Origin of the sequence: Marinobacter sp. GH_1 (assembly GCF_048595985.1) — a bacterium.
Taxonomy (GTDB): Bacteria; Pseudomonadota; Gammaproteobacteria; order Pseudomonadales; family Oleiphilaceae; genus Marinobacter; species Marinobacter shengliensis.
On record NZ_CP184460.1, the window covers coordinates 4073164 to 4130564 of the forward strand.

53 protein-coding genes (1 of these 53 running past the window's edge) are annotated in these 57401 nt (G+C 59.4%); 15 read left to right on the forward strand and 38 right to left on the reverse strand.

The genetic code is table 11. The features are described 5' to 3' along the window. Positions 1-83: 83 nt before the first annotated feature. The 17 genes from ACNSOI_RS18565 to tssB form a co-directional block, all read right to left on the reverse strand. Entirely contained in the window at positions 84-2318 is a 2235-nt protein-coding gene (locus ACNSOI_RS18565; RefSeq protein WP_420194763.1) for a hypothetical protein, read from the reverse strand. Continuing rightward, positions 2315-2926: a DUF4123 domain-containing protein gene (locus tag ACNSOI_RS18570; protein ID WP_420194764.1), complete on the reverse strand. Its 612-nt coding sequence runs from the start codon at positions 2924-2926 to the stop codon at positions 2315-2317. The genes ACNSOI_RS18565 and ACNSOI_RS18570 overlap by 4 nt, the downstream gene beginning before the upstream one ends. Before the next feature lie 5 nt (positions 2927-2931). After that, positions 2932-5049, reverse strand: a complete 2118-nt coding sequence (locus ACNSOI_RS18575; protein ID WP_420194765.1) for a type VI secretion system Vgr family protein — start codon at positions 5047-5049, stop codon at positions 2932-2934. 102 nt (positions 5050-5151) lie between these two features. Beyond that, positions 5152-8745 (reverse strand): type VI secretion system membrane subunit TssM, encoded by a 3594-nt coding sequence (tssM, locus tag ACNSOI_RS18580; protein WP_420194766.1) that lies wholly within the window; start codon positions 8743-8745, stop codon positions 5152-5154. Positions 8746-8769: 24 nt separating this feature from the next. Further along, positions 8770-10212, reverse strand: a complete 1443-nt coding sequence (gene tssA, locus ACNSOI_RS18585) for a type VI secretion system protein TssA (RefSeq protein ID WP_286252417.1) — start codon at positions 10210-10212, stop codon at positions 8770-8772. A 10-nt stretch (positions 10213-10222) separates the two neighbouring features. Further along, positions 10223-10864, reverse strand: a complete 642-nt coding sequence (gene vasI / locus ACNSOI_RS18590; RefSeq protein ID WP_420194767.1) for a type VI secretion system-associated protein VasI — start codon at positions 10862-10864, stop codon at positions 10223-10225. Next, positions 10861-12426 carry a sigma-54 interaction domain-containing protein gene (locus ACNSOI_RS18595; protein WP_058090738.1) on the reverse strand — a complete coding sequence of 522 codons (1566 nt, stop codon included), beginning with the start codon at positions 12424-12426 and terminating at the stop codon, positions 10861-10863. The genes vasI and ACNSOI_RS18595 overlap by 4 nt, the downstream gene beginning before the upstream one ends. Positions 12427-12595: 169 nt before the next feature. Continuing rightward, positions 12596-15274, reverse strand: coding sequence for a type VI secretion system ATPase TssH (tssH, locus tag ACNSOI_RS18600; protein WP_420194768.1), 2679 nt, complete (start codon positions 15272-15274; stop codon positions 12596-12598). Beyond that, complete coding sequence (gene icmH / locus ACNSOI_RS18605) at positions 15240-16061, reverse strand: type IVB secretion system protein IcmH/DotU (protein WP_058090740.1); 822 nt, start codon at positions 16059-16061, stop codon at positions 15240-15242. The genes tssH and icmH overlap by 35 nt, the downstream gene beginning before the upstream one ends. 3 nt (positions 16062-16064) lie before the next feature. Beyond that, entirely contained in the window at positions 16065-17399 is a 1335-nt protein-coding gene (gene tssK / locus ACNSOI_RS18610; RefSeq protein ID WP_061331933.1) for a type VI secretion system baseplate subunit TssK, read from the reverse strand. Continuing rightward, positions 17399-17932 (reverse strand): type VI secretion system lipoprotein TssJ, encoded by a 534-nt coding sequence (gene tssJ, locus ACNSOI_RS18615; RefSeq protein ID WP_420194769.1) that lies wholly within the window; start codon positions 17930-17932, stop codon positions 17399-17401. The genes tssK and tssJ overlap by 1 nt, the downstream gene beginning before the upstream one ends. Beyond that, positions 17929-19263 (reverse strand): type VI secretion system-associated FHA domain protein TagH, encoded by a 1335-nt coding sequence (tagH, locus tag ACNSOI_RS18620; protein WP_420194770.1) that lies wholly within the window; start codon positions 19261-19263, stop codon positions 17929-17931. Before tagH ends, tssJ begins: the two co-directional genes overlap by 4 nt. A 17-nt stretch (positions 19264-19280) precedes the next feature. Then, positions 19281-20297, reverse strand: a complete 1017-nt coding sequence (tssG, locus tag ACNSOI_RS18625; protein WP_061331936.1) for a type VI secretion system baseplate subunit TssG — start codon at positions 20295-20297, stop codon at positions 19281-19283. Beyond that, positions 20261-22033 (reverse strand): type VI secretion system baseplate subunit TssF, encoded by a 1773-nt coding sequence (tssF, locus tag ACNSOI_RS18630; protein ID WP_152439378.1) that lies wholly within the window; start codon positions 22031-22033, stop codon positions 20261-20263. Before tssF ends, tssG begins: the two co-directional genes overlap by 37 nt. Positions 22034-22363: 330 nt before the next feature. Then, on the reverse strand, positions 22364-22801 hold the full coding sequence (tssE, locus tag ACNSOI_RS18635) for a type VI secretion system baseplate subunit TssE (RefSeq protein ID WP_061331938.1): 438 nt from the start codon (positions 22799-22801) through the stop codon (positions 22364-22366). Positions 22802-22804: 3 nt separating this feature from the next. Next, positions 22805-24286, reverse strand: a complete 1482-nt coding sequence (gene tssC / locus ACNSOI_RS18640; RefSeq protein WP_420194771.1) for a type VI secretion system contractile sheath large subunit — start codon at positions 24284-24286, stop codon at positions 22805-22807. Positions 24287-24347: 61 nt separating this feature from the next. Continuing rightward, complete coding sequence (gene tssB, locus ACNSOI_RS18645; protein WP_058090748.1) at positions 24348-24845, reverse strand: type VI secretion system contractile sheath small subunit; 498 nt, start codon at positions 24843-24845, stop codon at positions 24348-24350. A gap of 271 nt (positions 24846-25116) precedes the next feature. Between tssB and ACNSOI_RS18650 the strand changes: the two genes are divergently transcribed. Together ACNSOI_RS18650 and ACNSOI_RS18655 are read left to right on the forward strand one after the other, a co-directional pair. Next, on the forward strand, positions 25117-25377 hold the full coding sequence (locus tag ACNSOI_RS18650; protein WP_058090750.1) for an acyl-CoA-binding protein: 261 nt from the start codon (positions 25117-25119) through the stop codon (positions 25375-25377). A gap of 142 nt (positions 25378-25519) precedes the next feature. Then, entirely contained in the window at positions 25520-25831 is a 312-nt protein-coding gene (locus ACNSOI_RS18655; protein ID WP_061331940.1) for a site-specific integrase, read from the forward strand. Positions 25832-25857: 26 nt separating this feature from the next. Here the strand turns inward: ACNSOI_RS18655 and ACNSOI_RS18660 are convergent, their stop codons facing one another. Together ACNSOI_RS18660 and greB are read right to left on the reverse strand one after the other, a co-directional pair. Next, the gene (locus ACNSOI_RS18660; RefSeq protein WP_286255733.1) at positions 25858-26238 is read right to left on the reverse strand and encodes a hypothetical protein; all 381 of its coding nucleotides are present in this window, start codon (positions 26236-26238) and stop codon (positions 25858-25860) included. A gap of 190 nt (positions 26239-26428) precedes the next feature. Continuing rightward, positions 26429-26944: a transcription elongation factor GreB gene (gene greB, locus ACNSOI_RS18665; RefSeq protein WP_286921376.1), complete on the reverse strand. Its 516-nt coding sequence runs from the start codon at positions 26942-26944 to the stop codon at positions 26429-26431. A 288-nt stretch (positions 26945-27232) separates the two neighbouring features. On the opposite strand from greB, the gene ACNSOI_RS18670 reads away from it, so the two are divergent. Then, entirely contained in the window at positions 27233-27505 is a 273-nt protein-coding gene (locus ACNSOI_RS18670) for a hypothetical protein (RefSeq protein WP_058090754.1), read from the forward strand. A gap of 3 nt (positions 27506-27508) precedes the next feature. Here the strand turns inward: ACNSOI_RS18670 and ACNSOI_RS18675 are convergent, their stop codons facing one another. The 8 genes from ACNSOI_RS18675 to ftsY all read right to left on the reverse strand — a co-directional run bounded on the left by ACNSOI_RS18675 (position 27509) and on the right by ftsY (position 35711). Continuing rightward, a complete protein-coding gene (locus ACNSOI_RS18675; RefSeq protein WP_058090755.1) occupies positions 27509-28990 on the reverse strand; it encodes a HAMP domain-containing sensor histidine kinase in 1482 nt (493 codons plus the stop codon). After that, a complete protein-coding gene (locus ACNSOI_RS18680) occupies positions 28977-29657 on the reverse strand; it encodes a response regulator transcription factor (RefSeq protein ID WP_011787144.1) in 681 nt (226 codons plus the stop codon). Before ACNSOI_RS18680 ends, ACNSOI_RS18675 begins: the two co-directional genes overlap by 14 nt. 103 nt (positions 29658-29760) lie before the next feature. Next, entirely contained in the window at positions 29761-30540 is a 780-nt protein-coding gene (gene hyi, locus ACNSOI_RS18685; protein ID WP_420194772.1) for a hydroxypyruvate isomerase, read from the reverse strand. A 10-nt stretch (positions 30541-30550) separates the two neighbouring features. Further along, positions 30551-31483, reverse strand: coding sequence for an NAD(P)-dependent oxidoreductase (locus ACNSOI_RS18690; RefSeq protein WP_420194773.1), 933 nt, complete (start codon positions 31481-31483; stop codon positions 30551-30553). 233 nt (positions 31484-31716) lie between these two features. Beyond that, positions 31717-32577: an RNA polymerase sigma factor RpoH gene (gene rpoH, locus ACNSOI_RS18695; protein ID WP_058090758.1), complete on the reverse strand. Its 861-nt coding sequence runs from the start codon at positions 32575-32577 to the stop codon at positions 31717-31719. A 192-nt stretch (positions 32578-32769) separates the two neighbouring features. After that, the gene (ftsX, locus tag ACNSOI_RS18700) at positions 32770-33777 is read right to left on the reverse strand and encodes a permease-like cell division protein FtsX (protein WP_106696117.1); all 1008 of its coding nucleotides are present in this window, start codon (positions 33775-33777) and stop codon (positions 32770-32772) included. Next, complete coding sequence (ftsE, locus tag ACNSOI_RS18705; RefSeq protein ID WP_058090759.1) at positions 33767-34459, reverse strand: cell division ATP-binding protein FtsE; 693 nt, start codon at positions 34457-34459, stop codon at positions 33767-33769. Before ftsE ends, ftsX begins: the two co-directional genes overlap by 11 nt. A gap of 28 nt (positions 34460-34487) precedes the next feature. Next, on the reverse strand, positions 34488-35711 hold the full coding sequence (ftsY, locus tag ACNSOI_RS18710; RefSeq protein ID WP_061331948.1) for a signal recognition particle-docking protein FtsY: 1224 nt from the start codon (positions 35709-35711) through the stop codon (positions 34488-34490). A gap of 159 nt (positions 35712-35870) precedes the next feature. On the opposite strand from ftsY, the gene rsmD reads away from it, so the two are divergent. Further along, positions 35871-36503 carry a 16S rRNA (guanine(966)-N(2))-methyltransferase RsmD gene (gene rsmD, locus ACNSOI_RS18715; protein ID WP_061331949.1) on the forward strand — a complete coding sequence of 211 codons (633 nt, stop codon included), beginning with the start codon at positions 35871-35873 and terminating at the stop codon, positions 36501-36503. Between the two features lie 75 nt (positions 36504-36578). Here the strand turns inward: rsmD and ACNSOI_RS18720 are convergent, their stop codons facing one another. Further along, positions 36579-37757: a fatty acid desaturase gene (locus tag ACNSOI_RS18720; RefSeq protein WP_106696061.1), complete on the reverse strand. Its 1179-nt coding sequence runs from the start codon at positions 37755-37757 to the stop codon at positions 36579-36581. A 185-nt stretch (positions 37758-37942) separates the two neighbouring features. On the opposite strand from ACNSOI_RS18720, the gene mutM reads away from it, so the two are divergent. The 6 genes from mutM (at position 37943) to ACNSOI_RS18750 (ending at position 43103) form a co-directional block, all read left to right on the forward strand. Beyond that, positions 37943-38755, forward strand: coding sequence for a bifunctional DNA-formamidopyrimidine glycosylase/DNA-(apurinic or apyrimidinic site) lyase (gene mutM, locus ACNSOI_RS18725; RefSeq protein ID WP_106696062.1), 813 nt, complete (start codon positions 37943-37945; stop codon positions 38753-38755). A 105-nt stretch (positions 38756-38860) separates the two neighbouring features. After that, positions 38861-39193, forward strand: a complete 333-nt coding sequence (locus ACNSOI_RS18730; RefSeq protein ID WP_072675996.1) for a hypothetical protein — start codon at positions 38861-38863, stop codon at positions 39191-39193. Positions 39194-39281: 88 nt separating this feature from the next. Beyond that, a complete protein-coding gene (yrfG, locus tag ACNSOI_RS18735) occupies positions 39282-39968 on the forward strand; it encodes a GMP/IMP nucleotidase (protein WP_286252462.1) in 687 nt (228 codons plus the stop codon). Positions 39969-40030: 62 nt separating this feature from the next. Then, positions 40031-40438, forward strand: coding sequence for a ribosome-associated heat shock protein Hsp15 (gene hslR, locus ACNSOI_RS18740; RefSeq protein ID WP_058090766.1), 408 nt, complete (start codon positions 40031-40033; stop codon positions 40436-40438). A 97-nt stretch (positions 40439-40535) separates the two neighbouring features. Beyond that, positions 40536-41390: an Hsp33 family molecular chaperone HslO gene (hslO, locus tag ACNSOI_RS18745; protein WP_072675993.1), complete on the forward strand. Its 855-nt coding sequence runs from the start codon at positions 40536-40538 to the stop codon at positions 41388-41390. Positions 41391-41567: 177 nt separating this feature from the next. Continuing rightward, complete coding sequence (locus tag ACNSOI_RS18750) at positions 41568-43103, forward strand: phosphoenolpyruvate carboxykinase (protein WP_058090768.1); 1536 nt, start codon at positions 41568-41570, stop codon at positions 43101-43103. Between the two features lie 83 nt (positions 43104-43186). Here ACNSOI_RS18750 and ACNSOI_RS18755 read toward each other — a convergent pair whose 3' ends face one another. Together ACNSOI_RS18755 and ACNSOI_RS18760 are read right to left on the reverse strand one after the other, a co-directional pair. Then, positions 43187-45253, reverse strand: coding sequence for a TRAP transporter large permease subunit (locus tag ACNSOI_RS18755; protein ID WP_106696066.1), 2067 nt, complete (start codon positions 45251-45253; stop codon positions 43187-43189). Positions 45254-45279: 26 nt separating this feature from the next. Then, complete coding sequence (locus ACNSOI_RS18760; RefSeq protein WP_286252468.1) at positions 45280-46323, reverse strand: hypothetical protein; 1044 nt, start codon at positions 46321-46323, stop codon at positions 45280-45282. A gap of 273 nt (positions 46324-46596) precedes the next feature. On the opposite strand from ACNSOI_RS18760, the gene ACNSOI_RS18765 reads away from it, so the two are divergent. Next, positions 46597-46869 carry an HU family DNA-binding protein gene (locus ACNSOI_RS18765; protein WP_058090771.1) on the forward strand — a complete coding sequence of 91 codons (273 nt, stop codon included), beginning with the start codon at positions 46597-46599 and terminating at the stop codon, positions 46867-46869. 65 nt (positions 46870-46934) lie between these two features. Here the strand turns inward: ACNSOI_RS18765 and ACNSOI_RS18770 are convergent, their stop codons facing one another. The 8 genes from ACNSOI_RS18770 to gshB form a co-directional block, all read right to left on the reverse strand. After that, positions 46935-47954 (reverse strand): putative solute-binding protein, encoded by a 1020-nt coding sequence (locus ACNSOI_RS18770; RefSeq protein ID WP_106696068.1) that lies wholly within the window; start codon positions 47952-47954, stop codon positions 46935-46937. A 206-nt stretch (positions 47955-48160) separates the two neighbouring features. Further along, entirely contained in the window at positions 48161-49456 is a 1296-nt protein-coding gene (locus tag ACNSOI_RS18775) for a dihydroorotase (protein ID WP_420194774.1), read from the reverse strand. Beyond that, positions 49453-50472, reverse strand: a complete 1020-nt coding sequence (locus ACNSOI_RS18780) for an aspartate carbamoyltransferase catalytic subunit (RefSeq protein WP_061331960.1) — start codon at positions 50470-50472, stop codon at positions 49453-49455. The genes ACNSOI_RS18775 and ACNSOI_RS18780 overlap by 4 nt, the downstream gene beginning before the upstream one ends. 26 nt (positions 50473-50498) lie before the next feature. Then, on the reverse strand, positions 50499-51008 hold the full coding sequence (pyrR, locus tag ACNSOI_RS18785; protein WP_058090775.1) for a bifunctional pyr operon transcriptional regulator/uracil phosphoribosyltransferase PyrR: 510 nt from the start codon (positions 51006-51008) through the stop codon (positions 50499-50501). 19 nt (positions 51009-51027) lie between these two features. Continuing rightward, the gene (ruvX, locus tag ACNSOI_RS18790) at positions 51028-51459 is read right to left on the reverse strand and encodes a Holliday junction resolvase RuvX (protein ID WP_061331962.1); all 432 of its coding nucleotides are present in this window, start codon (positions 51457-51459) and stop codon (positions 51028-51030) included. Then, positions 51452-52018, reverse strand: a complete 567-nt coding sequence (locus ACNSOI_RS18795; RefSeq protein ID WP_061331963.1) for a YqgE/AlgH family protein — start codon at positions 52016-52018, stop codon at positions 51452-51454. The genes ruvX and ACNSOI_RS18795 overlap by 8 nt, the downstream gene beginning before the upstream one ends. Further along, positions 52015-52881, reverse strand: coding sequence for an energy transducer TonB (locus tag ACNSOI_RS18800; RefSeq protein WP_286921386.1), 867 nt, complete (start codon positions 52879-52881; stop codon positions 52015-52017). Before ACNSOI_RS18800 ends, ACNSOI_RS18795 begins: the two co-directional genes overlap by 4 nt. 46 nt (positions 52882-52927) lie before the next feature. Beyond that, on the reverse strand, positions 52928-53881 hold the full coding sequence (gene gshB, locus ACNSOI_RS18805) for a glutathione synthase (RefSeq protein WP_061331965.1): 954 nt from the start codon (positions 53879-53881) through the stop codon (positions 52928-52930). A gap of 291 nt (positions 53882-54172) precedes the next feature. Here gshB and pilG point away from each other — a divergent pair, with 291 nt between their 5' ends. The 4 genes from pilG to ACNSOI_RS18825 all read left to right on the forward strand — a co-directional run. Then, positions 54173-54565 (forward strand): twitching motility response regulator PilG, encoded by a 393-nt coding sequence (gene pilG, locus ACNSOI_RS18810; RefSeq protein ID WP_058090780.1) that lies wholly within the window; start codon positions 54173-54175, stop codon positions 54563-54565. A gap of 32 nt (positions 54566-54597) precedes the next feature. After that, positions 54598-54960 carry a twitching motility response regulator PilH gene (gene pilH, locus ACNSOI_RS18815; RefSeq protein ID WP_011787171.1) on the forward strand — a complete coding sequence of 121 codons (363 nt, stop codon included), beginning with the start codon at positions 54598-54600 and terminating at the stop codon, positions 54958-54960. A gap of 20 nt (positions 54961-54980) precedes the next feature. After that, a complete protein-coding gene (locus ACNSOI_RS18820) occupies positions 54981-55526 on the forward strand; it encodes a chemotaxis protein CheW (RefSeq protein WP_061331966.1) in 546 nt (181 codons plus the stop codon). A gap of 94 nt (positions 55527-55620) precedes the next feature. Then, positions 55621-57401 carry the 5' portion of a methyl-accepting chemotaxis protein gene (locus ACNSOI_RS18825; RefSeq protein ID WP_230715101.1) on the forward strand. It continues 295 nt past the right edge of the window, so the window shows 1781 of its 2076 coding nt (coding positions 1-1781); it begins with the start codon at positions 55621-55623; its stop codon lies off the right edge, out of view.

Below are 57401 nucleotides of genomic sequence, written 5' to 3' on the forward strand. Positions count from 1 at the left end.
AATTGATCGATTATTGATCAGTCACGGCCGCCAATGAGCGGTAATGGCGGTAACCCGCACAGTCTGCGAGACTTGCTGGGGACCTATGAGAAATCCGGGTTAGGTATGAAAGGATTAGCATGGTCTACGACCAATCCACCAAAAAAGGGATTTCCGAGTTTCATGTACCTAATCGGAACTTGAAGTGTATCCGTTGCGTTATAAATTGGGCTGGTGCCAATTGACCTCAAAATAGCCCGCTGGGTGCGCACATAGAGCTCACTAGAGAGGTCCGCCATCAGCTGGCCCATGGTGGTATAGGACGCCGCGCCCCACTCAAGCAAGTCTGGATCTCCCATCTTTCTGATGTTGTCGTATACTTTCTCCCGCTCCCACTCGCTCAGCTCGTATTGTTCCTGTAGCGCTTTCGGCAAATCACCCTTTTCGATTTGTAGGGCTTGAAGCCACTTCAGAAGCCCAGGCCTCGGCTGGCCTGATCCATCACCAATCTCATCTCCTGTTGCAACTTGGTCATTAGAGGTGTCCGAATCTATCTTGAAAAAGACAGATAAACCTTCCTTCCCGAGGGAAATTCTCTTGATAAATTCGGCCCCCGCGTGATCTCTATATGCTTCCTTTTCTCTTGCGACCTTACTCACGAGTGGGTCAAACTGAAACACCGAGGTTTCCAAATGAGTAAACAACGTATTAAATGTTGCGAGAGCAATAGGCTGGCGCAGGCCGTTAAGCTCAAAAAGGTCCTTGAATACAGGAACTGCTCGATCCTCCAGCAACGTAATTCGGCGCTGGATCAATTCGTAGCATTTCTCACGACAGGCTTCCCGGTCCCCCTTTCGCAGCGCAGCATCTAACTTGGCAGTGTCGACGGCGTATTTATAGTCATCGAATGGTCCGCGCTCATAACCTTTATGATCAAAAATAGCTGAATGAACGAGCATAGCGCTTTTGAAATGAGGGTGTCCCTGAGCGGCCTGCGCTATCGTCGAAAGGTAGGTTAAGTGCAAAGTGGTCTGAGCCGTAAGCCACTCGAGCTCAAACAAAACATCAGGTAAAAGAATCGCAGGTATATGCCGCGTCCGAAGATGAGCGACCTGATCTTTATCGCTGGTGCCAGCTTGCAGGCGTTGACGCACCTCTCGCAACAGATCACTGCGAGCAATCTCAGACTTATCTTTGGCCGTATCTTCAGTTGGAGTGTCTCGCTCACTTGCAAACTGGGCTCGCCAATCTTCACCGAGCAGTTCATCGACCCAGCCAGTCAAACCACCGGCGAACTCAAGCGTTTCCTCGGCTTTACACGCAAAGCCCTCCATTCGCTCTAACTCATACCGAATGTCCTGAAGCAAAGTGTTATTGTTATCCAAGCCATTGCCCTCCAGTGCCTGCGCAACAATGGTTGGATTAGAGGCCTCTTTCTCACGGTTCGGATCTCGACGACGACAAGTTCCTACATCTTGAAATGAAAACCAGCCCGTTCCCGAACGCTTATCTGGACCAAAACGGCGACGGTACTCATAATTTCCGAGCATTTCCAAGCTTACACAACGAGCTTTTCGCCGTTCATTAATAACCTGCGGTTGGGGTTTTCCGTAGGACGGAATGCCTGTCATTTCCCGATAGCTTGCCGGAAGCTGGACTATCTCCTGACCCGACTCCAAGGATTCAATGTAACTCCAGCTCCACTGTTCTTCAGACCAGGCTACCTCTATATCGCCGATGGTCCAGCTTGGATCCCCTACCGATTGGAGACGAGCCGGTACCCATAATGTATCCAGCAGCTTACCCACAGGTTGGCGAACATCGGCGGCGAGGGTGCCTTCATTTTTCGCGAGTTCTCGGTAACTGCCTAAGTCAATGTCCCGTAGCTTGCCATTTTCATCATTTTGAAGTTCCCGCCACAAAATTCCTTTCCAAAACACATAAAGGTAACCAGGCCTCAGCAAAGCGTGCCCGGATTCGCCGTTAACATTTGGCATCTCTGCTAAAGGGTATATCGGGAACAAAAGATTGGGCTGCGTACGAGCAGAGAGGCGACTTGGATGAGGCCTATCTAATAAAGGAAGCCGCAGAATGCCTCCCTGCTCTTTCTCAATGGTGAGAGTCAAGGTGTGGTTAAAACGATCAGCAGCGTTGACCGCATAGCCACACTCATAACGCTGGTGCCACTGCCGTTGCTCCATTGATAACGTGCTGATCAATTCTCCGTTCTTTTCGAGTATCAACCCGTACCCGGAGTGAACGCCGGTTCCGGCAACTTCAACGTACAGTTTTTCGGGTGTTTTACATGGAGAACCCGCTGAAATACATGTTCCTGTCACCAGTATGTCTCCTTCCAATTCCGTTTGGACATGAGGCTCTTATTGATTATGTTCTGGCGGTTATCGCAGAGCTCCAACCATCCTTCACTTTGTGCCTGTGCATCCCTGCGCATAACATCAATTCCTTCCGCCGCAGTGAGAAAAGCCTCCTGATCCACAATCCATAGCCACTGCCTGACTGGCCCATTAAACATGGCCCTCTCGGCATCATCGAGTGCTGGGTATAGAGCGCTTGAAATCCACGAATCATGAAAGCGGAAAATGGATTCAACACCCCCCTCAACTCGAACGGAAACCAAAGTGCGTAGGTGCGCTACCACAGTTTCAATGCTGTGCTCCGAGCGAAGTAAGGATCCTGACAGAGCTGGAAACTCAGCTAGCCAAAAGTCTAACCAATCTCGCGGCTGATCCAGCTTAACTAATACAGGGCTCACGCTTGCAATCCCCTCATAGGATTCGCATTGATAGATCGCAACCCATTCCGGATTCACAGCATGACGGTAAATTAGTTCACGAATATTGAAGTGCGGATGGGCACCTTCCATTACCGCATACCAGTTCTGCTCATCTTCCATGAACAGAAGCTCACTGGCATTAAACTTCTCCACAGAGCTCATCCTAATGCCTCCCGACAGGGGCAATCCCGTAGCGGACAACTCCCATCCGATTGCTCCATACATTTATCCACCAGAGCGAACTCTTCCACAGCAGCGAGTTCCAGCAACTCAATCGTTTCCTCGATTTTGCCAATAGACCGCTGCCCAACCTCCGCCAACGCCACCGGCGCCACAACCCCGTCCGCGGCCGTCACCAACCCTGGCCTCTCCGGCACCTGCACCCTCTGTCCACTGCCCTTACCGCCAGAACCACCGGCGTTCACCTTGATACTCGCACCACCCAATGCCACGCCGCTGGGGTCGATCTTTACGAAGCTGCCGCCGGCTTTCAGGGTGATTTCGGCTCCTGCTTCGATCACCGCTTTCTGACCGGCTTTGATATGCAGCTCGGTGCCCGAGTCACTGAGCCAGGCGGTGCCGGCTTTGAGGTGCAGGGTGCCGGTGACGTTGAAGCTGTGGTCTTTGCCGGTTTGTTCGCGCTTCTCGCCGTCCACGGTGTGGTGGCTGTTGCCTTTGGTGTGGCTGAAGCGGTTGTTCTCCACCGTCAGGTGGCTGTCGTTCTTGATGACTTCGGTACGGTTGTTTTCCGTCAGCAGGTCCAGGTCTTTCTGGGCGTGAACGTAGATTTGCTCTTGGTCTGCTTCGTCTTCGAAGCGCAGTTCGTTGCTGCCCTCACCCTTGTGGGTTTTGGTTTTTAATGTGGTCCGGGTTTTGTGTTCCGGCAGCGCGTAGGGCGGTGTGTTGGTGGCGTGGTAAGTCCTTCCGGTGATGATGGGCTGGTCCGGGTCGCCGTCCAGGAAGGAAACAATCACTTCGTTACCGATTCTTGGTAACGCCATAAAGCCGTATTGGCCGCCGGCCCAGCCCTGGGCAACGCGTAACCAGGCGCTGGAGTGTTCATCGTTCTTTGAATAGCGGTCCCAGGGGAATCGGACTTTCACCCGGCCGTACTGGTCGCAGTGGATCTCTTCACCTTCGGGGCCGGTGACGATAGCCATCTGGGGGCCGTCCATCATGGGCTTGTGTTCGCACAGGGGCCGCCAGATTTTGTCGGCCGGGATGGCGGTGAAGTCGTTGTGGTAGCTGGTGGGTTCGCTGCCACCTTCTTCTTCCATGGCCTGGGGCTGTTTGCCGGTGTGGGTGATGGCGGTCAGCAGCCATTCCCGGTTCAGGCTCTGGCTGTCGTGTTCCTGCAGCTCCACTTTGGCGCCTGGGGTGAAGTCCGGGCGGTTGCTTTCGCCCTGGGCCAGGGAGGCGTCGTTTCTCAAGGCGTCCAGTCTGGCCTGGGTGAAGGGCTGGCCACTGGCGTCGGCTTTGTAGCGGCCTGGGTAATCGTAGTGTTGATAATCTTCGCGGTGGTTCGGGCTGCCGGCGCTTTGTTCGTGCATCAGGGCGTAAGCGGGGTTTTTGAAGGTGTAGTCCTTCATGGCCACGGAGGCGGCTTTGATGCGCTCTTCGTAGGCGAAGCTGAACACGCAAGCCTGTTTGCTACTGCCGCCGGCCTGGGTGTTGCAGGGCACCGGGTCCAGCTTGGGGGCGTCGCCATGGTGGTCGGCGATGATCAGGGCCGGTTGTTCTTCGCCATCCACGCTGCCGTGCTGGTAACGGTAGTGCCAGCCTTCTTCGGCGGCCAGTCGCTCAATGAACTGCAGGTCGCTTTCCCGGTGCTGGACGCAGTATTCCCGTTCTTCCGGGGGGCGTTTGAAGTCAAAGACCGTATCAATGATGCCCCGCTCTTCGAGCAGGGTGCGCACTATGGCGTCGGTACTCTGGGTCTGGAAGATGCGGCTGTTGTGCATCAGGCCCAGGCGCCAGGCCGGGGGCTGGATGACCACTTGATAGGCGGTGCGGCGGTGGCCGGTGTTGCCTCGGACGAACTCGTTGACCACGCCGGTGAAGCGCCGTACCGGCTGGCCGTCTTGCCACACCACCAGGTCCACCGGTTGTTCCAGAACGTCAGCAGCGGCCACATCGGGGTCGGTGCTCGCCAGTTCTAACCGGCCATGAAACAAGGAAGACAGCTGTTCGGCCAGCTTAAAGCCAACTACCGAAAAGTGATCTGAGGGGAATTCGCCTACACGGGCGGTGAACTGCAATCCGCTTGCCTGGGGCATGACTTCGGTCCCTGAAGAATGAACATTTCCGTTTCAGCCGGCACCATCCAGGTGCAGGCTCCGGTCAACCCGGGCATTCAAGACCGGGCGACGGGACACAGTTTAATACAAGCTGCGGGGTATGCGGTACCCCGAGAGCAGCTGCTGTGTGAACGGGTTGGTATTACTGGCCGCATGCAGGCGATATCGCATCTCGCCATCGTCCACGGTGAACTTCACATCGACCGCACTGCTGCTGACGCCGGCAATCTCGGCTTTGTCGAGCAAGCGGAACAATGCCCAGGGGCCGCTTTCCGAGATACTCCGGGGCGAACGGTTGACCTGAATCGGCACCAGGGTAATGCGGCTTTCCACGGAATCCCGCAGGGTATTGGGCCAGACCAGCGGTATGCTCTGGCGCGGTCCATGGGAGAACTCCACCAGCTGGCCATCGATGTTCACTACCGCCCGGCGCTTGTTGTTGGTCAGGTTCAGGGGCTCCAGGGCGAATTCTACGTCCAGGGTGCCGCTGCGGGTGAAGAAGGCTTGGCGAATCTGCCTTGCGCGATCCAGAGACGCCACCACGTCGCGGCGCACCAGACTGGCCCGGCGGGCATCGCCCACGTGTTCTGGGTGGTCTTCCAGGAACAGTTTCAGGTTGTCGTTGTAGAAGGTTTCCAGGATGCCATCCGGGGCAAAGAAGCGCTCGAAGTCCTGCAGTGCGGCATCGCGACCGGCACCGGCGGTGAACGGATAATGCCGGGCCAGGTTCTGCTGGAACGGCTGGTAAACTTCCCGGTACCACTCACGCTCCAACTGAGCCACCGCGCGGTCCAGCACCACGCGCCAGCTTTCCGTGGCCAGCCGGTTGAGCACGCGGTTCAGTGGCTCCGGCTGGTGGTTGGCCATGCGCTGCAGCGTGAAGATGGGGTCTGCCCCCTGCAGGCCCATGCGGGCACGGGCGGCACCGAGTGCGGCTTTGCCGGCATCCGGGGATTCCTGGATGTTGCGTAGGTATTCATGCAGTTCACCCACCACCTGCATGATTTCATCCAGGCCAGAAGGCTGGTCACCCTGCTTGCGGGTCAGCCGGTTCAGGTCGGCGAACTGGCGCTCGATATCCTGCAACATACGGAAATGGGGCGACTGTTCCAGCAGTTTTCGGGCTGCCTCGGCTTCACCGTCACCCACCGGGATCAGGCGGGTATTACTCTGGACCTGGCCAAGGAACCGGGCCAGGGGTTCGTGGCCGCTGGTCAGGCTTTCCAGAATGCGCACGCCGTGGTTCAGGTCTTCAAACCGGTGGACATCCAGCCGGCTGACGGCGGTGCGCCAGGCCTCCGCATAATTCTCGGCATACAGCGTTTGCAGGCTGGCCAGCAGCTCTGCCTCGTCCGCCTTGCTGAAATCCACATCGTTACGCCGGCCCAGCACCCAGGCATCCACCAACGCCAGTTCGGTAACCGAACCGGATTTGCGCAGGAACCACTTCTCCAGGCCTTCGCGGGTCAGCAACGCAGGGATGGACAACGGATCCTCTGCGGACGGTAATTCATCACCCAGCGGTTCGCCGTAGGCGTCCATGCGGGTGAACACGGTGGAGAAGGCGGGCCCGGAGCTGCGCGCCAGCTCCAACGGTGCCTGGAATTCCCGGTTGGCTTCCACCTCCAGATCGCGGTAGACGCGGTCTGGCGTGCTGATCCGGCCCAATTCATGCTGCGCCCACTGCACACTGCTGCGGAACGGTGCCAGTGCCATGGTGGCGGTCTGGTCGCCCTCGGCTGCCATGCCGGCCAGGTTGGTGTGGGCCATGGCGTATTGCAGGTGGCCATAGAGGCGGTTCTGCACCTCCCGCTGGCCGGGGAAACGGTTCTGCCAGTAGCTGCGCATGTAAGCGGCGACAAGGTCACTGCGCCGACCGCTGGCGTCGTACAGCATGCGCAACACCCGCAGGTGTTCCAGGCGCTCGGTGCTGTTGTCAGGTGCCCGGCCCATTTCTTCCATCACGCCGAACATCAATGCAGGCAGGTACTGGTAGGCCAACATGTCGAGGTAGGCGGCATCTACTTCCGGCCCCACTTTGTGGCCCTGATACAGGCCCATATCCGCTACCAGGCTCCACTCGTTGCGGTAGTCGCCAAAGGCCATGGTGGCCTCGCGCAATTCATCCAGCGGTTGCAGCAGATTACGGCCGGTGCTGTCGGGCTCGTAGCCCACCGGCTGCCAGTTGTTGATAAAGGCGTTTACCCGGTTTTCCACCTGGGCGGCGGCGTCTGCGTTCTTGATGAAATAGTGCTGCCAGCCGGCGGTCATGCCGGCACCGGCACACACCGCCACGGCGGCGGCCACAGCGACTTTGCGACGGCGTTTGCCGACCACCTTGCGGTTATCGCCCGCCAGGCCCGCCTCTGGATAGATCACCTCCGGGAACAGCCCTTTGGTAAACAGGCTGACCGACTGACCGCCTCGCTGGGCCGGCTGGATGGGGCTGGTCATCTGGTAATTGTGGGCAGCGGCAGAGACAAAGGCATCTTCCGGCACACCTTCCTGCAGCACCGAGGTGAAATAGGTCCCACGGACCAGGGCAGGCGTGGAGAAGGCATCGGCCGACAACAGATCGGTCAGGAACTGCTCCATGGTGGTTTTCAGGCCCGCGAGCTGGCGAGTGAACGAATAGGCCGCGGCCCGCTCTTCGTTATCGCGGGTGTCCGCCAGGACATCCGGCAGGCGCTGGCTAAGCTCATCCACCATCTCGTTGTAGCGGTCTGCGAACTGCTCCAGCCACTGATCGTGATCCTGCTGGCCATCCAGTCGGAAGGTGAAGCCCAGTGCCTTGTCTTTCTCGGCTTTTGACAGGGTACGCACGAACGGCGCAAAGCCGTACATCAGGTCCATTTTGGTGAAGGTGACATACACTGGCAGCCGCGAACCCAGCTGTTCCATCAGTTCCCGCAGGCGGGTGCGCAGCAGGATGGCGTGGGCTTCCCGCTGCTTATCACTGGCGGTGCTCAGGCGGGCCAGATCCACGGCCAGAATCACGCCATTCAGCGGGCGCTGGGGACGGCTGCGCTCAAGCCAGCCGATAAAGTGGTTCCACAGCCGGTTCTGGATTTCGCCGGTGGCGCCTTCGCCCTGGTTCTGGCTCAGCAGTTCGCCGTCCGGGTCGATCAGGACACCGTTATCGCCAATCCACCAGTCAAAACCGAAGGGGTTGCGGTCGCCCCGGTTATTCCGGGTGACGTTGGTGAGGGTGTAGGTTTGCCCTGCCCGCTGAATCAGGCTGGTCTTGCCGGCATCTTCCAGGCCCATCACCAGGTACCAGGGCAGGCGGTACAGGCCTTTGCGGCCGGGCAGATTGCTTTTCAGGGCCTGCAACTGGCGGTCCAGCAAGCGCTGCTGCCGGCGTTCCATAGGCAGGATCGGATCTTCCTGTTCCTGTTGCTCCTCGGCCTTGGCTTTATTCACCTTGCCCAGCCGGCGAGCCAGGGCCATACCCCAGAACACCACCACCAGCAAAATCACACCCAGGGTCACCAGGGCCCGCATCTGCCAGGCCATCAACGGGTACTCTCCGCCAATTTCCAGGCGGGGGCCCAGCCACCAGGTGGCCACCAGCAAGGCGATGACCGCCAGCGCCAGGGTGACCGGTGCGGCGTTACGAAGATGAGGCAGTAGCCAACGACCAATGAGTAAGGCTTTTCTCCACATGGTTTCCATTCCTGCGTTTGATGCGTGCGGGCGTTACGCCAGTCGTTCCAGTTGTTTGATCAGGCCGGGTTCCCAGTCTTCCAGAACCAGGCCTCGGACCTGCCCTTGCAGGTCCTGAATCTGTTGCGCGGCCATGGCTTTCAGGCCGGTTTCTTTCAGCAGCCTGGCACTGGCCAGACGCCAGTACAGCCGTTCCCGGGGTTCCCGGGCATCGGCCAGGCCTTGTTCCAGCAGCTCCAGTGCCGCCGGCAGTTTGCTCTGCCTTGCCAGTTCAACCGCACTGTCCAGCGCCTGCTCCCAGGGGTTGGCGCCACCGCCGTTGCCTTTCACCGTCGCCGGTGCGGTATGCATCCAGTCCGCGGCATCGTCACTGAGAAAGGCGGTGCCGTCATTGAAGGTCAGCTCTGCCAGTTCCGGCAGCCTTTCCACAAAGGCTTTCAGGGCTTCCCGGATGGCTTCGGCGCAATCGCTATGGCCCAACGCCATCGCCGCCCGGGCACTGAGCCAATGGCCATCGAGCCAGAACGGGCTGACCGACAGGCTCTGTTCGATGCGCTGCCAGAGTTCGTTATCCGGGGTTTTATCCAGACTTTCCTTGTACTCCGCCACCCGGTCTGCACTCACAGCAGCCAGGTCTGTTCGCTTGCCATCCCGGGTGGGCGGCAGGCTGGTGATGCTTTGCCAGATGGCATGGCGGCGCATCTGATAACCCAAGGGGTTGTCCGGCTCAGTGCCGGTGAGCAGCTCAGCCACTTTCAGCAGGCTCTGGCGGGTCGCCCGCTCATTACTCGGGTCCAGTGTCAGGTTGCCCAGTGAAGCGCTTGCGGCAGTGGTAGCCGCCGGCTTGTTTACTGCCGCCGCTGCCGGCTGGCTCGGAGCGGTTTGAGGCTCCCCGGCACTGGCCTGGCTGCCAGGCTGGTCTGGTTTGGGCAGTTTCTCTGCCGCCCGCTTCAGATCAAACAAGGCGTCACCCGGCAGGTCTTTGGCTTTGGCCTGGTCATCCAGCTTGTCGATCAGATCCAGGCAGTACTGGCGGCCATCACCCACGCTGGCATCAAAATTCAGGCTCTCCACACCTTTGAGGGCGCGTTGCAGCATCTGGGTAAACAGCATTTTTCGGGCACGCTGGCCCTTGGCGCCGGGATAGGGCCAGGCGTTCTCCCACCAGCCATCCAACACCCGATGCAACAGGTACAGTGACAAGGCAAAGCGTTCGCCATCGCCACTGCGCTGCAGGCTGAGCATCAGAAAACCCAGCACCTTGATGTCTTTGCTGCGGTCTGCCAGCAGCTTGAGGGCCTCGCTCTCAACCTTGTTCCAGTCGATGTCGTTGTGAGCCAGAGAACCCACTTTCATCACTTCGTCTTCCAGAAACTCCAACACCGGGTCCTCGGCCAGGCTGTCGCCGGTGCCGCTTTCCCCCGGAATCGCACCGAGCACCTGTTCAACGTATGGGTGTTGCTCAATAACCTGCATCGTTGCCCCCTTACCAGCCACAGGCCTGACGTAGTGGCCGGATCGCTTCTGCATAACCGGAAAGATCAAACAGCAAACCATCCAGCTCCTGGGCTTCGGCGTGAATGCGAGCGTCCGGCTGCCCGACGATTTGCTGCACTATACGGATTGCCGGCAAGCCGCGGCCGGCACTGACCACCAGGCCGTCATCCCGTACCCGCCAGTAGGCTCGCTCGGGCCCCAATGCCACCTCCACCCGCTCCCGGTTGATAGGTTCCGGCAGCATGACGGTCAATTCGGTGATGTTGTTGTGGCACTGCAGCGCCAGCACCGGTCGTGGCGGTTGAACCCCTAATGCAGAGACAGTGACCAGGTGGCCAGCAGCCGCACCGGTATCCCGATAGGTCACCCCGGACGCATCTTCACCACTGGCCTGGGCAAAGGCCCGCCGCCAGCGTTCGGACTGGTTGACCTCCTGCACCCGCCGACCCTGCTCGTAACGGGCCAGTGGGGTGGCAAACACCTCATCAAAACAGGCCAGCCGGTCGAGCCGGTTGGCTTCGGCCGTGCAGGCCTCGGCTTCCGCCAGGCGGGTGTCGGCCAGCGTGACGGTGCTGGCCAGCACCATGGCCAGGCCATATAGGCCGGGTTGGATTCGGTCTTTCAGGGTCATACGTCAGTTACCTGATACTTCAGACATTTATGGGCCAGGGTACGTTTGGGCAGGCCAAGGCTTTCAGCAGCCTGGGCACGGTTGCCGCCGTACTGGCGCAGTCGTTCACGGATAATGGCGGCCTCGAAGGCCTGGGCGGCGGCTTTCAGGTCGCGGATGTCATCCGCCACCGGAACCCCCACCATGGCTTTCGGTTCAACGCTGGCATCCATGGCCGGGCCTGGATCGGCAAACAGGTCATCCAGGCGTAACACTTCCGGCTGGATGTCATCGCCGGCGGGCGTTTGCAGGCAAGCCAATTCCACGATGTTGCGCAGTTCCCGCACGTTGCCGGGAAAGTTGTAACCGGCCAGCGTGTGCAGCGCGTGGCTGCTGATACCCAACGGGCCACTGCCTTCGCGTTCGGTGTACAGGCGAATGAAATGCCGGCTCAGGGCTTCCAGATCTTCCGTGCGTTCGCGCAGCGGAATAACCCTCAATGGAAACTGGCTGAGGCGATAGAACAGGTCACGGCGAAAGCGGCCGTCTTCGATGCCTTCCTGCAGGGGCTGATGGGTAGCCGCCACCAGCCGGAAGTCGGAGTGCTGTTCATCCCGGGCGCCCAGGGGGCGGAACTGGCGGCTTTCCAGTACCCGCAGCAGTTTGGACTGCAGGGCCATGGGCATGTCACCGATTTCATCCAGGAACAGGGTGCCGCCATTGGCCTGGGCCAGAAGGCCCTCTTTGGACTGGTCGGCGCCGGAGAAGGCGCCTTTGGTATGGCCGAACAGTTCGCTTTCCAGCAGGGTGTCCGGGATGGCAGCGCAGTTGACCACCACCAGCGGACCATTCGCCCGGTCGGACATGTCGTGGATGCCCCGGGCGACCACGTCTTTGCCGCAGCCGGTTTCGCCCTGGATCAGCACGGACAGCTGACTGCCGGCGGCACGCACCACTTGGGCCCGGAGGTTCACCATGGCTTCGGAGTTGCCGACCAGGGTGTGGGCCAGTTTTTCACAGCGCTGGCGCAGGGTTTCGGCGTCGTGCAGGTGGTCCAGGGAGCGTTTAAGCATGCGCCGCTGCCAGACCTGGTCGCGCGTTTGCAGTTGGCTGATCCACTGATGCACCAGCAGTTGTTTGATGCCGGCGTACAGGGGCTGGCCGACGATGCCTTGCCAGTCTGGATGGTCGCTGCAAAGAACGAGGATGCCGAGGGTGCGGCCGTCTTCGCCGGCGAGGGGTTCAAGCCAGAGGCTTCTGGGGCGGTCGCTGGCGTCGAACAGGGTCTGGAAGCCGGGGTGGTCCAGGCGGTAGCTGGCGGCGCGGGTAAGCTCTCTGGGCTGGCCGGTTTGCAGTACATGGGCAAACGGGTGGCTGAAGTCGCTGCAGTCGAATTCACTGGTGTCGCCTAGTTGGCCACAGTGGAGGGTTCGGCCGCTGAGGTCGAGTTCGAGGGCCCAGCATTTGGTGAGGCCGAAGGCTTTTTGGAGCTGGCTGGTGGCGGTGTTCAGCAACGCAGGCAGGGTGTCCTGTTTGATGAGTGCCACCGCCAGATCTATGCCGGTGTGCAGTTCCTTCTGCATCCGTCCCATTGCTATCGTTCCTTCTTTATGGAGATCGCCGCCCGCACACCGTGGGGGATAGCTTTCCAAAACACGCTGTGAATACATCCTTGTACGCTCCGCTCCGCCATCCATGGCTCCGCAGGGTTTTGGAAAGCTATCCCCCACGGTGCGCTCCTTCTAAGTCAGCCTACGCGACTGTTCCTGTGAACCGGCTTTCTTCGACACCCAAGGTGACCTTGGTCACCGGCTCCCTTGCCGCCAGTTTTTCCAGCAGCGCCAGGGACACCGGTGGCAATAGTTCGCCTTCGATGATCGACTCCAGCATCCTTGCACCGTTTTCACTGCGGGTGGCGCGGCTGCGGATGGCTTCTACCAGGCCGTTTTCCAGTTCCACGTCGGTGTGGTAACGGGCTTTGATCTGGTCGGCCAGGCGCTGGAGTTTGTCGCCGACGATGCGGTTGAGGGTGTCTTCACCCAGCGGCAGGTAGGGCACCACTTCCATTCGCGCCAGCAATGCCGGCTTGAAGAAGTTGGCCAGTTCCGGGTACAGGGCTTCTTCGATCTTTTCCGGTGCTTCGGCGTGGTTGGCGATGGTCTGGTAGCCGAGGTTGGAGGTGAGGAAGAAGACGACGTTTTTGCAGTCGATCAACCGGCCTTCGCCGTCCGCCAGCTCGCCTTTGTCAAAGGCCTGGTAGAACAGGTTTAGGACTTCCGGGTGGGCTTTTTCGACTTCGTCGAGCAGGACCACGGAATAGGGCTTCTGGCGGATGGCTTCGGTGAGGATGCCGCCTTCGCCAAAGCCCACATAGCCTGGGGGTGAGCCGATCAGGCGGGAGACGGTGTGCTTCTCCTGGTATTCGGACATGTTGATGGTGGTGAGGAACTGGCGGCCGCCGTAAAGCAGTTCGGCCAGTTGCACCACGGTTTCGGTTTTACCAACACCACTCGGGCCCACCAGCAGGAAGGCGCCCATGGGGCGGCCGGGGCGGCGCAGGTCGGCGCGGGCGGTGAGCAGGTGCTGGTGCAGGCAGTCGATGGCGGTGTCCTGGCCTTTGATGTGGGCCTGCAGGTACGCCGGCAAGTGGGTGATTTTCTCCAGTTCGTCGGTGGTCATGCGATTGACAGGAATGCCGGTCCAGTCGGCGATGACTTCGGCGACCTGGCGAGCGTCGACGCGGGCATGGACCAGGGGTTCATCAGCTTGCAGCTCGGCCAGTTCCTGTTCGATGGCGGCGGCTTCGCTTTTCAGGTCCGGGCGTTCTTCGTGATCGCTCTCGGCCAACTCAACAGCGGCGATTTCGGCTTCGACATCACCCAGCAACAGCTGTTCGCGGATGTCGACCAGCCGGGCCACCAGGTCGCGCTGGTCGTTCCAGCTTTGCTCCAGGGCTTCGGCTTCGGCGGTCAGGTCGGCGATGCGTTGTTCAAGTTCCTGTTCCCGCTCGGCGTCAACGCTCTGGCCCAGGGTATGTTCCCGGCTCAGCAGGTCCTGTTCCATGGCCAGTTGGTGCAACTCGCTGCGCACGTGGCTGAGACGGCGCGGAGGTGTGCTCAGGTTCAGGCTGACCCTGGCGCAGGCGGTGTCCAGTACGTCGATGGCTTTGTCCGGTAATTGGCGGCCGGCGAGGTAACGGGCAGACATTTCCGAGGCGGCTTTCAGGGCGCTGTCGGCGACCAGTACCTGATGGGCTTTTTCGTAGACAGTACGCAGGCCACGGAGTATGTGGACGGCTTCGCCCGGGGTCGGCTCGTCCAGGGCGACCGGCTGGAAGCGGCGGCTCAAGGCCGGGTCTTTCTCGAAATATTTCTTGTATTCGCGCCAGGTGGTGGCAGCGATGGTGCGCAGCTCGCCCCGGGCCAGCGCTGGCTTCAACAGGTTGGCGGCGTCGGAGCCGCCTTCGCTGTTGCCGGCACCGATCAGGGTGTGGGCTTCGTCGATGAACAGGATGATTGGCGTAACAGAACCTTTAACGGCTTCGATCACGCCCTTCAGGCGCTTCTCGAATTCGCCTTTGACCGAGGCACCGGCCTGCAGGGCGCCCATGTCCAGGGTCCAGAGTTCAACGGTTTTCAGGCGGTCCGGTACGTCACCGTTGACGATGCGCAGGGCCAAACCTTCCACCAGAGCGCTTTTGCCCACGCCGGCATCACCCACCACAATCGGGTTGTTCTTGCGGCGGCGGCAGAGGATGTCGATCATCTGGTCGATTTCTGCATCCCGGCACACCACCGGGTCCAGCTTTTCTTCCCGGGCCAGCTTGGTGAAGTCGGTGGCGTAACGCTTGAGCGGGTCCATGTCGGTATCCGCCACAGGCTTGGCAGAGCCGTTTTCCGTCAACTGCGGGCGTTCGACGGAACCTTCCGTGAGGCGGTCGAATTGTTTGCGCAACTGTTCCCGGTTGATGTCTACCAGGGTCTGGGCCACCCGGGGCATCAGGTAGCGGTCGGCGTTCATCAGCAGGGCCAGGAATACGGCGCCGGAACGCAGTTCGGTGTGGCCCAGCTCGGTGGAGGCCAGCAGCCAGGCGTCCTGCATCAGTTCCACCAGCAAAGGCGAGAACGAGGGATAAGGCTCGGCGGTCTGCGGCTCGCCGTTCAGGCTGTCGCCCACCAATGGCTGCAGTTGCTGATGATTGATACCGGTGTGTTCCAGAATCTGGCGTACGTCAGAGAACGGCGTTTCCAGCAGTTTGAACAGCAAATGGGCCGGGGTAATCTCGGCGCCCTGGCGGCTGATGCACAGGGCGGCGGAGGCTTCCAGGGCCTGGCGTGAAATGTCGTTAAGGCGCCCGATCAGCGCCGGCAGTTCTACCCGAATCACAGTGATATCCTTATTTCGGTAGTTGGTCCAGTACGCTGAGCACATCCCTGATGCGTTCGTTCAGCGCGACGTTGTACAAGTGGTAAATGCCCGCCATGGCGGCAATAAACAGGCCGCCAATACCCCACAGGGGCAGGCCGCTGCGCAGCCGGTTGCGGGCCGGAGCTACGTTCTCCGTGGCGTCGGCCAGCGGCTGCGGGTCCCGGTCGGCGCGCAGTTCACGGAGTTGCTCATAGAGGCCGCGAACAATCCGGTCGTACTCATCCCGGCCGTTCTCCATGACCTTGTAACGGCCTTCAAAACCCAGGCACAGGCACAGGTAGATGAAGCCCAGCATATCGCGGTAGCGGGCCGGCTCTTTCTCCATGCGGGCGAGGATGGCGAATACCTTTTCCCCACCCCAGGTTTCATTGTGGAAGCGGGACAGCAGGGAGTGCTGGGACCACACACTATGGGCGCCCCAATCGGTGCCCAGCACCGCTTCATCAATGAAGGCGCAGAGCACGTAGCGATAGGCCACCACCGTCGGGCGCTCATAGCCCTGCTCGATCAGCTCCCGGTCAATGGCCGCCACTTCGTCGACCACTTGCTGGTACAGGTTTTCCACGTCCCGGAAATCCGCCAGCCGGCGTACTCGGATCACCAGGCCCAGCAGTGGCGTGGCGGCGTCGATCAGGCGGTTTTCTTCCAGCCCTCGCAGCTGGAAGCCGGCGTTGTCGAATTCGGTTCGGGAGCCACTGTTGCCGGCGTCCGCAAACAGAAGGTCACTGAATGCACTGTCACCCGAATCCCTGGTGTTGTCTGGTCTGTCCATTACCGGTGCATCTGCCATGGTTTAGCTCCTGATTGCCCAGAATTGCATTTCCAGCCCGGGGAAGCTGCCGGCCACGTGGAAGGCAAAGCCACTGGCGTTGTCGAGCATTTGCCAGGCTTGGCTCTGGTCGTCCAGCCGGAAGTAGACAAAGCCGGCGTGGTACGGCAGTTGGCGCGGCGCCACCGGCAGAGCCGACAACGGAATACCCGGCAGCTGCAGGCTGATGAGGTCGCGAATCTTCTCCACCGACGCCACTTTGCACTGCTGGGTGAACTGCTTGCGCAGGTCGTCCAGCGGCATGTCGGCCTTCACCGCCAGGATGAATTCGGCATCCTTGATGATCTGTCCATCCTGCACCGGTGCCACCGTCAGCCCGTACTGGCGCTGCTGCAGCGTGATCGACAGGGCTCTCGGTTCCAGCACGGTGCTCAGGGCCTGTCGCAGCACTTGCATCAGCGGGCTGAAGCAGGCTTCCGGCAGGTCGTGGTCATAGGGGGTGAATTCCTTGGGCAGCCGGCTTTCGTCGGTAAAGGTCACCAACTCGCCACACAGCTCAAGCAGAGCCTCGTACAGGCGCTCGGGATGCAGCTGGCGCAGCCGGGCCAGGTGCATGAATTTCGGGTGCGCCCGGTTCAGCATCTGCAGCAGCATGAAGTCAGACACATCCGCCACACCGCCCTGCCCTGGCGCACCTACGCGCTCGGCGATGTTGCGGGCCCGCTCCTGCATCAAGCCAGCCATTTCGCCGACGAACCGCTGCAAGCGCGGGGCCGAGCGCACGCTGAGCATGGTGGGCAGGAAGTTGGGGTCCATCACCAGGCTGCCATCCGGGCGTTTTTCCAGGATCCGGCCGATGGCCACCGAGGCATAGGCACTGCGATCGTCCCGCTCCAGCATCAGGCGCGGCGCAACCCGGCCCACATCGATGCTGTGGGCGTCGCCATCAATGGAATGCAGATCCCGGATTTCCACGGTCTGGGCACGAAAACGCCCTGCTACCGGGGCATCCGGCCACTCCACTTCCGCCAGGGTATCGCTGCCCAGGGGCAGCGCCAGATACACCACCTGATTGGCCACCGACGCATCGGTGATTTCCAGGGGCTCCGGCATCACATCGTCCTGGGGCAGATTGAACCGGGTACCATCCGGAAACAGTCCGGAAGCCCGCACCAGGCCAACCCGGCCAAAGCTCAGGTACTCGGCGTTCAGCTCCAGGTCACTGAAGCCATACAGGTAGTCCGAGACCGCCAGCGCCCGCTCGTTGATCTGGTGTTCCAGATATCGTTGCTGCTGCTGGAAGTGCTGGGGCTTGATAAACAGCCCGTCACTCCAGACGACTCGATTGGTAGCTGCCATCAGGTATCTTCCGAACGTCTGAGTTGTACTTCCCGCTCACGCAGGTTGACCAGCAGGTGGTAGGTATCACCTACCGGATCCACCCGGATGACCTTTTTCCACTGGGACAGGTTCGGGTAAGCATAGAAAGCGATAACGCCGATAAACCGGGTGTCCTTGCTGATCTCGAACGGCGCCACGTACTTGAACTGGCCCGGCACCAGGGTGTAATCGCTGTGGTCCACGTAGTTTCGGCCCAGGGACTTTTCCAGATCGTTCAACAGCTGGTCAAAGTCGCCGGCCATCAGCAGGGAGCTGTCCCGCAGCTCGATGATCTGATAGGCAATCGGCGTGGGCGCCAGGGATTCGTTGGGGTTCACATCCGGCTCTGCCAGCATGGTCAGCGCCACCTTGCTGGGCAGCTCTTCCGGATAGCCCACGGGAATATCGGGGTCCCACAACACCTTGGCGGTTTTGGTTACCGCGTTGTACGGGGTGCTGCACCCCACCATCAGCATGACAATAGCCAGCCAGCTCCATTTGCAGTACTTCATGAAAGGCTCTCCCTCTGTAATTGGCGCAAGTGTTGGTCGTAGGCCTGGTCGAACACCTCCTCGAAGAGGCGTTCAAATCCCTGCTGACGACTGGATCTGAGTTCCTGGTAATAGTGTTGGTACATGTTCCAGGCCCAACGGCCTTCGTCTTCGTTGTCTTGCAGGCCACGGCGGTAACCGTGGAACCGGCGCAACAGGGCCTCCGGTGAGAAGGCATAAAGAATGGCTTCCAGGGCTTCCCGAATGGCTTCGCGAGTGGCCTGTTGGTGGTGATTCAGGCTCTCCAGGCTTTCCCGAACCGCAGCTGGGGCAGACAGGTGCACCGGGCTGCGCTCGGCGGCAAACAGGGTCTGCATGGTGCCGGTGTAGTCGTCACCCAGGCGCAACGGGTTGTCTTCAATCGGCTGCAGACGGGTGCGCAGGGCACGGTGCCGCGAATCTTCACCCTGATGCAGGGCCAGCAGGCCTTCGACCGTGGCTTTCAGGGTCTGGCCGGCTTCCTCCAGGAACAACCGCATTTCATCGCTGTCGGCAAAATCGATGTCGGCTTCCATACCTCGCATCAGGGGGGCACCGCTGATGTGTTGCCGGCTGGTGTCTTTGGTTTCCCGGCTGTGTTCCCTGAACTCTGACATTCCCTGTCGCTCCTGTGTGTCGTGCCCGTGCTTGCGGGCGTTACGGTTCATTGGCAGGCCCATGGCCACATCCCGGTTTTCCCGGTATTCATCGCTGACCTCGGCCGAACGGGCAAACCAGGACTGGTCACTGGCCAACAGCTCCGGGGCTTCTTCCGCAGGCTGACCGGCCATTTCCTTCCATGGCGCCAGCGGGTCGTCGCTGACCGGCTCACCGGCCGGCGTGTGCAGTCCCTCGAGGGGTTCCCGGCCATCCGGCATCCTCTGACCGGTTTCTGCCCGCAACAGTGAATCTTCCTCCACATCCACCAGCTGCCGGTCCTGCCCGGAGCCTTCTTCCAGCTCTGAGCGGTCAACCGCATCACCGTTCAGCTCTGCCCGCATCCGGTAACGGCCGATGGTCAGGGTGTCACCATGATTCAGCCGCGCCCTGCGGCCCCGGCCCACAGGCTGGCTGCTGCTGTTGATGTAGGTGCGGCCACTGCGGTCAATCAGGCAGAAGCCACCATCCAGGAAGCGAACCTCGGCATGGCCGGCTACGGCGCCGGTGCGATGGGGCGACAACCGCCAGGTGTCGTTGGCCGCCGTGCCAATCGACCCGCCACCGGTACCAAAACTGTGTTCAATGCTGGCACCACCGCCGGTTTCGGTCGGGTTGATGATCACCAGGGTTAATGCTGCTGTCCGGTTTGACACCTGTCTGGCTCCTTGCCTTATCGTCGTATCTGGATGCGCACCGCCGGGCGTTCACGGGCCCGGTCCGGTGTCACAAAGGAATTCCAGCCCAGGCGCACATCCTCACCCAGCTGCATGGGCCGGATATCCTTGGGCCGCATTTGCAGCTCCAGGTCGTAGGCCAGCTGCTCCCGGGTGGTGAATTCCACCAGCTTCACCAGGCGCTCATGGTCCCGGCCGTTGGGCAGGAAATCCGCAAAGCGCTGCCGGCTAAGGTTGCGCAGGCGCAGGATGAACTTGCCGCTGCGATCCCGGATGCTGGAGCCAACCAGGGTGTCCTGGCCCAGGCTGGCATTGGCCTGGCCCAACCGCGTTTGCTGGTCTTGCCCGATGGCCACCTTGCGCAACACCCACTGCTCGATGCTGACGTCTTCCAGGTCGAAACAGTGTGCGACAATGCCACTGACCACTTCCGGCGACCGGCTGCGGCCCGCCATCTGGCCTGCGTAGGCCAGCATCTTGGACCAGTTGACCGGTGTGGCTTCCCGCAAGCGGCTGTCACCCAGACCGACCAGGGAAAACACCAGCTCGGAAAACCCGTCGCTGGCGCCGGGCTGGAACCGCACGTAGTACCGGTACTTGCGCCAGGCCCGGTGGAACAGGGTGACCAACCGGTGGTTGAAAAAGTCCAGAAAGTGACGGCGCACTCCCAGGTTCTGGCCTGCTTCCCAGGCCAGGTCCTCCAGGTAGTAGCCCGGCAACGGCGACTGGGAGCCGTGCAGGCCGAGAAAGCTCACTTCCATCTGGTAAGGCGCGTGCTCGTGTTCCGGCGACAGGGCCGAGACCACATCGCTACCCGGAAAGCCCAGACCGGCCGAGGCCGAAAACCGGATACGCTCCTGGCGGGGCTCGCCGCTACCGGAGTTTTCCAGATCGTCGCCATGGTGCCGGTGAATCAGATCCACCAACTGGAAAAAACTGTAACGCCGCGCGTTGCCGAGGACAGGTTCCAGCCCGGCTACATCAGCGGCTGCTGACCTTGCTGTAACGTCCATGTGTACCGTTCCTGATTGTCTGTATTCACCACTTCCAGCTGGTGAAAGGCATTGATACTCGCGTAAAGCGCAAAAAACTGGCTCAGTACCGTTCCGAACAGGTACAGATCCCCTTCGCTGCCGAAATTCTGCTGATCCAGCTTCAGCACCGAACGAATGCCACGCACCGGCAAGCCACGAACCATGCGGTCCACCGGCTGAGTGGTGATCTCACTGATGCCCGCCAACCGTTTCTGGGACACCCGCTCGGCCTGTCGGTCGACCAGCGCTCGAAAGTCGTATACCCGCAGCACGGTGCGCAGGGCATCCACATCCAGCATGGACAGGTAGTTCAGGGACAGATTGGAAATCAGCGTCCACAACAGGCTGCCGTCCAGCGTTGGCCGCAGCGTGGCCGTGGGCCGGGTAATGTTGCTGAACGAGGCAAACGCCGGGGTGGTCTCGGTGGCCATGCAGATCTCACCCACGGCCAGCTGCTGGGGCAGTTGCCGGTTGGTGCAGGTCAGCGTCAGCGACACCGCTTCCTGGCGGTTCATGCACTCGGACTCGTCGCCCCGGACAAACGAGATGTAGTGATCAAAGCCATCACCGCGCACGCTTTCACGGGTCCGCACCCGGTAATACAGCGCCGTGCGGCCACGGTCCCGCTCCACCTCGTGCTGGAAACTCTCGAACGCGGTGTACAGCCGAGGTTCCCCCCGGCCGGAACGCCCTTCAAGCCAGCCTTCCACCTGTTCGATGCTGAACACTTCAAAGTGCTCTGGGCAGCGGCTGGACGGGGAAATACGGTACTCGGTCTGCCGGCCGTTCAGATCTACCGGCTCGCCTTCGTGGCTGAACAGGTTGACCGCCGGGGTGCAGTACAGCTGCAGGGAGTCCCGAGTGACCCGAACATCGGGCGGCAGAATACGGCTGAAATGAAAACGCAAGCTGATCTCATCGGCCTGCACCGCCGGCAACCGGGACTTGAGGCCGGCGATGTCGATAAACCGGAAGGCCTCGGGAAAGCTCAGGTATTCCTGGATAATGCGGTACCCGGCGTAGGCGTTCTTCGGATACGGCAAAATCGCCTCATCGGCGGCAAAACCCACCGGCTGCAACAGCGACGACGGCAGGTTGTATACATTGTCGCCCACCACCAGCTCCATGCGGGTGAGGTAGTGGTTCAGCCACAGGTACAGGGTTTCGGCGGTGTGGTTATCGCCGCCCAGATAGAACCGCAGGCTGTCCAGACCCAGGGCATTCAACGGCTGGTCTGTGTGCAGTCCCAGGTCGACGGTGACCGAAGACACTTCCCGGGAATGCTCGGCGTGGGCATCGGCCACGCTGACCGGGAAGATATCGACCGCCCGGCAGGTACGGAACCGGCACTGGGTCTGGCGGCTGGCTTCGCCCAGGGGTCGGCTCTTGATTTCGGTATGGCGCTCAACGGTTTGCCGCTCGCTGATGGCGTGCAATTGCGGGTCAAAGCGCATGATGGTGCAACTGGGCACCGGCCGCAGGTAGTTGGGCCATAGCATGTTCAGCAGGGAATGGGTCAGCTCTGGAAACTCGTCCTCAACCTTTTCCCGCAATTTGCCGGTCAGGAAGGCAAAGCCTTCGAGCAGCCGTTCCACATCCGGGTCGGTGCTTTGTTCGGACAAAAAGCGGGTAAGCTGCGGATGTGCCTCGGCAAATTCCCTGCCTTGCAACCGCAGAAAGCTCAACTCATCCCTGTAGAACCTGTTCAACTTCATCTTTACTGCACCTTGACTGCTTTTTGTCGGGCTCCGAGCCAGGATGAGGGTGGTCCTTCCAAAAGACGCTTCAAGCCCGTCCATGGGACGCTTGGGCTCCGCCATCCCTGGCTCCGCACACTTTTGGAAGGACCACCCTCACCCTGACTCTCATACCTGCCTTCGAAAATTCCGGACCGCAAACACTCAGGTTTGACGGAGGGGGTGGGGATGCTTTTCTGCCGGGAAAAAAGATGTCTGAGCGAAGCGAGTTGTTTTTTCCCAGAAGAAAAGCATCCCCGCCCCCTCCCAACTCCAGTGTCCGCCCAAAGTCCAAGTCCCCACCAAGTCTTACAGCACCCGGTAATAGCGCTTATCATCGAGGACCAGATCAATGGTCGTCCGGTCATCAGCACCGGCTACCTGCAGGTAAACGGTCACCTGAAACTTCAACTGCAGCGGGTCCGGGCCCGGCGGCAACGCCACCACATCCACCCGCTTGACCCGCGGCTCAAACTTCTCGATGCACTGACGAATCGCCCCGCGAATCTGGATACTCAAATCCTGAGTACCCAGGGTGGCATCGTTGAAATCCAGCAATCCCAGGTCTGGTACGCTGGCGCTGTTGCCCGGGTGGGCATTCAGCAGGCGCACCAGGTGGCGCTTGATGGATTCCACCACATGGGTCACTTCACCCATGCCCTGCCCCGCAGGGGCGGCGGCCTGTTCGAGCCGTTCAAACAGGCTGCCAGTATTGCGAACGCCGTCAGTGCCAGTGGCGCCGAACATGGATTAATCCTTGTCCAGGCGGCCGACCAGCGAGAGTTCGAAGTTGGCACCCATGTACTTGAAGTGCGGGCGCACGGCCAGGGAGACCTGGTACCAGCCCGGATCGCCCTCCACTTCCGACACTTCCACCTTGGCGGCACGCAACGGGCGGCGGCTGCGGACTTCGGCGGGCGGGTTTTCCTGGTCGGCCACGTACTGGCGAATCCAGGTGTTCAGTTCCCGCTCCAGATCCTGGCGTTCTTTCCAGGAGCCGATCTGTTCGCGCTGCAGCACTTTGATGTAGTGGGCCAGGCGGTTCACGATCATCATGTACGGCAGTTGGGCACCCAACTTGTAGTTGGTTTCCGCTTCCTTGCCTTCTTTGGTGTTCGGGAACTGCTTGGGCTTCTGCACCGAGTTGGCGGAGAAGAACGCGGCGTTGTCGCTGCCCTTGCGCATGGTCAGGGCGATGAAGCCTTCTTCCGCCAGTTCGTATTCCCGGCGGTCGGTGATCAGCACTTCGGTGGGAATCTTGGCTTCCAGCTGGCCGAAGGACTCAAAGGTGTGCACCGGCAGGTCTTCCACGGCACCACCGCTTTGCGGGCCGATGATGTTCGGGCACCAGCGGTACTTGGCGAAGCTCTCGGTCAGGCGGGTAGCCAAAAGATAGGCGGTGTTGCCCCATAGGTAGTGCTCGTGGTCGCCGGAGACTTCTTCTTTGTAGTTGAAGCTGCGCACCGGGTTCTCGGTTGGGTCATAGGGCACACGCAGCAGGAAGCGCGGCGCGGTCAGGCCCAGGTAACGGGCGTCTTCGGATTCCCGCAGGGAGCGCCACTTGGCGTATTTCGGGCCTTCGAAGACGGCACTGAGCTCCTTGATGGCCGGCAGTTCCTGGTAGCTGTCGACACCAAAGAACGACGGCGCCACCGAAGACAGGAACGGCGCGTGGGACATGGCGCCTACAGAGGACACGTACTGCAGCAGCTTCATGTCTGGCGTTGATGGACTGAAGGCGTAGTTGCCGACAATGGCACCCACCGGCTCACCACCGAACTGGCCGTATTCTGCGGCATAGATGTGCTTGTAGAAGCCGGTCTGGGTAACATCCGGTGCAAACTCGAAGTCTTCCAGCAACTCCTGCTTGGTGGCGTGCAGGATGTCGACTTTGATGTTCTCTCGGAATTCAGTGCGGTCGACCATCAGTTTCAGGCCGCGCCAGGACGATTCCAGTTCCTGCAACTTGGGGGCGTGCAGGATTTCATCCATCTGGGCACTGATCTTGCGGTCCAGCTCGACCACCATCTGGTCCACAAGGGCCTTGTTGACCGGCTGGCCTTTTTCGTCGCTTTTCAGCAGGTTGGCGATAAACGTCGCTACCCCTTTACGGGCAACATCGTAACCTTCGTCGGCCGGCGCCATACGGCTATTGGCCATGACCTGGTCCAGCAAGGACCCTTCTGCTACGGATTCGGAGGCAGCAGATTGCTGCACAGCAGTATCAGACATACCACATCCCTTCAGTACGTGATTGATAATCGGTGTTGGTTACCGGGTTCCGGTGGTGCGCTTACTCGCCGCCTTCGGTGGCCAGTTCGAGCTCGGCCAGCAGTTTTTCCCGGGCGCTGTCGTTGTCCAGCAGCTCCTGCAGCTTGGAACGGAACGAAGGCACGTTGCCCAGCGGGCCCTTGAGGGCAACCAGGGCTTCACGCAGCTCGATCAGTTTTTTCAGCTCGGGTACCTGGCGGGCAATGCTGTCCGGAGAAAAGTCGTCCAAACCCTGGAATTCCAGATTGACCGGCAGGTCATCGGCATTCTCTTCGAGCTTGTTGGAGACCGACGTAGACAAAGTCAGACCGGCTTCCTTCATGACAGAACGGAAGTTGTTCTTGTCAACGGAAATGGCTTTGCGGTCTTCGATGGGGGTTTCTTCAGCATGGCCCTTGAAATCGCCAACCACAAACATCTTCAGCGGCAGCTCGGTTTCAGCCTGCTGGTCGCCGGTGGCGGGGACATACTTGATATTGATGCGCTCTTTCGGCGCGACGGAACCGTCTTTGGCAGACATGGCGTGCTCCCTGTGCAATTCATTTGCAGTGTTGTTCAGTCCTTGATGCCTGCCGTCCTGGCAGACAACGCGTCAAACTGTACACAGGTGATCTGGCATTCTCAAGCAAAAACTGGCCAGCAATGGCCCAAACTGTGCTGTCGGGCAAACTTTTGCCAGATAGCCCTGTTGCCGGACCGAATGCAGTTTCAGTCAATGACGGCACTGCCGGCCAAGGCTATACTCGCGATATCCTTCGAGGAGACAACCATTTACACCAAGGAGACACACCATGAGTGACCTGAAGGCGAAGTTTGATGAAGCGGTAAACTATATCCAGACCGCCGAGGGCGATTTCAAACCGTCCAACGAGATGAAGCTTGAGTTTTATGCCCTGTACAAGCAAGCCACCGCAGGCGACGTGTCCGGCAAGCGCCCGGGCATGATGGATTTCGTGGGCCGCGCCAAATACGACGCCTGGGAGAAGCTGAAAGGCACCTCCAGCGATCAGGCTATGCAGCAGTACATCGATAAGCTCGACTCACTGAAGTAATACCCCCTGGGCTGTGCCCGCCCCTTTGGCGCGTGCAGCCCTCAACCGCAGGAAAATACCGCCTTCGGTTTTGCGCCGTTCAAACGTTTGTCATATGATGCGCGCAACATAACAACAACAAGCTTTCCGAAGAGTACACACCATGGATATTACCCAGGCGCTCGAGCAGTCACGGCCCGGTATGGTCGGCGATGTACAGGCCGCCATCCGCAAACGCCAGCTGAATCAGCGGGCCGAACAAACCTACCTGCACTGGATCAGCCGTTTTGTGCTGTTTCACGATCTAAAAGACCCGGCTCATCTGGCGGCAGAAGATCAACTGCTGTTTCTGGATTATCTGAGCAACAAAATCCGCGTATCTCGGGCGAGGCTTAACCAGGCCACCCAGGCGCTGACCTTCTTTTACGAGGACGTACTTGGTAAGACGGCCACCCCGAACGCAGCAGTGGCCTGAACAGGTTCGAAGTGGCGCCGGGGGAATCAGCGCCCGGTCATATTGACGTTCAGAGTATCGTAGGTGCGATTCTCCGGTGGCCGGATCGAGTAGGTGTTGCTGTGGGTCTGGCCCGGGATGAGCTTGGGATTGCTGAACCGGATATCCACCGGAATTTCGGAGCGCCCGAGATCGGTACGGCTGTCTCTGGGCTGCAATGCCAGAGGATCAAGATAGAAGTCGTCGTCACTGGCGGTTTGCACCGGAACTCCGGCCGCCGGCGCTTCGAGCCCGCCCTCGATGACCGTATTGGCCAGGGTTTCCTCTTCGATGGAGCGGAAAGGAATGGTATCAATGGTGGAACGCTGTTCCAGTTCAAACACCGGTGCTGTGTTGTTAGCGCTTTGACCCTGAGCGCTGACAGACATCAGCCCCAGCGATAGCACAACGGTAGCCATGGCGACCGGGCCTGCCCATTTTGAACCGGTGTGAGACTCTGACGAATTCATCGCATCAACCCTGATTGATCTTCCATTGCCCTTTCGGGTGACAATTTTTGATCAGTCTATCGCCATTGGTGACGCTTTGCTCAACCAAAAGACGATTCTGTGACGATTTTCACTTGCCAGTACCTGCCGGCTGATACCGAATCCCGGTGATGACCACCGTCTTCCAGCCCTCCGGCGTTTTCACGGAGACCTCATCGTCCAGATGCTTGCCGATCAATGCCCTGGCAAGCGGGGCATTGATGCTCAGATAGCCCTTGGCGAGGTCAAATTCATCCGCACCCACCAACCTGTAGGTCTGTTCTTCACCGTCATCGTCCTCGATGGTGACCCAGGCCCCGAAAAATACCCGGCTTTGATCGTCCGGCAGCCGGTCGACCACGGTAAGTTCATCCAGGCGCTTGCTCAGGAACCTTACCCGCCGATCGATTTCCCGTAGCTGCTTTTTGCCATAGATGTATTCGGCATTCTCAGAGCGATCCCCCAAGGCGGCAGCCTCGCGCACGGCTTGGGTGACTTCGGGGCGCTTCACTTTCCACAGGTACTGCAACTCCTCCCGTAACGCCTGCTCGCCGTCCGGTGTGATATAGCGCGGTCTTGGAGCCGTCGAACCTTCGGTCTTGCTCATCAGATCAGGGATTCCGGGTTAAACAGAAAATTCAGGGCATAAAAAAACCCCGTGGGTCACGGGGTATAAGGCTAGCGCTGTGCTGGAGGGAGAAGCAAGCAACTTTCTACCTGCTTCTGCATCTACAATTTCCATTCTACAGAGCGGGCATTACCCGGCGGTGGCCACGGAATTACCTTTTTGCAAGGCTGAAACCTGGCTGATCGGCTGAAATTAGGTTGTACACTCTAGGCGCCGGAGATAGCGTGCGAGGTAATCAACACTGACTTTTCGTTTGGAGACAAATCCATGAACACCAAAAAACTGATGAACCTGGCTCTGGAAGGTGTCGATAGCCTGGGCTTTCGCCTGGACAGTCTGGGCATCACCAGCAAACTGAATCGCCACAACATCGCGGCCTTTCTGATGGCTGAGCAGAAGCATCTGGAAGGGGAATGGGACAGCATTCAGGCCAAAGTGGACCGTCGCCGCTCTCAGTTCGAGCACATCAGCGGCCTGGTCGAAGCCCGCGCTGGTGCACTGATCAGCCCGGTGGTTAACCGTTTTCGCGCCAGTCAGTAAGACTCAGGCGCTACTGGTTTCGGTAGAGGACGACCTATCGTTCTGGGTCTCCTCTGCCTGTTCGGCCGGTGTTGCCTTGATCCGCTTGCGGACCCCGGTATAGGCGGGCATCTGCACGGTGACCGTCAAGCCAGGTGGCTCCTCTCCCTCATGGGTATCACTAAGCAAAATCTGGCCCTGGTGAATTTCTGCTACCGCACTGACCAGGCTCAATCCCAGGCCGTTGCCTGGCAGTGACCGACTCTTGCCCACCCTATAGAAGCGCTGGAACACCTGGCTTTTCTCGTCGTCCGGTATACCGATACCGGAGTCCTGCACCTCAAACACCGCGCCCGCGCCATCGCGGCGAACCACCACCTGGATGGAACCGTGCTCCGGTGTGTATTTGATCGCATTGTCGATCAGGTTGCTGATCATCTGGAACAGCAGGTCTCGATCACCCTCGATCATCACGCCTTGCTCCAGCGACTGGGCGAAGGCTTGCTCCTTGTCCTCCGCCAGGGCTTCGTACAATTCACAGGCATCACTGACCAGCTCGTCCAGGGACACCACTTTCATGTCCGCCGAATTCCCTCGGGTTTCCAGCCGGGCAATCCGCAACAGAGCGTTGAAGGTTGCCAGCAACTGGTCCGCCTCGGCCACTGCCCTGCCCACCTGTTCCCGGGCCTCATCGTTGTCCACGGCAATCAGGGTGTTCTCAAGCTGGTTGCGCAGGCGCGTCAGCGGGGTGCGAAGGTCGTGGGCAATGCTGTCTGACACATGGCGAATACCTTCCATCAGGTAAACAATGCGGTCGAGCATCTGGTTCAGGTTTTCGGCGAGCTGATCAAAATCGTCCTCGGTGCCGCGGGTGGGTATGCGTAGTGACAGATGGCCATTCATGATTCGCCGGGAAGTGTTATTGATGACTTCGATTCGGCGCGTAGTGCCACGGCTCATCAAAAAGCCACCCAGTAACGCCAGTGCCAGGGTGATGCCCATGCCCCAGTTGATGGCGGTTTCGATCACCCGCTTGAGATTGGTGAGTTCTTCAACATCCCGCCCCACCAATAATTTCAACCCGCCCTGGACCTCGAAAATCCGGGCACGGGCCAGCCGCTCCGGGCCTTGCCAGCCCACTGAGGAATCCAGGGTAAAGTTGATCCAGCCGGTGTCCGACGAGCGACTGCCCCCTGGCCACGTTTCAATGTTACCGGCCAGCTTGAGGAAGTCGTCTGTGGTGAGCAGGTAGATGGATTTGGCGTTGGGGTCCCGGGCGACGCGCTCACGGATGATGGTGATCAGTCCGTTCACGCCACGCCCACGGTACTGCTCCGCCAGACCGGCGATTTCCGCTTCGATGGTTTCATCGGTCTGGGCGGTCATGAAGCCGGCCGTGCGCCAGTAGATGAATGCCAGCAACAGGAATACCGATGTGGCAAACACCACCATGTACAGTAGGGCCAGCTGAAAAGAGGATGTCCTGAGCTGACTAAGCAGTTTCACGCAGCATGTATCCCGCACCCCGAACCGTCTGCAGCAGGGGCGTGTCGAATTCCTTATCGATCTTGGCCCGCAGGCGGCTGATGTGCACGTCAATCACGTTGGTCTGGGGGTCAAAGTGATAGTCCCAGACTTTTTCCAGCAGCATGGTCCGGGTGACCACCTGGCCGGCGTTACGCATGAGATATTCCAGCAGACGGAATTCCCGCGGCTGAACATCAATGTTCTGACCGGCACGCTTGACAGTCCTGGCCAGCAGGTCCATCTCCAGATCGGCGACCTTCAGCACGGTTTCCGTTTCCGCCGCCTGGCGATTGCGTCGAATCAGAGATTCGATACGGGCCAGCAGTTCGGTAAACGAAAAGGGTTTGGTGAGGTAGTCATCACCGCCGCCACGCAGCCCTTCTACCCGGTCATCCACATCGCCCAGGGCGCTGAGGATAAGTACCGGAGTTTGATTTCCCGTTGCCCGCACCGTCTTGATGATGGACAGGCCATCCATGCCAGGCAGCATGCGGTCCACAATCATGATGTCATACTCTTCACTGGCCGCCATCATCATGCCTTCCTTGCCGTCGGCCGCATGATCCACCACGAAGTCGGATTCTCTCAGTCCCTTCAGCAGATAATTTGCTACATCCCGATCGTCTTCGATTACCAGCGCTTTCACCGGTGCTCCTCCTGATAGCGGATTACATTAACTCTTAGGGTACGAAGAACTCCGGAAACCAGCCAGTTACCATCTTGTAAGAGGGTGTCGCCTATGACGACGGTCAATTTGCCGACCGGAACCAGCTCAGAGTGTCCTCCGTTACCGACGATGGCCGGTATTCCGCACTCACCCAGCCCTGATAGCCCATTCGATCCAGCGCTGCGAAAACATTCGAAAAGTTAATCTCGCCGCTACCGGGCTCATGCCGGCCCGGATTATCGGCAAACTGGATGTGGCCAATCCACGGTAGCAGACACTCCATGGTACGAATCACATCGCCTTCCATAATCTGCATATGATAGACGTCATACTGCAACCGCACATTGTCGGCATCGAGTTCTTCAAGCAATGCCATCACCTTGCCCGTGGTGTCCAGCATGAACCCCGGCATATCCACCCGGCTGTTAATCGCCTCAAGGCACAGGGTCAGACCCGCGTCGGCAAAGCGATCAGCGGCATACTGCACGTTCGCCACCAGCGTCTCCCAGGCGATCTGCCCATCCAGATCTGCCGGCTTCAACCCTGCCAGGCAGTTCAGCTGCCGGTTGCCCAGCACCCGCGCATAGGTAATACCCTGATCCACCCCGGCACGAAACTCCTCAACCCGGTCCGGCAAACAGGCAATGCCCCGCTCCCCGGCCTGCCAGTCTCCCGGCGGCAGGTTGAACAACACCTGGGTCAGGCCCTGCTCCCGTAGCTGCTCCGCCAGCTGCTCTGCCGGCCAGTCATAGGGAAACAGGTACTCCACCGCGGTGAACCCTGCGGCCCGCGCCCGGGAAAAGCGCTCCAGAAACGGAACCTCGGTAAACAACATCGACAGATTGGCAACAAACCGTGGCATTGTCCGCTCCTTAGTTCTTTGAGTTTGAAGTGTCTTCCTTCGGGCCACGGCCCATCGACCCCAACAGAGTGCCGTTCAGGTGCTCCAGCTCCAGTAACAGACCACTGTGGTCCACATCACTGTGGCCATTCGCCACCAGTGACAAATACTCGTTATGGGTCTGCTGCGCCAACGGCAATGTCAGCCCCTCGGCCCGGGCCTCGTCCAGAATCATCCGCATATCCTTCAACTGAATCCGCGCCGGCGCACCGGGTGCAAAATCCCGGTCAATCATCCGCTGCCCGTGCAGCTCCAGAATCCGACTACCGGCAAACCCACCCATCAGCGCCTCCCGCACCGCCGCCGGGTCTGCCCCACCCTTGGCCGCCAGCAACAACGCCTCGGAAACCGCACCAATGGTAATCCCAACAATCGCCTGATTCGCCAACTTCGCCAACTGCCCGGCCCCCACCGGCCCGATGCGGGTACACTTACCCAACACCTCAAACACCGGCCGGGCCCGCGCCACATCCGCCTCAGGCCCACCGGCCATAATACTCAAACGGGCTTCAACCGCTCCCAGAGTACCGCCCGACACCGGCGCATCCACAAACCCGGCACCCCGCTCCGCCGCCAATCCAGCCAACCGCCGCGCCAGCGACGGCTGCACCGAACTCATATCAATCACCAGCGCCCCGGAATTCAACGCCGACAGAGCGCCCTGAGCCACCAGCACGTCCTCAACCACCGCGCCATTCTCCAGCATGGTGATCACAATATCGGCGCCGGTGACCGCCTCAGCCGGGCTCCCGGCAATCGTTGCCTCGCCGGCAAAAGGCTCACACTTGCTCGCAGTGCGGTTCCATAGGGTCATGGGGTAACCGGCCGTTAGCAGGTTACGGGTCATCGGTGCGCCCATCAGGCCGATGCCGAGGAAGGCGATGTGAGGAAGTCTGCTCGTCATTTTTCTGGTCCCGCTCCAAAAGTAGGAGAAGCGGCTGGGTGGGTCTTTCCAAAACTGTGCGGAGCCATGGATGGCGGAGCCCAAGCGTCACATGGATGTGCCGAAGGAGCGTGTTTTGGAAAGACCCACCCAGCCGCTTCTGCCCGGATGTCTGGATTCTATAAGGTATACAAACAAAAACGCCACCAACCGCGAACGGTGGTGGCGTTTCAAGCCAAGCAGGGTGGCGCCAATCAAGCCGCTTCGATCATCTGCGCCTTGATCTTCTTCATGGCATTCTTCTCCAACTGCCGAATCCGCTCCGCCGACACACCATACTTGTCCGCCAGCTCATGCAGCGTCGACTTGCCATCCGTCAGCCAGCGCTCACGCAGAATATCCTGACTGCGCTCATCCAGCGCCGACAACGCCTGCATCAACCGGCCATTGGAATCTTCAGACCAATCGGCGTTCTCCAGCTGCACCGCAGGATCACTGCGACGATCTTCCAGGTAGTAAGCAGGCGCCTGGTAGCTGCTGTCATCGTCGTCATCCATCGGCCCTTCGAACGAAGTGTCGTGGGACGCCAGCCGGCCTTCCATCTCGCGCACCACCCGAGGCTCTACCCCCAGATCCTTCGCGACCGCATTCAACTCATCGTGGTTCAGCCAAGCCAGCTTCTTCTTCTGACTGCGAAGGTTGAAGAACAGCTTACGCTGAGCCTTGGTAGTAGCGACCTTCACAATACGCCAGTTGCGCAGAATGAACTCATGGATCTCGGCCTTTATCCAGTGCACCGCAAACGACACCAGACGCACGCCATACTCAGGATTGAAGCGCTTGACGGCCTTCATCAGGCCCACGTTACCTTCCTGGATCAAATCCGCCTGAGCCAGGCCGTAGCCGGAATAGCTCCGGGCAATATGAATCACAAATCGCAGGTGCGACAGCACCAGCTGGCGGGCGGCTTCCACATCGCCATCATAGTGCAGGCGCTCAGCAAGCTCCCGCTCCTCATCCACGGAAAGCACCGGAATGCGACTTGCCGCCTGAATATAAGACTCAAGGTTGGCACCCGGAACCAGTCTGTCAGCCAGCTGTAAACTCGTACCCATGTATTAACCTCCGAACCTGACAGCCATTAAATATAACAACTAAAGCTTAGACCGCCAAGAACTTGATTAGTTCCCGAACTTTCCAGTAAAACGTTACAAAACAACAACCTGAAAAGTCCACCGTGGCTTTTCTGACCCTTAAGCTACGCCAGAACAAACTCTCTCTTCAATACGGTTTTCCCGATACCGGGATCACCCTCCGGCAATATCACCCGGCTCAATGTCATCCAGATGGCGCTTTACCGCGAGCCAAGCGCCTAGCCAGCCTAGCAGCATTGCGATGATAATCAATGCCAATGCACCGTCAAAGCCCGGCCCCTGCAGCGAGAATTCGCTGCGGTAAAGGCCTGCCAGCCGCTCAATGGGCCCGTTCAGCCACCACAAAGAGAGCTGGATCAACAACCAGGCAACCACCCCACCTCCAAGGCCAAACCAGGCCCCGGTGTACAGAAACGGCCGGCGGACAAAGGCATCGGTGCCGCCCACCAGCTTGGCTACCAGAATTTCATCCCGCCGGTTTTCAATCGCCAGGCGCACGGTATTGCCAATCACCAGAATGACCGCCGAGCCAAGCAACAGCGCCAGGGCCCATACCGCCCGGGCCAGAATGTCGGTCATGGCATTGAGCCGCTGCAACCAGCCAAGATCCACCTGCACCTGCTCAATGCCATCCATTCCATCAACAAACCGCACCAGGGCCTGCACGCCATCAGCGGAGCGGGCGCTGTCCTGGGGGGTGATCAACAAGGTATGGGGCAGCGGATTGTCATCCAGAAAATCCAGGGCATCGTCCAGGCCGGATGATGCGCGAAACTCCTCCAGGGCCTGATCCCGATCCACCAGCTGAACCGACAGGACCCGGCCATCGCCCCGGACCTCCTCCGCCAGTTCCCCGGCTTGCTCCAAAGAGACATCCATGGCCAGGTAGGCAGTGATCCTGGCACTGCTCTCCCAGCCGGCACTCACGCCCTGCAAACTGCCCAACAGCAGCAACAGTGCGACGGGCAAGGCGAGCGCCACGCCCATCACGGTCCAGGTCATCATACTGGCCACCGGTGTTTGCCAAAGACGCCGGGCGGAATCCCGGGCCACCTTCCGGTGATGCTCCAGATAGCTACGGGCCTGGGCGTTCACCGGAGACTTCCCCCGATTGGCAGCCCCGCGCCGGTTATCCTGCTTGTGCCGGGGTTCAGTAGCCACTGGCACCTCCCGCTGCCGGGGCATGCCCACCGGCGATCAGCTGGCCATGATCCAGGGTCAGCTTTCGCCGTCCCATCTCATTGATCAGGGCAATGTCGTGGGTGGCAATCAGTACGGTCACGCCCACCTGGCTGAACTCGGTAAACAAATGCATGATATCTGCAGACAGCTCCGGATCCAGGTTACCGGTGGGCTCATCCGCCAACAACACAGGCGGTTTGTTAACCACGGCCCTGGCAATGCCAACACGTTGTTGCTCACCGCCGGATAACTGCAGCGGGTTCATTTTCTCCTTGTTCAGCAGCCCCACCTTATCCAACGCCGCCCGCACCCGACGGCCGATGTCATTGGGCGAGGCGCCCATCACCTCCAATGGCATCGCGACGTTATCGAATACAGTGCGATCAAACAGTAGCTGGTGATTCTGGAACACCACGCCGATATGTCGGCGGATGTAGGGGATCTGGCGCCGTGGCAAACTATTCAGGCGTTGGCCACCGACGATCAGCTCACCGGCCGTCGGCCGCTCCATGACCATGATCAGCTTTAGCAGGGTACTTTTGCCCGCGCCGGAGTGCCCGGTCAGAAACGCCAGTTCCCCCCGGTCCAGGTGAAAATTCACCTGGCGCAAAGCGGTGTGATCGCTGTCATAGCGTTTGGTAACTTGGCGAAACTCGATCATTTCGGGCGCGGGCTCCGTAGCCGGTGCTTCAGTCGTCGAACAGGGCGTCGACAAAGGTTTCCGCATCAAAACTGCGCAGGTCTTCGGCCTGCTCGCCCACACCGATAAAGCGGATAGGCAGCTGCAGCTGGCGGGCAATGGCAAATACAATACCGCCTTTTGCGGTGCCGTCCAGTTTCGTCAGGGTAATACCGCTGACGCCCACCGCCTGCTGGAAGACCTGGGCCTGGCTCAGGGCATTCTGGCCGGTACCGGCGTCCAGCACCAGCATCACTTCGTGGGGCGCCGATTCATCCAGCTTTTTCATGACCCGGACAACCTTGGTCAATTCGTTCATCAGGTTGTCTTTGTTCTGCAGGCGGCCTGCGGTGTCTGCTATCACCACATCGGTACCCCGGGCCTGAGCGGACTGGATAGCGTCAAAAATCACCGAAGCACTGTCGGCGCCAGTGTGCTGGGCCACCACCGGAACGTTATTGCGCTCTCCCCAAACCTGCAACTGCTCCACCGCGGCCGCACGGAAGGTATCACCGGCCGCGAGCATGACGGATTTGCCCTCCGCCTGGAACTTCCGGGCGAGCTTGCCAATGGTGGTGGTCTTGCCGACGCCGTTCACGCCCACCATCAGTATGACGTAAGGCTTGTTGTCGGTGTGGATATCCAGCGGCTTGGTGACGTCCTTCAGCAGGCCATGCAGCTCTTCACGCAAGGCCTTACGCAGGGCCGCACCGTCCTTGAGTTGGTTGCGCTCAAGTTTGTCGGTGAGCGACTCAATGATCTCGGAAGTGGCGGTAACGCCCACATCGGCCATCAACAGGGTGGTTTCGATTTCCTCCAGCAAGTCTTCATCGATCTTCTTGCCCACCGAGAACAGGTCTGCCAGGCCGCCGGTCAGGCTGGCGCGGGTTTTACCGAGGCCCTTCCTGATTCGCTCAAAAACACTGACCTGGGCTTCCGGCTCTGGAGCCGGTTCGGGCTCTGGGGTCAACTCGGCCGCCGGCACTTCCTTGGCCGGCTCTGCCTCCGCAGCGGCTGCCTCGGGTTGCGCCTCGGCCACCGGCGCTTCTTGCGCGGCTTCCGGTTCTTCCCGGGCTGGTTCTGGTTCCGCTGGAGCCGGGCCCCGAGCTACCTCAGGTTTACTCTGAACCACCGCTTTCGGCCGGGGGGCACGCTTACGGTTACCGGCGATATCCAGTACAAAGAACAGAACTAGAAGGGCCAACAGGCCGATTGAAATCCACTCTGCCGTCATAGTCTTACCATCAGTCTGAAAGGGGCGGGCGAAAATAAAGCGCACATTCTAACAGACCTGCAGGCCTAAGTGAGGGGCTGACCCATTATCCCCTGCCGGCTGCTTTCCGGTAACATAATCGCCCACAATTCAACCTGTTCAGAACTCCGGAGCACAACCATGGCCAGACGCAAACCGGCAAACCGCAAAACCGGCCCGACGCCTGCGGCGCGCGCGCTCTCCAGCGGTACCGGGGAGCTGCGTATTATCGGCGGCGACTGGCGCAGCCGAAAGCTGAGATTTCCGGATGCCGGCGGTGTTCGCCCCAGCCCTGCACGTACCCGCGAAACCCTGTTTAACTGGCTCAACTTCCAGATTGCCGGCAGCGATTGTCTGGACCTGTTTGCCGGCTCCGGAGCCCTGGGCCTGGAGGCGCTTTCCCGAGGTGCCGCCAGCACCACGCTGGTCGACCATACCCCGGCACTGGCCAGCGCCCTGCGAGACAATCTCCGGTTATTGAAGTCTGACAAGGGTGTGGTGGTGTGTCAGGGCGCAGAAAGTTTTCTGGCCAACCGGCAGCGTCCACCCTTCGACATCGTGTTCATGGACCCACCGTTCCGACAGGACTGGCTGGAACGATTATTTCCGCTACTGGAATCCGGCCAATGGATCAAACCGGGTGGCTGGGTGTACGTGGAGCATGAGAGCGAACGGGCAACACCGCCGGTGCCTGCGGGCTGGATGCTGCACAGGCAGAAGACCGCGGGCCAGGTAACCTACAGCCTGTACCGGGTTAACCCGGAAACGGATTAGTGCTGTCGCGATAAAACAAAAAAGCCAGATGAGCGAACCCATCTGGCTTTTTTGGTGCCTCAACGGCGGGGCGCGTCAGGCAACCGGACGCAGGGAGTAGGCTCGCAGGTGCGCCGCGAACTCTTCCAGGTAGCGAATGCCGCTGGCTTCCGCCTCTTTGCACCATTCCATCAGCGCCTGCAGTTTTTCCTGGGGTTTCAGCCCGCGCTGACGCCACAACCGTTGCAGTTCGTGGCTCTTCTCGTAGATTTGGCGCAGGATTTCGTGGCGCTCCAGTACCGTTTCCAGCTGTTCTTTGTCCTTGGGCTTGATCAGCGTAGCTTCTCGGGATAACAGCTGCTTCAGCTTCCGGTAGCGGGGACGAATTTCGTCGTCCATCAGTGAACGCTGCTGGCGCAAGACCGGCTCCATGACCCGCTTGCGGTACTGACGCATGATGTCGAAACGGCTGTTGGTGATGGCCTGAACGGTTTCCACATCCATCTCCTGCTTGCCCGGAACGTAATGAGCAATCGGCCGGTAGCCCTTGGGCTTGGCAAGACCAAACAACTGGAACAGGCGAATATAGCCCCAGCCGATATCCACTTCGTACCAACGGCGGGACAGCTTGGCGGAATTCGGATAGGTGTGATGGTTGTTGTGGAGTTCTTCGCCGCCGATCAGGATGCCCCAAGGCGAGATATTGCGGGCATTATCGGCACATTCGAAATTGCGGTAACCCAGATAATGGCCAACGCCATTGACCACGCCTGCGGCCCATACCGGGATCCACATCATCTGTACCGCCCAGATCCAGATCCCGTGGACGCCAAACAGTGCCAGATTGAGTACCGCCATCAGCATGATGCCCAGCATCTTGTATCGGCTATAGACGTTGCGCTCGATCCAGTCCTCCGGGGTGCGCTGCCCATAGCGCTCGAGGGTTTCCGGGGTGGCCGCCTCGGCGTAAAGCTCTGCGCCTTCCAGCAGGACCTTGCGGATACCCAGGACCACCGGGCTATGGGGGTCTTCCTCGGTTTCACACTTGGCGTGGTGTTTGCGGTGGATCGCGGTCCACTCTTTGGTGTTCTGCGCAGTGGTCATCCACAGCCAGAAGCGAAAAAAGTGCTTGAGCACCGGATGCAGATCCAGGGCGTTATGGGCCGAGTGACGGTGCAGATAGAGCGTAACACTGACAATGGTGATATGGGTGAGCACCAGGGTGACCGCTATCAACTGCCATACCGAGAGGTCAAGGAGACCGTTAAACCACATAAATTATCCTCAAGAATTCATCAACTTCGAAAGGCGATACTGCGGAGGGAGATTCGCAAACACTCGAAGGGAATATGCTTGACCAACTTTAGCGTACAGCTGTACGCGTCAACAACACCGTTTGGTGGCTTTTTTGTTACTGTTTACACTTATGGCCCCAGAATACGTTTGCCAGCGGAGGCTTCGTGCCCGAATTACCCGAAGTAGAAACCACTCGTCAGGGCATTGCGCCCCACTGTGAAGGCCAGAAGATAAACGGGGTAGTGATTCGTAATGCCCGGCTGCGCTGGCCGATTCCCGAGGATTTACCGGAGCGCCTGCAGGGTCAGGTTATCCGGTCCGTAGACCGCCGGGCGAAATATCTGTTCCTGCACCTGGATGGCGGCACTGTTATTGTACACTTGGGCATGTCCGGCAGCCTGCGGGTGATCACCGACGGCAGCCCGGCCGCCGCCCATGACCACGTTGATGTCTGTCTCGCCAACGGCCGCACCCTGCGCTTCAATGATCCCCGGCGCTTTGGCTGCTGGCTGTGGTCCGACGACTGCACCCTGCACCCACTGATACGGGATCTTGGCCCGGAACCGCTGTCGCCGGAATTTGGTGGTGCCTGGCTGTTCCGGCTGTCCCGGGGCAAACAGAGCCCGATCAAATCCTTCATCATGGACAATCATGTGGTGGTCGGGGTTGGCAACATCTACGCCAACGAAGCACTGTTCAAAGCCGGCATACACCCGAAACGGAAGGCGGGCCGGATCAGCCTGGACCGCTATCACCGGCTGGCTGAAGCCATAAAGGAAACCCTGAGCGCAGCCATCCTGATGGGCGGCACCACCTTGCGGGATTTCGTTAACAGCGACGGCAAGCCGGGTTATTTTGCCCAGTCATTGCTGGTATATGGGCATGGTGGCGCCCCCTGCCCGGAATGTAACACCGTACTGAAGGAAATCCGGATGAACAATCGCTCCACCGTGTACTGCCCTCGTTGCCAACGCTGAAACTGCAAACCAACATCACACAACTCACACAATACAAACAAAAACCGTTTGAAATTCAGGCAATATGATTCATAGTTAACAGAGAATTAACAGGAGAGAATCGTCATGACCCGCAAGATTTCCCGCACTCTGGTTGCAACGGTGGCAGCCTGTCTGCTGGCTTTTTCATCTTTGGGCCACGCCAGAGCGGTCGATGAGAGCCCCTCGGCGCTGGCCATGACGGCCGATGCGGTTCTGCTGCGACCTGCCCTACTGGCCACCACCATTGTTGGCAGTGCCGTCTATCTGGTATCTCTGCCATTCTCCGCCCTCGGCGGCAACGCCGGTGAGGCTGGCGAAGTGCTGGTTGTTGGCCCTGCCAAGGCTACCTTCGTTCGCTGCCTGGGCTGCTCGCGCACCGGCCGCAAGCCAGAAACGGTTGAACAAGCTGCTGACTGAGCCTACTCCGGCGATCAGTAGAATCCCGGCTTGCCAGCCGCCGGAATCTGAGGCAGCCTGAAGGAAACCCTTCAGGCTGTTTTTGTTTATGGTGGATTGGTCAACCCTCGATACCGTGTTCCTGGATATGGATGGAACACTGCTGGATCTTCACTTCGACTCGCACTTCTGGCTCGAGCACTTGCCCAGACGTTACGCCGAACAGTACGACCTGCATCCCCAACAGGCGAAAGAGACCCTGGTGGCCATGATCATGGCGGAACGGGGGTCACTGAACTGGTACTGCACCGACTACTGGAGCGAACGGCTCTCGGTGAATATCAACCAGCTGAAGGCGGAAGTCAGTGATCGCATCGGCTACCGCCCCCACGTGCCCGACTTTCTGTCTTCGTTGCGCCAAGCCGGCCTGCGCTCGGTCATTGTGACCAACTGCCACCCGGACCCCCTGGCACTGAAACTGGAGCGCACCGGCCTGGACCAACATGTGGATGCCATCGTTTCCAGCCATGAATTCGGCAAACCCAAGGAAGATCGGGATTTCTGGCGAGACCTCGGCAGAAAAGTCCCGTACCGGCAAGACAAAACCCTGATGGTGGACGACAGTTTTCCCGTGCTGGAGAGTGCCCGCCAGGCAGGCATCGGCCAATGCCTGGCCATTCTTGAGCCCGACAGCACCCAGGCACCCAATGCACAGCACCCTGAGATCCCCGGCATTCGCCATTTTGATGAAGTGCTGCCATCACTGCGTTCGCAACAGCCCCTGCCATCCCGATGACGAGCCGGTTATAATCTGGTTAACACAAAGCCCGACGGCAGGTGCCAACCCGGTGAGGAGATATGACGGCAACCAGCGCTGACGAACAAAAGGTACGGCTCGACAAATGGCTCTGGGCCGCGCGCTTCTACAAGACCCGTTCCCTGGCGAAAGAAGCCATCGAAGGCGGCAAGGTGCACTACAATAGCCAGCGAACAAAGCCCGGCAAGATTGTCGAAGCTGGCGCCAGGGTTACCTTGCGCCTGGGCTGGCAGGAAAAAATCGTGATCGTGGATGAAATAAGCGACCGGCGCAGGGGTGCTCCAGAGGCCCAGAAGCTTTACCACGAAACCAGTGACAGCGTGAAAAAACGCGAAGAACTGGCCTGGCAGCGCAAGACCATGCAGGCAGCCCAATTACCACCCGCCCGCCGGCCGAGCAAGAAAGACCGCCGGGATATTCAGCGGTTCCGGGACCAGAACGGCCTGTAAAACCGGATCACACCACAGCTCGTAAAGAGTACGCCCGCCTCAATTACCCTCCGCGCGGGCAGTACCATCAACCCCACAGACAGCGTCAGGAGACACCATGGCATCCCGAGATCAATTCCAGCGTTTTATTTTCGAACACAGCCAGGTTCGGGGTGCCTGGGTTCAACTGGGTAACAGTTTCAGTGACATCAGCACCCAGGCCCCTTACCCCGAATCCGTTCGCCGTTTACTGGGCGAATCGCTGGTGGCCAGCGTGTTGATGAGCAGCAGCCTGAAGTTCAAGGGTACCCTGTCCTTGCAGGCGGCCGGCGAAGGCTCGTTGCGCACACTGATGGCCGAATGCAGCCACGACCGCCATATCCGAGGCCTTGCCCGCCATGACGATCAGGCGGTTACCGGCGATACCCTGAACGAACTTCTGGGAACCGGCCGCATGGCCATCACCATCACCCCGGACCAGGGCCAACGTTATCAGGGCGTGGTGCCCAGGGAAGCCGATACGCTGGCCGGCTGTCTGGAAGAGTATTTCGAGCGGTCCGAGCAGATTGCCACCAGCCTGTTCCTGTTCGCCAACGAAGACACCGCCGCCGGCCTGATGCTGCAGCGGTTGCCGGGCCATACCGAAGAAGACGATGATTTGTGGAACCGGGTCAATCACCTGGCGCGCACTGTCGAGGCCGAAGAGTTGCTGACGCTCGACAGCGAAACCCTGCTGCACCGGCTGTTCCACGAGGAAACCGTGCGGCTGTTCGATCCCGAACCGGTGGCCTTTCGCTGCAGCTGCTCCAGGGAGCGCACCCTCGCCGCCCTCGAGGCCATCGGCAAAGACGAGTGTTACAGCATCCTCGACGAGCAGGGCAGCATCAACATGGACTGCCAGTTCTGTCACGCAAACTATCGCTTCAATAGAAATGACATTGATCACCTTTTCACCGGTCATACGTTACACTAAGCAGTCACTCAACTTGCCCGGAAGCCGCATCTGGCGCGGCTTTCAGGGCAGTCGTTTTTTACCGGCGTCTCTGGCATAATAGCGCGCCTGAATTGACCCGATTGTTCAGATTTCCGTCAATTTTTTTCGGGGGGACGGCCTGAGCAATCACGAAGACATCCCGAGGGCGAGGTCGAAGTGAGCAACACTTATAATGATCTGAGTACAGCAAGACTGGTTGAAGTGGCACTGGCCAGAAATGAAGGACAACTGGCAGCCAACGGTTCCCTGGTGGTCACCACCGGCGAACGTACCGGCCGGTCTCCCATGGACCGTTTTATCGTCGAGGAGCCCAGCACCGCTGACGACATCCATTGGGGCCCGATCAACCGCCCGTTCGACGCCGACAAGTTCGACGCCCTCTGGGATCGTGTTGAAGCCTACATTGCTGAAAAAGACAGTTTTGTCTCCCACGTTCACGTCGGCTCTGACCCCGAACACTACCTGCCGGTCAAAATGACCACGGAAACCGCCTGGCAGAACCTGTTTGGCCGCAACCTGTTTATCCGCCCGGATGACTACAACCCGGCCGACAAGCAGGAATGGCAGATCCTCAACGCCGCCAACTTCGAGTGTGTGCCCGAGCGTGACGGCACCAACTCCAATGGCTGCGTGATCATCAACTTTGCCAAGCGCAAAGTATTGCTGGCAGGCATGCACTACGCCGGCGAAATGAAAAAAGCCATGTTCTCTGTACAGAACTTCCTGCTGCCAGAGAAAGACGTACTGCCGATGCACTGCTCCGCCAACGTCAGCGAGAACGGCGAAACCTGCCTGTTCTTCGGCCTGTCCGGTACCGGCAAGACCACCCTGTCTGCCGATCCGCACCGTTTCCTGATCGGTGACGACGAGCACGGCTGGGGCCCCGGCACGGTATTCAACATTGAGGGTGGCTGCTACGCCAAATGCATCGACCTGAGCCAGAAGAACGAGCCGATCATCTGGGATGCCATCCGTTTTGGCGCCATCGTTGAAAACGTGATGATCGATCCGGAAACCCGTGAGCCGGATTACACCGATGTTTCCCTCACCGAAAACTCCCGCTGCGCCTACCCGCTGGAGCACGTGGAGAAGCGGGTTCTGGAGAACCGCGCCGGCGAGCCGTCGCACATTATCTTCCTGACCTGTGATATGACTGGCGTTCTGCCCCCGGTCTCCATCCTGAGCCGTGAAGCGGCCGCTTACCACTTCCTGAGTGGTTACACCGCACTGGTTGGTTCAACCGAGATGGGCTCTTCGTCCAAGCTGAAATCCACCTTCTCAACCTGCTTTGGCGCCCCCTTCTTCCCGCGTCCGGCCGGCGTATACGCCGAGCTGCTGATGAAGCGGATCGACGAGTTCGGCAGCAAGGTATTCCTGGTCAATACTGGCTGGACCGGCGGCCCCTATGGCGAAGGCAAGCGTTTCAGCATTCCGACCACGCGCGCCATCATTGCCGCCATCCAGAATGGCGATCTGGATGACGTGGAAACCGAGCATCTGGACGCCCTGAACCTGGACGTGCCCAAGCACATCCCTGGTGTCGACACCGAACTGCTGAACCCACGCAACACCTGGACCAGCCCGGAATACTATGACGGCAAGGCCCAGGAGCTGATTGCCCAGTTCGTGGAAAACTTCAAGAAGTTCGATGTGGCAGACGCCATCGTCGAGGCCGGCCCGAAACTGAGCTGAGCCTGCCCCAACAAAAAAGCGCCCTGCGAGAGCACGGCGCTTTTTTTGTTGTCTGATACTGGCAGGGGCCGAAGCCCCTCGGGTCAGGTGGCGTAGAACAACAGCGGCACGAAGGCCACCAGCAGCAGGGAAATACCCATGGCAATCAGCGGCATGATGATACGCTCATGGCGCTGGTAGAAGGTGCCACCCTCACGCTGGGCAGCCAGCACCTCGGCCTCACCCACCACCTGACGGGTCAGCAGGTGATTGAGTGCCACCGGTGGGCTCAGGTAACCCAGTTCGAAGGCCACCAGCGTCACCATCCAGAAGTGGATCGGGTGAATACCACTGGAATAGGCAATGGTGGCTACGGTAGCAGTGACCAGAATCACGGCACCGAAAGCATCCATGATCATACCCAGGATTACCAGGATGACCACCATCAGCAACATGGCAGACCAGGCGCTATCGAAGGCCTGCGGGAAGGCTTCCATGATGTGGGAACGCTCGATGACACCACCAATGCTGACTGACAGGCCAAGGAGCAACAGCAGTGCTCCGATTTCAGCGGTGGTATCGTTGGTTGCGCCACGAATACTGCGCTCGAGGCCCGGATGGCGAGCCTGCCCTGGTTCCGGGCTAGTCCGCTTCTTCAGACTGACATGTTCATAGACCAGAATCGCCAGCATGATCACCGGCAGCAACCGTGGCGCGGAGAACTCATCCATCTTCACGTCCAGGGCGAACCGATACACCAGAACAACACCGGCGATCACCAGGGCGTAGGGCAGCAGTGGCCGGAGTGCCCGGAACGAGGCCGGGAAAGCCTGAGCGGTCGGCGCCAGGTCGAATTTGCTCTGCCGGTTGACCGACATCGCCACCAGACCGAACATGGTCGCGGTCAGGACAAATACCCAGATACCCCAACCGAACAGTTCGTCGGTCGTCACTTCCCGGTTCAGGTAGGCGATCACCACCACCAGCAGGCATGGCCGCAGAACCACGCCCAACGAACCGGACATGGCCGTGGCGGCCAAGGCGAGGTGCCGTCTCGCGCCCGCGGCCCGCAGTTCGCTGTAAATCACGGCGCCGGCTGCGATGACAAAGATCCCGGAAGCACCGGTATAAGCCGTCGGCACAGCGGCCACCAATACGGCAACAACCGCCAGCATTTCCGGGGGCATGCGCCAGGGCCGGAATACGTTGAACACGAGGGTCGCCAGACGGGTCTGCTTGAGCATCATGCCTACCCAAACGTACAGCCCAACGTTCAGGAACATGTCCGCCAGCTCCATCATCTTACCCAGGTAGATACCAATACCCGAGGAGTGGCCGATCATCGCAAAATAAGTGCCGGAGATCAGGCACATGACGGTATACAATGGCACCGCAAGGAAGGCCTGCCCGAGCCGACCACCCTCCTGTAGATTGGAGGGCACCCGGAACAGCCGATACAGGCTGGCCAGGGTGAGACAGGCAAAACCGACAATCCACAGATTGTGGAGCATCAGCTCCTCACCGGAAACCGCAGTACTGCTACCCAGGCTGGATTGCCGGAAGATGGCACTGGAGCCCAACAGCATGGCGTTGGCAATGGTCTGCAGGGTATGGGAAACGATGTAATCGAGCCTGGTTTCCATCGCCCGCATGGCGATGTGGTGTCGGGTCAGGGTTGCGGTAACCGCACACAGCATCACCAGAATCACCAGGATATAACGCTGGCCCGCCAGGCCGAAGGCGATCAGATCAGCCACGAACAATTCCACCGCACGATAGGCTTTCACCCCGGGCGTCAATTGATCCTGCAGCTCAAGATAGCTGGCATGGGCCGCCTGACACTCACCGACTGATCGCTCGATGGCCAGCCGGACATCCGCCGGATTCTTTTCATGTGCACCAAGCAAAGCCGCCATGGGGTCATCGTCTGGAGCCCCTGCCGCCATTTCCTCCGCAACCGCAGCTTCAATATCCCGGTCCGGGTTGCACTCCGGTTGCACCGGATCCATGCGGAGTTTGTAGTATCCGCTCCAGAGCTGCTCACCACCGCGCAGCATCTGGTTATGGATATCACTGCTGGTCGAGAACAACACCACAGCCAGCAGCAACAGACACGCCGGCAAGGAAGAGAACCATTCCAGCCCGGAACGTTGCAGACCACCCTTAGTCATAAAACCTACCCTGGAATTTGAAGGAGTTACAGCAGATCATCCAGATCCATGGTTTCGACCGGCGCCCGCTGATCATCCCAGAAGCTGCCGAATTGACCGATGGGGGTCCGGTGGCCGGTGTTCTCGACCCACAAACGATCAGAAATGGCCACCAGCATGTTGCTGGCCATGGCATCAACAAACCGCCACTGGTCGCTGGACGAGTCATTCTTCAACGATTCGGCGTGGTCCCGGATCACCGATTTGATCAAGGCTTCGTCGTTCTTGTTTACTGCGGCGATCGCGTGGAAAACGTGGCCGAGCCTGACGCCCGCCTCTTCGCCCTGCTTGCTGGCGATAGCCAGTCGTTCAAAGGCGTCTTCACCTTCCGGCTGGGTGCCCGGAATCATGGCCCAGACCGTTGCCCGCAGCCCCATCGGCGCGCCCCACCATTTCTTGTTGTCCAGGCACTGGGTCGCCCGGCCAACCACTGAACCGGTATTGAATGGCACACCAATTGAGGACGATGCCTGTATCTGGGCATTCAATGCCTGCAACCCGGACAACAAGCCGGCCAGGTAAATGAACTCATCCAGATCGTCTTTGAATTTGGGGCATTCCCCGCCGTCCGGATCACCGTAATGGGCGTGGTGATGCTGCCAGCCCTTCAGGTATCGTTTTGCCGCCTGGGTATGGGACCGTTTCTGCCGGATCATCGCATCCTGGGCCTCACCGGCGTTCATGGAATACATTGCCCGCGCCGCAGCCAGCTCATGCTCCCTGGCCTGCTCCTCCGCACAACCGCCCGCCGAGAGGTACAGCATAACCGCAAGCTGGTCCGGTTCGCGGGTCACGCGGCCAAACGACATCAGCAGGGGGGCTGTCGCCTCACTCATGGAGCAACCCATGGCCAGGTCATCGGATTCCAGCAGGTAAGGCACCGTGTGATTGCGTGAGAACCCTTGCATCACATCACCGGTGGTTTTGTAGATCATGTGATTGACGGCACCACAACCGGTGAGCACCAGGCTGGCACCAACAGCGGCCACCAGCCCACGAATTCCGGAACCGGCTTTGCGGAAATCATTCATAGCATCAACACCCTTTTATTCTTGTGTTATTCAGAAAACGTCAGCGCCTGGCGCCGCCAGAATCGTTTTGTTACATCCTGTAACCGGCCATGCATTATGACCAAACCGGGCTCCGGTTTATGAGACCAACCCCGCAAATGACGCCTGCGGCCACAGTTCGTAACCGAACAGGGTTTGCACATTTCGGCCAAAGCCACTATAGATTGCTTCAACCGCAGGGTCTGCCTTGCGGTCAAACACAATAATCAGAACGAAATCAAACAGGAGTATCCGATGCGCAAACCAGAGCTTGCCGCCGCCATTGCCGATAAAACCGGCCTGACCCGGGAAAAAGCCAGCGAAGTTATCAACGCCTTTACCGATCAGCTGTCTGCGGCAGCGGCCCGGGGTGAAGACACCACGCTCATTGGCTTCGGCACCTTCAGCATTCGCTCCCGCGAGGCTCGCACAGGCCGCAACCCTCAAACCGGCGCCACCATCCAGATCCCCGCCAGCAAGACCGTCGGATTCAAGGCCGGCAAGGCCCTGAAAGACGCGATCCGTTAACCGGATCCGGCCCGCCAACCGGCGGGCCAGCTTCTACCTGACAGGCCCAGCAACGCCCTTCAGACTTAAGACGCACACTCCGAACGCGAACCGTCCACCCGGCAACGAATGGCACGCATCAGTTTGATCGCACGCTCGTCATACACGCCATCCTCCAGCAGAGACAGCCTCACCTGACGCAGCATCCGGTCGTACTCGGCCACATCTTCCTGAGGCGGGTGCATCCATACCTCTTCCGGAATGCCAGCTTCTGCCTCGGCGATAATCTCGTAGGCCTGATCAATCCGCTTGATCGATTCATCACGCACCATCTGGCCCGCATCATCCGGGAACCGGTCACGATGGATGATGACCTGGAAGTTCATGTACCCCAGGGCGTATTTGAACACGCCACCCTTGGTGTTAACGCCCTTGTACAATTCCAGTGGCTGATAGGCCACCGCCGGGGCGTAGGCCAGGTCCACGCTGCCATTGTTGAACTTGCCGGCAAAGTTGGCGGAATTGGAGCCCACCACTGACGCGCCTACATGACGAACCATGCGCACCGACGCACTGTCATAATCCAGGGTGGCGATGCGCTTGCCCTGGAGCTTTTCAACCGAGTCGACGTTGCGATCACGGGTGTGCAGGTAGATAGCACCACCGGGGAATACACCGGCCACCTCGTAGGGCCCTTCAACCAGGAACTGGCGTGCCTGGGGTTGGCTCAGGGTGTTGTACAACAGGCGCATTTCCTGCTCGCCAGGGACGGCACCCATGGCCTCCAGGCTGCCGGTAAATTTGTTGAACTCACGGGCGCGGGTGCCCGTGAGCAGCACTGCGTCGCACTGGCCCGCCTTGAAGTCCTCGGCGGCAACCTTTTCATCGGTGTAAGCCCGCAGGTTCAGCCTGATGCCTCGCTGCATGGCGACCGGCTGGAACTCTTTGGTAATGGCAAACAGCGGGCCGTTGGCGCCCACGGGATCAAACACGCAAAAGCTGCGCTCGAGAATCTCGGTTTCGGCTTTCGCCAGAGCAGGGGTAACCAGGGTGGCGCACAAAGCAGCCGCCATGGCAATACGGCGGGATAAACTGACTGATTTCACGGGATGACTCCTGAATTATTATTGTCGGACACCGGCACAGCGGGCCGCCGGCATTTTCCGTCGTCCTTTTGATGACCATAAGTGGCCGAGCCATAGAATACGTTGGCTCAGGTGCCTCTCTTCAAGAGTTTTTCAGCAAAAACAGGGTAATCTGTGATGGCGTCGACAGAGGTTGGCCAACCTCTGCCGCATTTTCAGCAGTGTCACTATTGCCAGGCGGTCCGTCCGCCAACCAGCGTTAGCTTCATTAACCCCGGCAGCTCACATCCGAAACGGGGGGCATGGTGTCCGGCTGACACTAGGGTAGATGGGGACGGTACCCAATGGCCTTTGGGGTCGAAAATGCACAGGTCTGCCGCCACACCCTCAGCCAGCGCCCATTCCCGGCCCAAAACCCGGGATGGACCAATGGTCAGCGCAGACAGCAGGTCAGGCATCTCAAGTTCACCAGACGCCACCAGCCCCAACCCCAGGGACAACACGCTCTCGATGCTGGACAGGCCAGGTTCGGTGGCCGGCAGTGGCGCCTGCTTGGCGGCGCTGTCGTGGGGCTGATGCTGGCTGACGATGGCATCAATCACACCCTCGCGAACGCCTGCCAGCAGCGCCTGGCGATCACTCTCGGAGCGCAGCGGCGGGCGTACGTGAAAACGGCTATCAAAGCCCGCCAGTGCATCTTCGGTATACACCAGCTGATGCATGGCGACATCGGCAGTCACCTGGATTCCCCGTTTCCGGGCCTCCGCCAGCATCTCGACGCTGCGGCCACAGGACAACTGGCTCAGGTGCAGTCGTACCCCGGTCTCCTCCGCCAGCAACAGCATTTCCATGACCGCAGCCGTCTCCGCTACTTCCGGGATGCCCAGCAGGCCCAGGCGGGTCGCCACCTGACCATCGTGAGCGTAGCCGTCCGCGGCCAGGGCCTGGTTCTCCGGACTGAACATCACTGTCAGGTCGAATGTCTGGGCATAGGCCATACACCGGCGCAGGATACGGGCATTGCGCACCCCACGGGAACCGTTACCCACTGCCACGCAACCGGCGTTCTTCAGGCCCGCCATATCACTGAGCAAGTCACCTTCCAGGCCACGGGTAATCGCTCCAACGGGCAACACATTCACCACACCACGGGTAGCCGCACCTTCACGAATCAGATGGGTCACGGCGCTGGAATCATTGACCGGAGAGGTTTCCGGGCTGGCGCAAACCGTGGTGAAACCACCGTGGGCGGCTGCCCGGGTTTCCGAGGCAATATTGCCCTTCTGACCATTACCGGGTTCCCGGAGGTTGCAACACAAATCCACAAACCCCGGGGAAATCACACAGCCACTGGCGTCAACACTCCGGGCTACACCGGCCTGCTGCGCCTCAGAACCGACAGCGGCAATCTTTCCGTCGCGAACCAACAGCCCGGGATTGTCGGTCAATTGCCCATGAGCATCGAACAGTGTGCCACCGGTAATCACCAGGCTGGTGCTGTTATCTTGCTGGCTGACACTCATGCCCGATGTCCCTCGCTGTCTGTCTGTTTTTGCTGTCGCTCTGCCATTTGCCCACCCATCGCCATGGACATGACCGCCATCCGGATGGCAATACCATTGGTTACCTGGTTCAAGATCACCGATTGAGGACCATCCGCCACCGCCGATTCAATCTCGACACCCCGGTTGATCGGGCCCGGGTGCATCACAATGCAGTCCGGCCTGGCCAGCGCCAGCTTCTCCTGATTCAAGCCATACAGGCGGTAGAATTCCCGCTCGCTGGGCAGCAGTGCCCCTTCCATACGCTCCTTTTGCAGCCTCAGCATGATCACCACGTCCAAGTCTTTCATGCCGCGGGCCATGTCATATTCCACGGTGCAGCCAAGATCTTCCACATCCCTGGGCAACAGGGTACCGGGGGCAATCACCCGCACCTCTTCTGCGCCCAGTTCGTTCAGGGCCCGGATCTGGGAACGGGCAACCCGGGAGTGTAATACGTCGCCGACAATGGCCACTTTCAGGCCTTCAAAACGCCCCTTGTGCTGGCGAATGGTGAGCATGTCGAGCATCGCCTGGGTGGGGTGGGCATGCCTGCCATCGCCCGCATTGATGATGGCCACGCCCGGGGTCACGCTTTCGGCGATAAAGTGCGGCGCCCCGCTCTGGGAATGCCGCACCACGAACATGTCGCTGGCCATGGCCTCCAGGTTAAGCAGGGTGTCTGACAGGGATTCCCCTTTGGAGGTGGCCGACGTGTTGATGTCCAGGTTCAGCACATCGGCAGACAGCCGCTTGGCGGCCAGCTCAAAGGTACTGCGGGTACGGGTACTGGATTCGAAGAACAGGTTAACGACGGTGCGGCCCCGCAACAGCGGCACCTTCTTGATGCTGCGCTCACCCACTTCGATAAAGGAATCGGCGGTATCCAGAATGTCGGTCAGCAGCTCCCGGCCCAGGCCGTCCAAAGTGAGAAAATGCCGCAACTGACCATCCCGGGTCAGCTGCAAGTGGTTCGGGGAGGGATCGTTTGCGGTCATGGCTCGCCTGTCGTCAATTGGGGGTGTTACTGCCCGGAGTCCTGAAGTTCGATGCGCAACGGCTCGGGGCCGCGCAACTTGACGCGCTGATGCGCTTCCAGCGCCAGGGAGTGGCCGACCACATCGGGCTGAATCGGCAGCTCCCGGGCACCCAGATCAATCAAGGTGGCCAGTATGATACTGGCAGGACGACCGTAATCGAAGATCTCATTCATCGCGGCTCGAATGGTTCGCCCACTCATGATCACATCATCAATCAGGATGATGTCACGGCCTTCGGTGTCAAAAGGCAGGCTGGAGGGCTTCACTTTCGGGTTCAGGCCAATGCGACTGAAGTCGTCCCGATAGAAGGAGATATCCAGTTCACCAAACGGCTGTTCTATACCCAGGCGCTTGCCAATGACATCGGCCAGCCAGACGCCACCGGTGCGAATGCCAATCAACACAGGGTTGTCGATACCACGTTGCTCAAGAATCCGGCGTAACCCGGTTTCCAGTTCATCCAGCAACTGGTTGATATCCATCAATGCGGTCATCAGAGCCTCATCAGTCAGATCAGCCGGCCTGTTCCCGGCACCAGGTTTCCAATATCAGTACTGCGGCACGGTCATCCACCCCATGGCGACCAAAATCACGGCTGCCACCGGCAGCCATCACATCGCCCTTGGCTTCAAAGCTGGTCAGTCGCTCATCCACCATCTCTACCGGCACATGAAAACGACCGTGCAGGCGCTTGCCAAATTTGCGGGCCCGGGCACACATGTCGTTCTCGGTATCATCCATATTCAGCGGTAACCCGACCAGTACGACATCCGGCTGCCATTCCGCCAGAAGTTTCTCGACCTGCTGCCAGTCCGGGATACCGTCCCTCGCCGGGATCATGGCCAGGGGCTGGCCGGTGCCGAGCAGTTCCTGACCGGAAGCGACACCGATGCGACGGGTTCCGAAATCAAAGGCCAGCAGCCGACGGTTACCTTGTTCAGGCATGGCCCACCGAATCACTGAGCTGGTTCAGATCGACACCAATCAACCTGAGTACCGCTTCATAACGCTGGCTGACCGGTGTCCGGAACAGGATATCGGTGCTCGCCGGGCAGGTCAGCCAGGCGTTGCTGCCGAGTTCTTCTTCCAACTGCCCTTCACCCCAGCCTGAGTAACCCAGAGCCACCAGAAACTCATCCGGTCCCTCATCGCGACCAATACTTTCCAGAATATCCCGGGAGGTGGTGAGCAGAACGTCATCGGTCACCAGTGCCGTACTTTGCCATTGCTGGCCAGGCGAGTGGAGCACAAAACCCCGTTCCGGCTGCACCGGGCCACCGGTGAAAACCGGCAGGTCCAACTCACCGCCATGCATGTCCAGCTGCTCGAGGATTTCTCCCAGGTGGATATCCAGAGGCTGATTGATCATCAGCCCAAGGGCCCCTTCTTCGGAATGCTCACAGAGGTAAATAACACCGCCATGGAAACGGGGGTCGGCGAGCCACGGTGACGCCACCAGAAAGTGATGCCTGAGATTACCGTCGGTTTGCTTGGACGCTGTCATCCGGATGTAAGCCCCCGCTGCTGGAACGACCAGGTACGTATGATCTCCAGTTCGTCCACTTCCTGCTGCATCTCTTCCGGGAAGGGTGCAAAGGGCGCGGCCATGCGCACAATGCGAATGGCGGCATCATCAAGTACCGTGCTGCCGGACGACTGGAGTATCGCCACTTCCTTGATTGTGCCATCTTTGCGCAGAGAAACCAGCATACGCAGATTTCCGTAGATTCCGGCCTGCCTCGCTTCAGTCGGATAATTGATGTTGCCCACCCGGGTAACCTTGTTTACCCAGTTCTGAACGTACCAGGCATTGCTTGACCTGAGGGTGGAGGCCGCCGTCACCCGCATGACCCTTGGCTTGCGAGCATAGGCTTGCTGCTGGGCATCAAACCGGGCTTCCAGGCTGGCAATTTCCAGGCTCCGCTCCATCAGGCTTTTGCGCTCACTGCGTGGCAACGGTTCCGGCTCAGGCTCTGACCGGTCTTCGGGCTGCTCTACCTGCCGGCTCGCCGTCGTTTCGGTCTGGACCACCGCACGCTCTTCCCGGGGTTGCGGTTGTGTGGTGGTCTGGGGCTCAGGCTGCACCTGGGCCATTTCGGGCTGGCTGATTTCGGCTGGTTCCGGCGTGGTCATCTCCATGGCCTCTTCTTCCGTGCCACTGCCCCGCTGGCTGGTCTGGGCCAGAAAATCCGCCTCATCCGGAGCCTGCTCATCATCAAACTGCGAGAGCGTAATCTCCATGGTCTGGGCAGACGAACGGGGAGACTCCGGAGCAAAGGTAATGCCCAGAACCACAATGGCATGCACCGCCAGCGCCATGAACAGCGTGAAGGACAACCGGTCGAAATCGCTTACCTGAACTGCCATTACCTTTCCTGATAGTTTATCTGCACGTGCCTGGAGGAAGCCTGACTCAGCTCCGGCCCAGGCGCCGATCAATGGCATCCATCAGCATGCCGGCAATGTCGATGCCAAAGGCCGCATCCAGCTCGCGGATACAGGTTGGGCTGGTGACATTGATTTCGGTGAGGTAATCGCCAATCACATCCAGCCCGACAAACATCAGCCCTTTTTCCTTGATCACCGGCGCTACGCGGGCACAGATTTCACGATCCCGCGCGGTCAGTTCGCGCCCCTCTCCACGCCCCCCGGCCGCCAGGTTGCCGCGATTTTCACCCTGGGATGGAATTCGCGCAAGGGCGTAAGGCACCGGCTCGCCCTCGATCAGCAGAATCCGCTTGTCGCCGTCGGTGATTTCCGGAATGAATTTCTGCGCCATCGCCTGGTGGGCGCCATGGTTGGTCAGGGTTTCAATGATCACCCCAAGGTTCGCATCGTTTTCCCTGACCCGGAAAATCGACCGGCCGCCCATGCCATCCACGGGTTTCATGATGATGTCGCCATGCTCGGCATAGAACTCCCGGAAACGCTGGGAGGAACGGGTGACGATCAACGGTGGCGTGAGGTCCTCGAACTGGGTGGCAAACAGCTTCTCGTTGCAATCCCGCAGCGTGGCCGCCGGATTGACCACCAGCGCACCCTGTTGCTCAGCAGCCCCTAATATATAAGTGGCCATCAGGAACTCGCGATCCACCGGAGGATCCTTGCGCATCAGAATCACATCCAGATCACCCAGGGCCCGATCCTGGCTGGCGCCATAGCTGAACCAGTTTTCCGGGTCCATATGCACGGTGAGATCGCGGGTGTGGGCACGGGCCTGGCCACCCGCCAGATACAGATCGTGCTGTTCCATATACTCGATCTGCCAACCGCGTTTCTGCGCCGCCAGTAACATGGCCAGCGAACTGTCTTTCTTGAAGCTGATGTCTTCGATAGGATCCATCACGATCCCGAGCCGGACTGTCATCAGAGTCTCCTGGAATTTCGATGTGAAAACACGAACCGGTCAGCAGAGCGAACCAGCGATAAAGTGCTATGCTGGAAATGGTATTGTACCCGAGCCTTGATTGCACCCGGTGAAATCCACAGTTAAATCCGTGACGGCACAGGCAGAAGTACATTTGGTCACAAACTAATACTTTTTATCCGGCCATCGATACTCTATAAATGAGCGGGGTTTATAGAACAACCTTAAGGTTTGTGTTAAAACCCCCGTTTGAAAATAACGACAGTCGCTAGAGCGCAAGGCAGTTGGACAATGGATGACAACTTCGAGAATCTGAAGATTATGGTGATTGACGACAGCAAAACCATTCGTCGCACCGCAGAAACCCTTCTCAAAAAGGTCGGTTGTGAGGTCATCACCGCCACTGACGGCTTTGACGCTCTGGCCAAGATTGCCGATTCCCAGCCGGACATCATTTTTGTTGATATCATGATGCCCCGACTGGATGGCTACCAGACCTGCGCACTTATCAAGAACAATTCCTCTTTCAAAAAGACGCCGGTTATCATGCTCTCGAGCAAGGACGGCCTTTTCGACAAGGCAAAAGGTCGCATCGTTGGCTCGGACCAGTATCTGACCAAACCGTTCAGCAAGGATGAGCTGCTCAATACTATTCGTCAGTACATTCCACAGGCGCAACAGTAAACCTGCTGACACCAGTAATTATCGAGGAAAACATGGCCCGCATTCTGATTGTTGACGACTCGCCAACAGAAGTTAAAAAGATTTCCACTATCCTGGAAAAACACAAGCACGAAGTGCTGACCGCCGACAACGGTGCAGACGGCGTGGCCAAAGCCCGCGCAGAAACCCCGGACCTGGTTCTGATGGACGTGGTCATGCCTGGCCTCAATGGCTTTCAGGCCACCCGCCAGCTGACCCGCGCGCCAGAAACTGCGTCCATTCCGGTTGTGATTGTCACCACCAAGGATCAGGAAACCGACCGCGTGTGGGGAACCCGCCAGGGCGCCAAGGGTTACCTGGTCAAGCCGGTTAACGAAGATGACCTGATCAAAACAATCAACAGCCTGATTGCCTGATCCCTAACCGTGGAGTAAGCATGTCCGCCCAGGCCGCCCCTTTCGCCGTTCTGACGGATATCGCCCAGCGCAGCCGGTCATTAGCCGCCGGCCTTCCGGAACAACAGGAAGCCGTTGAACTCTGGAACGGCATCGGTTTTGTTCTGGCGGGTGAGCGCTATGTCGCACCCATGGGTGAAGTCACCGAAATCCTGCACGTCCCCCGGTTTACTCATATCCCGGGGGTTCGCTCGTTTTTGATGGGTGCTGCCAATGTTCGCGGCCGCCTTCTGCCCCTGGTTGATCTCGCTGGCTTCTTCGATGTTCCCCGATCCTCCCGCAGTATGCGCGAGCGTCGGGTTCTGGTCATTGAGGAAGGCGACGTATTCAGCGGCCTGGTGGTCGATTCCGTGCTGGGCATGCAGTACTTTGCAAAAGACAGTTTCAGGGCGACTCCCGAGGGAGTACCCGACAGCATTCGTCCGTTCGTAACCGGTGGTTATGAGCGCAACGAGGAGGTCTGGAAAGTGTTCTCTGCCGCCGATCTGGTGGAAGATGAGCGTTTTCTCGATGTCGCACAGTGGTAAGGGTGTGAGCACTGGCAGGAACATCACCCTGACCGTCTGAAACCCGTTACAAAAACTTGCCATTTCCAGAAAGAAAGAGGCCGGGAGCCAGAAAATGAAAAACAGAGCCGGAAGACTCAGCATGGGACAGGGGGGCAACAGACTGGTTGCCGGCCTGATCGCTGCGCTGATTGCACTCACCGTCCTGCTCGTTGTGGTCCTGTTCATTATTAACAGGGATAGCCAGAACGACCAGGAATACATCGCCAACACCGCCGAAATGCGGGTGCTCTCCCAGGAGATCGCGAAGAACGCCACCGAGGCCGCCGGCGGTACCGCCGAAGCCTTTGACCAGCTTCGTCGCTCCCGGGATGACTTCCAGCAGCTCTGGTCATTCGTCTCAGAAGGTAATCCGGCCACCGGCCTGCCTGCCAGTGAAATGGCCCAGCAGAGTGGCGTTCAGCAGAACTGGAACACGGTTCGGGACAACGCCGACAGCATCCTGTCTACCCGGGATGCGGTACTTGGCCTGCACGAAGTAGCCCGGACCCTGAACGAAACCATTCCCCAGTTGCAGGTGGAGTACGATGACATCGTACAGATCCTGCTGGACAACAACGCTCCGGCGGAGCAGATTGCCCTGGCCCAGCGCCAGTCGCTGCTGGCAGAGCGTATCGTGCGTTCTGTCAACAACGTACTGTCCGGTGACGAAGACGCGGTTATCGCCGCTGACCGTTTCGGCCGTGACGCCAGCCTGTTTGGCCGGGTACTGGACGGTCAGCTTAACGGCAACCCCGCCATGGGCATCTCCAGGGTAGCCGATGAAGACGCTATCTACGGCCTGGAGGCGGTAGACGAGCTGTTCGAATTCGTTTCCCAGAACGTTGATGCGATCCTTGAAGCCTCTCCCGACCTCTTCAAGGTTCGTACCGCTGCCAGTGACATCTTCCAGAACTCCGAGATCCTGCTGTCTGAGCTCTCCGTTCTGGCCGACGGTTTTGCCCGTCAGTCCAGCTCCCGCTTCATCAGCCCGACCCTGGCCTTCTTCCTGCTGGCAGCCATGGTGGCGATCGTGGTCATCATCGGTGTGGCTCTGTATCGCGATGCCCAGGCTCGACTGTCTGCGACTCAGGAGCAGAATGAACAGAACCAGAACGCGATCCTGCGACTGCTGGACGAACTCGCCGACCTGGCGGATGGTGACCTGACCACCGAGGCCACGGTAACCGAGGACTTCACCGGCGCCATCGCCGACTCCATCAACTACGCGATCGACCAGATGCGCGGGCTGGTACAGGCGATTCGGGGTACCGCTGTACGGGTTGCGTCAGCGGCCCAGGAAACCCAGGCCACGGCCATGCACCTTGCCGATGCTTCCGAGCACCAGGCCCAGGAAATTGCCGGCGCCTCTGCTGCGGTTAACGAGATGGCGGTGTCCATCGACCAGGTATCTTCCAACGCCGCCGAATCCTCAGCGGTTGCGGAGCGGTCGGTTGCGATCGCCAAGAAAGGCGCGGAAGTGGTACAGAACACCATCCGCGGCATGGACAACATCCGTGAGCAGATCCAGGAAACCTCCAAGCGGATCAAGCGACTGGGTGAATCTTCCCAGGAAATCGGCGACATCGTATCGCTGATCAACGACATCGCCGACCAGACCAACATCCTGTCTCTGAACGCCGCAATCCAGGCCTCCATGGCCGGTGACGCCGGCCGGGGCTTCGCGGTGGTTGCGGACGAAGTTCAGCGACTGGCGGAGCGTTCTTCTGCAGCAACCAAGCAGATCGAAGCGCTGGTTAAGACGATCCAGTCTGACACCAACGAAGCCGTTATCTCCATGGAACACACCACCGCCGAGGTGGTCCGTGGTGCCCGTCTGGCCCAGGACGCGGGTAT

Bases quoted from the DNA above. Each gene is read 5' to 3' on its own strand.
- ACNSOI_RS18575 (WP_420194765.1), bottom strand. From the start codon at position 5,049: ATGCCCCAGGCAAGCGGATTGCAGTTCACCGCCCGTGTAGGCGAATTC.
- tssM (WP_420194766.1), bottom strand. From the start codon at position 8,745: ATGGAAACCATGTGGAGAAAAGCCTTACTCATTGGTCGTTGGCTACTG.
- tssA (WP_286252417.1), bottom strand. From the start codon at position 10,212: ATGCAGGTTATTGAGCAACACCCATACGTTGAACAGGTGCTCGGTGCG.
- vasI (WP_420194767.1), bottom strand. From the start codon at position 10,864: ATGACCCTGAAAGACCGAATCCAACCCGGCCTATATGGCCTGGCCATG.
- ACNSOI_RS18595 (WP_058090738.1), bottom strand. From the start codon at position 12,426: ATGCAGAAGGAACTGCACACCGGCATAGATCTGGCGGTGGCACTCATC.
- tssH (WP_420194768.1), bottom strand. From the start codon at position 15,274: ATGTGCTCAGCGTACTGGACCAACTACCGAAATAAGGATATCACTGTG.
- icmH (WP_058090740.1), bottom strand. From the start codon at position 16,061: ATGGCAGATGCACCGGTAATGGACAGACCAGACAACACCAGGGATTCG.
- tssK (WP_061331933.1), bottom strand. From the start codon at position 17,399: ATGGCAGCTACCAATCGAGTCGTCTGGAGTGACGGGCTGTTTATCAAG.
- tssJ (WP_420194769.1), bottom strand. From the start codon at position 17,932: ATGAAGTACTGCAAATGGAGCTGGCTGGCTATTGTCATGCTGATGGTG.
- tssG (WP_061331936.1), bottom strand. From the start codon at position 20,297: ATGGACGTTACAGCAAGGTCAGCAGCCGCTGATGTAGCCGGGCTGGAA.
- tssF (WP_152439378.1), bottom strand. From the start codon at position 22,033: ATGAAGTTGAACAGGTTCTACAGGGATGAGTTGAGCTTTCTGCGGTTG.
- tssE (WP_061331938.1), bottom strand. From the start codon at position 22,801: ATGTTCGGCGCCACTGGCACTGACGGCGTTCGCAATACTGGCAGCCTG.
- tssC (WP_420194771.1), bottom strand. From the start codon at position 24,286: ATGTCTGATACTGCTGTGCAGCAATCTGCTGCCTCCGAATCCGTAGCA.
- tssB (WP_058090748.1), bottom strand. From the start codon at position 24,845: ATGTCTGCCAAAGACGGTTCCGTCGCGCCGAAAGAGCGCATCAATATC.
- ACNSOI_RS18650 (WP_058090750.1), top strand. From the start codon at position 25,117: ATGAGTGACCTGAAGGCGAAGTTTGATGAAGCGGTAAACTATATCCAG.
- ACNSOI_RS18655 (WP_061331940.1), top strand. From the start codon at position 25,520: ATGGATATTACCCAGGCGCTCGAGCAGTCACGGCCCGGTATGGTCGGC.
- ACNSOI_RS18660 (WP_286255733.1), bottom strand. From the start codon at position 26,238: ATGTCTGTCAGCGCTCAGGGTCAAAGCGCTAACAACACAGCACCGGTG.
- greB (WP_286921376.1), bottom strand. From the start codon at position 26,944: ATGAGCAAGACCGAAGGTTCGACGGCTCCAAGACCGCGCTATATCACA.
- ACNSOI_RS18670 (WP_058090754.1), top strand. From the start codon at position 27,233: ATGAACACCAAAAAACTGATGAACCTGGCTCTGGAAGGTGTCGATAGC.
- hyi (WP_420194772.1), bottom strand. From the start codon at position 30,540: ATGCCACGGTTTGTTGCCAATCTGTCGATGTTGTTTACCGAGGTTCCG.
- ACNSOI_RS18690 (WP_420194773.1), bottom strand. From the start codon at position 31,483: ATGACGAGCAGACTTCCTCACATCGCCTTCCTCGGCATCGGCCTGATG.
- rpoH (WP_058090758.1), bottom strand. From the start codon at position 32,577: ATGGGTACGAGTTTACAGCTGGCTGACAGACTGGTTCCGGGTGCCAAC.
- ftsE (WP_058090759.1), bottom strand. From the start codon at position 34,459: ATGATCGAGTTTCGCCAAGTTACCAAACGCTATGACAGCGATCACACC.
- ftsY (WP_061331948.1), bottom strand. From the start codon at position 35,711: ATGACGGCAGAGTGGATTTCAATCGGCCTGTTGGCCCTTCTAGTTCTG.
- rsmD (WP_061331949.1), top strand. From the start codon at position 35,871: ATGGCCAGACGCAAACCGGCAAACCGCAAAACCGGCCCGACGCCTGCG.
- ACNSOI_RS18720 (WP_106696061.1), bottom strand. From the start codon at position 37,757: ATGTGGTTTAACGGTCTCCTTGACCTCTCGGTATGGCAGTTGATAGCG.
- ACNSOI_RS18730 (WP_072675996.1), top strand. From the start codon at position 38,861: ATGACCCGCAAGATTTCCCGCACTCTGGTTGCAACGGTGGCAGCCTGT.
- yrfG (WP_286252462.1), top strand. From the start codon at position 39,282: ATGGTGGATTGGTCAACCCTCGATACCGTGTTCCTGGATATGGATGGA.
- hslR (WP_058090766.1), top strand. From the start codon at position 40,031: ATGACGGCAACCAGCGCTGACGAACAAAAGGTACGGCTCGACAAATGG.
- hslO (WP_072675993.1), top strand. From the start codon at position 40,536: ATGGCATCCCGAGATCAATTCCAGCGTTTTATTTTCGAACACAGCCAG.
- ACNSOI_RS18755 (WP_106696066.1), bottom strand. From the start codon at position 45,253: ATGACTAAGGGTGGTCTGCAACGTTCCGGGCTGGAATGGTTCTCTTCC.
- ACNSOI_RS18760 (WP_286252468.1), bottom strand. From the start codon at position 46,323: ATGAATGATTTCCGCAAAGCCGGTTCCGGAATTCGTGGGCTGGTGGCC.
- ACNSOI_RS18765 (WP_058090771.1), top strand. From the start codon at position 46,597: ATGCGCAAACCAGAGCTTGCCGCCGCCATTGCCGATAAAACCGGCCTG.
- ACNSOI_RS18775 (WP_420194774.1), bottom strand. From the start codon at position 49,456: ATGAGTGTCAGCCAGCAAGATAACAGCACCAGCCTGGTGATTACCGGT.
- ACNSOI_RS18780 (WP_061331960.1), bottom strand. From the start codon at position 50,472: ATGACCGCAAACGATCCCTCCCCGAACCACTTGCAGCTGACCCGGGAT.
- pyrR (WP_058090775.1), bottom strand. From the start codon at position 51,008: ATGACCGCATTGATGGATATCAACCAGTTGCTGGATGAACTGGAAACC.
- ruvX (WP_061331962.1), bottom strand. From the start codon at position 51,459: ATGCCTGAACAAGGTAACCGTCGGCTGCTGGCCTTTGATTTCGGAACC.
- ACNSOI_RS18795 (WP_061331963.1), bottom strand. From the start codon at position 52,018: ATGACAGCGTCCAAGCAAACCGACGGTAATCTCAGGCATCACTTTCTG.
- ACNSOI_RS18800 (WP_286921386.1), bottom strand. From the start codon at position 52,881: ATGGCAGTTCAGGTAAGCGATTTCGACCGGTTGTCCTTCACGCTGTTC.
- gshB (WP_061331965.1), bottom strand. From the start codon at position 53,881: ATGACAGTCCGGCTCGGGATCGTGATGGATCCTATCGAAGACATCAGC.
- pilG (WP_058090780.1), top strand. From the start codon at position 54,173: ATGGATGACAACTTCGAGAATCTGAAGATTATGGTGATTGACGACAGC.
- pilH (WP_011787171.1), top strand. From the start codon at position 54,598: ATGGCCCGCATTCTGATTGTTGACGACTCGCCAACAGAAGTTAAAAAG.
- ACNSOI_RS18820 (WP_061331966.1), top strand. From the start codon at position 54,981: ATGTCCGCCCAGGCCGCCCCTTTCGCCGTTCTGACGGATATCGCCCAG.